The following is a 55,898-nucleotide window of genomic DNA, read 5'->3' as shown; positions in this document are numbered from 1 at the left end:
CAACGCCGCACGCTACGACTACGACGCGGGACTCATCTTCATCGCTCCCGCCGAGACGGTCGAGGCTTCCTGGCGCATCAGCGCGATCTGATCCCGCGGCTGGGTCGCCGAGCGCCAGGTCTCAGTGACTGTGCTCGGTGGAGAAGAGCGGGTGGTCGGAGTGGCTCGGCGCAGCGCGGCCGGCCTCCGTCGCGCCCAGTGCCGGTGTGACGAGTCCGGCGACGATGACGCAGCCCGCGACGAGTCCGATGACGCTCGTCCGTGGTGCGACTCGGGCGTCGGCGGGAGAGGTGTCGGCTGACGCTGAGCGCGCCCGCCGTACGACGGCCGCCGCCGCTACGCCGTACGCGACGTGGAGAAGGGCGGTCACGCCGACGGCGTGCACGCTGATGCGCATCGGGTCCGCCGCAAGAGCAAGCCCCGACATCACCGTGCCGACGACGGCGATGGCCATCGCGACGCGGGGAGCGACGAGGCGGCCGCGCGTCAGGGCGGCGACGCCCCAACCCAGGGCGGCCGCCCCGACCGCGACCGCCAGGGCACCGACGCCGCGGTCGGCGGCTCCGGTGCCCTGGGTGATCATGCCCGCGCCCACGCCGAGCTGGAGCAGGCCAGCCCCCCACGCGGCGAGCGTGGGCCAGGAGCGGGTGAGCGCGGCGGCGTTCATCAGATCGCGGCCGTGCGCGGGGCGGTGGCGCGGTCGGTGCCGAGGCCGACACCCAGCAGCACGAGGGCGCTGGCGAGGTGGAGGAAGTGGTCGGCGGTGTTCAGGGCGAGCACGTTGGCGGCGCTGTCCTGGATGAAGAAGCCCACGATGCCGAGAAGCAGGTAGGCGGCACCGACCGTCGTGTTCACGCCCTTCGCAGCGCGGACGCCGGAGAGGCCGCCGATGAGCAGCGCGGCGCCGATCAGGAGGTGCGCGATGTTGTGCAGCGGGTTGACCTCGAAGATGCCGAGCAGCAGGCCACCCTCGGTGGCGATGAAGTCGACGCCCGCGGTCACGGTGAAGCCGAGGAGGCCGACGAGGATGTAGACGGCGCCGAAGATGATCGCCACGAGGCGGTTCGGTGATGTACGCATGAGGGTTCCCTCCCATTGGGCGACGGATGTCGCGGTGCTGCGGTTGTTCGGTGACAGTGGCAGATCGGTTTGCCTCTGGGTGGGCCCGGGGCGTCCGATCTTGTGTGGTCGTCGATATCGATGGGGAGTAATGCCCAGGCCGTGACGCGAGGCTACGGTCAGCGACTTCACGGCTCACAGGCCTTGTGCTGCCTTCATGGGCGGTGGTAGTGAGAATCGTGCGATTCGAGACGACGCTGTCCCAGTTCGGGAACAACACCGGCATCGAGGTGCCCTTCTCGGTGCTGGATGCCCTGGGCGGTGGGCGTCGTCCCGCCGTCTCCGTCACCGTCAACGGCTTCTCCTTCCGCAGTACGGTGGGTTCGATGCGCGGGCTCGCGCTGGTGCCGTTCTCCGCCGAGCGGCGGCGCGAAAGTGGCCTCGCGGGCGGGGATGCCATCGTCGTCGACATCGAGCTGGATGAGGCGCCTCGAGAGGTCGAGACGCCGGACGATCTGCTCGCCGCGCTGACCGAAGCGGGGGCGACCGCGGCGTTCGACCGTCTGGCGCCGAGCGCGCGCAAGGCGCACGTCGTCAACGTCGAGTCGGCGAAGACGCCGGAGACCCGCGCGAGGCGGATCGCGGCGATCATCGCCAAGCTCGGCTGACACCTGCGCCCCATAGGATTGGGGTGAGGTGAGGAGGGGCAGCGTTGGCCACCCGTCAAGCGCGTACCAAGAGCTCGGAGATCGTCGCCGAAGGGCTGTACATCGCCTCCGCGGCGACCCGCCTGGCGCTCAAGAACGCCATCCTCGTCGACATCCTCGCCGATGGGCGCGATTTCGAGCCCGATCGCTTTCTCGACGACGCCCGCGATGCGCTGATCTCGCTCGCGGAGGAAGCCGAGGCCGACGCCGAGCGCACTCACCGAGAACGTAAGGCGGCGAGCGGCCGCTACAGCGACTCGAGCGGCACCCACGATTACCGCAGCCGCGATGTGTCGAACCTGCGACGGCGGCGCAAGCAGTCGCTGCGCATCGCCAAGGAGCTGCGTGAACGCGCCGCCGATGAGGGTGAGCTGCGCAAACTGATCGCCGACGCGCGCGAGGCCGCGTGGTCGGAGGTCGCCGGCAACATCGACCGGACGCTTCGCATCGAGGCGGCGCGGCCGGATCTCGAACCCGACTACGAGCGCATGCGCACGGCGCGCATGCAAGCTCTACGGATGGTCGATCTTCCGCGCTTGCGGTCGCAGCGTCGCAACGCGCAACGGCAGGTTGTCGAGCGCGACGAAGCCCTCGATTCCGCGGCCACGCCGGTGATCGACTAGCCGTTCCGCGCTCGATTCGCTCTTTGTGCGAGAGCGGGCTATGCTTGACGACGGCCCGGGAGACATTCCAGGCCATGCGCCCGTAGCTCAATGGATAGAGCATCTGACTACGGATCAGAAGGTTAGGGGTTCGAGTCCCTTCGGGCGCACACTGTGTTGAGACAGTGAACGAGAAGCCTCCGCTCTGCGGGGGCTTCTTTGTTTCTCTTGCACTATCTCGCATGACAGCATCGAGGACTTTGTTGTAGCTGTGTACATTCTCGGTGGCCATCGCGTAGCGTGGGCTCGTGACCGAACGGAACTGGGCCGGAACACACACCTTCGCCGCCGAAGGCGTGCTCGTGCCGACGACGATCGCCGAGGCGCAGCGACTCGTCGCGTCTCACGACCACGTCAGATCGCTGGGGACTCGGCATTCCTTCAACGACCTGGCCGACGCTGCCGGCGTTCTCCTCGACCTGACCGGGATCGATCCCGACATCGTCATCGATGAGGCGGCCCGCACCGTGACCGTGGGGGCCGGCACGCGGTACGCCGTCGTCGCTCGGCACCTCGCCGATCACGGGTGGGCGCTGCACAACATGGGGTCGCTGCCGCACATCTCCGTCGGGGGCGCGACGGCGACGTCGACGCACGGATCAGGCGATCGCAACGGTTCGCTCGCGACCGCCGTCCGCGCGCTGGAGTTCATCGACCCGGACGGCGAGCTGCGCACGGTCTCAGCGGGCGACGACGACTTTGCCGGGAGCGTCGTCCACCTCGGCGCGCTCGGGCCGGTCGTGCGCCTGACGCTCGCGATCGAACCCACGTACCGGGTTCGCCAGGACACGTATGCCGGGCTCACGTGGGACGACCTCTTCGAGCGGTTCGACGAGGTGACGGCATCCGGGTACAGCGTCAGCGTGTTCACGCGCTGGAACACGGCCGATGTCGGCGAGGTCTGGATCAAAGAGCGTCTCGACGAAACCTCGGCTCCCGACATGGCGGAGCGGCTGCTGAGTGCCCGTCGCGTGAGGACGAAGGCAGACTCGCCGGCCGCGGACGGGGTCGACAACACCACCGAGCAGGGTGGCGTGCCCGGCGACTGGTGCGAGCGTCTGCCGCACTTCCGTATCGACGCGACGCCGTCCAACGGCGACGAGATCCAGACCGAGTACTGGGTCGACCGGGCTGTGGCCGTCGAGGCCATCGCGGCCGTTCGTTCGATCGCCGACCGGGTCGAGCCGGCACTCCTCGTGACCGAGCTGCGTACCGTGGCGGCCGACGACCTCTGGCTCTCGCCCGGGTTCGGACGCGACAGCGTCTGCATCCACTTCACCTGGAAGAACGAACCGGATGCCGTTCGGGCGGCGATCTCTCACGTCGAGCGCGTGCTCGCACCGTTCGACGCTCGTCCGCACTGGGGCAAGGTCTTCTCGATGTCCATCGGTACCTCGCTTCCGCATCTCGACGACTTCCGCGAGCTCGTCGCGCGGGTCGACCCGAACGGCAAGTTCTCGGGGCCGTACCTCGAACGGGTGCTGGGTATCCCGGCGCGGTGACCTGCCGCGCCGACCGGTCGCGTCAGGCGAACGGTCGAGACGCCTCGATGATGCGGCTGAGATCGACCGCGGCGCGGGTCCACGGCGAGATGCGGCCGTCGCTGGGCGTGGGTGCCGCCTCGACGACGCGGGCGAGTGCCGTCTCGGCCTCCTCGACCGCCGCCGGGGTCGCGGGATCGCGCACCGGCCGTGCCACCGCCCGCGCTGTGGCCCGTACCGCCTCGGCGAGCTCGGCGCGCAGCGGCTCTGCATCCGGGGTCAGGGGGAGGGCGTCGATCCCCTCGGCGAGCTCGATCGTCTGACGGACGGTGTTCTCGAGCGCTCTCAGGCGGCGCCCGTTCTCGGCCTCGATCCCGCGGCGTCGTCGGGCGAGCGGGTGGGCTTTGCGGCTGCGGGCGGCCTCGCGCACGTCGGCCGAGACGGCGTCGAGGATCTCTTGGAGATAGCGCTGGCCGGTCGCGTCGGTGGGCGCGCTGTCGGCGACGGAGGCGGCGAGCATCTCGAGGCGGTCCGAGACCGCGTCGCGCAGCTGCGACAGGCGGGTGGAGGCGCGTCGCAGGTACAGGGGCGGAACGATCGCGAGGTTGACGGCGACACCGATGACGACGCCGAACGCCATCGTGACGAGGTACGACACCGAGAAGCCGCCGGCGTCGTTCGCTCCCAGCAGCAGCACGAACAACGCCGCGATGGCGATCCAGTCTCGGCCGGTGCCGAGCGCCCGGATGCCGCCGACAGCCACGCCCGCGGCGACGACGATCGCGACACCCAGGATGCGGGGGCTCGGGCCCGAGACGATCCACAGGCCCGCGAGCCCGATCGCGATGCCGATCGCCAGCCCGCCGACCGCTTGCAGTCCGGCCTTGGCCGAGTCGGCGATCGTCGGGTACATGCTGACGAGCACGCCGAGCGGTGCGTAGTAGGAGTACTCGTCGTGCGCGAAGGGGACGAACGGTGCGAGGTACCAGGCGATGGCGGCGGCGAGGGCCGTCTTGCCGGCCAGCAGCAGGCGCGAGACCGCGAAGGCCTCGCCGCCCGCGGTTCGCGCGGCGGCTTTGAGCGACGCCAGACGGGGGTGGGGTGCAGTGGTCATCGGTCGCGACGATAGGTGCGCCCCGGGTTCTCGCATATGCCCTTGACGTCGCCGGGCTCCTGCGGCAGATGCTGGCGTAGCCTGGGGGTGTGAGCGCTTACGTCTCGGCGTTCGAGCTGTTCTCCATCGGTGTAGGACCCTCGAGCTCCCACACGGTCGGACCGTTGCGCGCTGCCCGCGCCTTCGCGGTGGGGCTCGAAGCCGGTGGCCGGCTGAACGAGGTCGAGCGCGTCGGCTGCGTGCTGTACGGGTCGCTCGGGGCGACCGGGATCGGGCACGGCACGCCGGATGCCGTGGTCGCGGGGCTGCAGGGCCACGCGCCGGAGACCGTCGATCCCGATGTGGTTCGCGCGGCGTGGACGGATTGGGTCGACGGAGCGGTCCTTTCGCTCGCGGGGCGGCACCCGGTGTCGTTCTCGCGAAGCGACGTGTCCTTCGAGCCGCGGACGCGACTGCCCGAGCACCCGAACGCGATGACGCTCAACGCCTGGGATGCCGCAGGCGTGCTCGTCGCATCGGAGACCTACCTCTCGGTCGGGGGCGGTTTCATCCGCCGGGCGGGGACGGGCGAGCAATCGCACGCCGATGGTTCGACGGGCCGGGATGTCGCATGGCCGTACCGCTTCGGCAGTGCCGCAGAGCTGCTGGAGCTGTGCGATCGCGATGGCCTGAGCATCGCCGGGCTGGCGCGCCGCAACGAGGAGGCGCTCCGGCCCGAGGCCGAGGTCGCCGCCGGCCTCGACGCGATCTGGGACGCCATGGCGGGGTGCGTCGAGGCGGGCCTGCGCGCCGAGGGCACATTGCCGGGGATGCTGCGGGTGCGGCGTCGCGCAGGTGCGATGCGCGCGCAGCTCGAAGCGGCCGAGGCCGCCGGTGGGCGCGAGCTCCCGGGGGAGTGGCTCGGCGCTTTCGCGCTCGCCGTCAACGAGGAGAACGCATCGGGGGGACGCGTGGTCACCGCGCCCACGAATGGGGCCGCGGGCATCCTCCCCGCCGTCGCGATGTACTGGTGGCGGTTCGCCGCGGAGTCGCGGCTCGGGTCGGAGGAGCTCGATCGCCGGCGCGGCATCCGGCGGTTTCTGTTGACCGCGACCGCGCTCGGCTCGCTCTTCAAGGCGAACGCGTCGATCTCGGGCGCGGAGGGCGGCTGCCAGGCGGAGGTGGGTTCCGCGTGCGCGATGGCGGCGGGCGGTCTGACGGCAGTCATGGGCGGCAATAGCGCGCAGATCGAGAACGCTGCGGAGATCGCCATGGAGCATCACCTGGGGCTCACGTGCGACCCGGTCGGCGGCCTCGTGCAGATTCCATGCATCGAGCGGAACGCGATCGCCGCGTCGACCGCGGTCACCGCGGCACGCCTCGCCCTGCGCGGCGATGGGCAGCACTACGTCTCGCTCGACGCCGTCGTCGAGACGATGCGTCAGACCGGGATCGACATGTCGCACAAGTACAAGGAGACGAGCGAAGGCGGTCTCGCCGTCAACGTCGTCGAGTGCTGAGTGGCGCCCATGTGCCCCGCTCGTCGGGGCGCTGTTCGCCGTGCGAGAACCCTTGGCACTCGATGGGGTGGAGTGCTAATCTGGATGCAGTTGAGCCGCTAAGGCTCAACTTTCAGATCTCAACACGAAGCATCAGAGAAGGGAAAGATCGATGGCTACTTACGACCCGTTCCGCGACCTCGACCGCATCGCCTCGAGCCTCTTCGACACGCGCCGCGGCCCCCGTCGCATGCCGATGGACCTCTACCGTGACGGCGACCACTACGTGATGACCGCCGACCTGCCCGGCATCGACCCGGGTTCGGTCGACATCGACGTCGACGGCCAGCTGCTGACGATCCGCGCCGAGCGCACGCTCGCGAGCGGTGACGGTGTGAAGTGGATCACGCGCGAGCGCGAGGCCGCCAGCTTCCTGCGTCAGCTGAACCTCGGTCAGGGCGTCGACACCGAGGGCATCGCCGCGACCTACAACAACGGTGTCCTGACGGTCACCATCCCGGTCAGCGAGAAGGCCAAGCCGCGGAAGGTGGAGGTCACGACCGACGCCGCCGCGCCGGTGGTGCCGATCGAGAACTGATCGACAACTGATCGCGCAGGACCTGCCGAAGCGCATGTCGTGACGCGTTCACGGCGCGCGTCGAGCGCACTGCATGACGGGCGGCCGCAGCCCCTTCGGGGGCGCGGCCGCCCTTTGCGTGTGCACAGCGACGGCAGGGTCCCAGGGTCGTCGCGGACTGACCTCAGAGAGGCAGCGATGCGTCGAGGTAGCGATGCGTCGGGGGGCGCGCTGGCATAGTTTCGCCACGCCTGGGAAAGTCGTGGTGCGCGCGATTGCGCGACGCACCGGCTCAGAAGGGTGGTGGTTCGGGTGGCGTTGTTCCGCCGGTTCGGTCGTCCGGTGGTGGGTCGGTCGTGTCGGTCGTGTCGGTGGTGAAGCAGACGGCGGGTGTGGGTACGTCTTCGCGGTAGAGCCTGCCGAGGGGTGAGGTCCATTCCAGGACTCCGCCGCCGACCTGCCGCACTTCCCACCGGGTGAATTGCTTCATGGAGTGGTGTCGTTGGCAGAGGTGGGCGAGGTTGAGGAGGTGGGTGTGGCCGCCGAGGGCGTAATCGATGGTGTGGTCGAGTTCGCACCTGATCGCCGCCCGCCGGCATCCGGGGAACCGGCAGTGCTGGTCGCGTGCGGTGAGGAGCTTCTTCATCGCGACGGTGGGCCGGTAGGTGTCGATCTCGACCGGGGTGCGGGTGACCGGGTCGATGAAGAGCCGGTCCCACTCGGAGACCTGTCCCGCGAGTTCACGCGCGGTCTCGGCATCGATCAGCGCGCCGCCGACGGCCTCAGCCGGGTGCTCGTCACGGCCCATCAGGGTCTCCGCGGCGACGGTGACCTGCACGCGTGCGCGGATCGCCCCGAGCCCACCGGCCCGGTCGGCCCCGTAGGTCGGGTCGACCACCGGTGCTCCACCGAGGACGAGGTCGCCGAGGATGTCGGCCCGCAGCTGATCCATCGTCCGCGTATCAGTGGGCTCCTCCGCCCCGGCGGCATCCATCTCGGTCGCGCCAGTCGCCCCGGTGGCATTCATGCCCGCCGAACTCCCCGCGGCATCCACCCCGTCTTCCGGACCAGTCGCGACCCGGGCGTCCTTCACCGACTGTCCCATCTGCGTCAGCCGGTCGAGCATCCCCACGGCGATGACGGTGGGGAGGTTGGCGACGAGGTTCGACATCCCGTCGGACCCGTGGAAGACCCGCACGCACCGCTCCGCCGCCGCAGCCGTGTGCCGCTCCGTGAACGATCGCGGGTGCACCCGTGCCGCCAACAACTCCAGCGCACCCCGTACGCGTGAGGGCACATCCCGCTCGCACACATCGATCGCGGCATCCGCGAACGACCCTCGCACCTCATCGGGTACTCCCGTCCCAACCCGCACGATCACATCCACGTGTCCGCGTTCGATCCGCCGTTCCACCCACGCCGCGAACACGGCCGGGTAGTCGTCGATGACGGTCATCGCATGGTCGATCTCGCCCTGCAACCGCCGATCCGTCAACCGCGCCATCCCCGCCGCCTCAGCCGCAACCGATCGCAACTCCATGTCCGACGCCATGCCCCGCACCCCACCGTGCCGGGCCTCCCGCAACGCCGACCGTCCCAGATCGGCCAACGCACGCATCCGTTCAACCTCGCCGGCATGGACAACATCGAGCGCCTCCACGAACCTCGCAAACGCGAGCACCTGCGCGGGCGCGGCGTCATCGCATCGCATCCCACCCATCTCGCCGCTCGCTGCCATGTTCCCATTGTGGCAGCGGGGTACGACATTCAGGTCGAACTTTTGTGCGACTGTGAGGGCAATTGATGACGGCGCCGCTGGGGAGGAGCAGGCGCCCGGCACTCCGGCCCCGGCGACGCCGAACCCGAACCGAGCCAAGGCCCGTCACGAACCGCCACGCCACCACCCGCCCGAAAGCCACCGGACCGGGCGCCGCAGATCAGGAGAGTCGGCGCAGCTTCGTCGTGAGCTGCTCGAGCTGCTCCAGTTCGTCCGTCGACAGCACCGACATCCGCTCGGCGATCGAACGTCCGTGAGCTGCCGCGAGGCGGCGGAACGCCGAGACGCCTTCGGGTGTCGCGGTGAGCATCGCGCCGCGGCCGTCGGTCGGGTCTCCGCATTTGGTGATGAGCCCGCGCGCGACCATCCGGTCGACGAGCCGCGACACGCTCGGCTGGCTGATGAGCATATTCGCCGTGACGTCGCGCAGCCGCGCACGATGACCGGCGCCACGCACGACGGTCAAGAGCACGTCGTACTCGGCTTGCGTGAGCTCGTCGCCGGCGAAGTCGTTGCTGATGTCGTCGAAGATCTCGTGCTGTGCGCGGAAGAGACTCTCCCACGCTGCCACGGCACGACGACGATCGCTCATGGCGACAACTTTACTGCCCGCCTAAGCTGGTCGGCATGATCCGTCGCAGCCGGGCGGCAGTCGCGGTCGCGGTCCTCATGCTGATCACAGCAGTTTTCGCGCTGGCAGCACCGGCCGCGGCATCCGCCGACGAATCCGCCCATCTCGATGCGTTCGTCTTCGACTCGCTGTCCGTCGACTACACACTCACCCGCGAAGACGACGGGACCGCACGCATGCGCGTCGTCGAGACGTTCGTCGCCGACTTCCCCGATTCGGATCAGAACCGCGGCATGCGGCGACTTCTTCCCGAGACCTACAACGGGCAGCCGCTGCATCCCGAGCTCATCTCGGTCACGGATGAGAACGGCGCGGCCCGGCCCGTCGAGACCGACAGCGAGGACGGCACGCTCGGCATCCTGACGCGAGGTACCGACTATCTGCACGGCCGCAACACGTTCGTGTTCACCTATGACCTCGAGAACGTCGTCTGGGACTTTCCCGACACGGGACTCGAGTTCTTCTGGGACGTCAATGGCACCGACTGGAACCAGCCGTTCCGCCGGGTGACCGCGACGCTGCATGTCGATCCGACCATCGCGGACTCCCTCGCGGGACGTGAGGCCTGCTACGTCGGTGAGCAGGACAGCACCACCGCGTGCCCGGAGATCACCGCGTCGCCGGATGGCGCCACGATCACCGCGTCGGCGTCCGACCTGGCTCCGCATGAGACCCTCACCCTGGCGGTCGGGTTCGAAGCGGGTGCGTTCGAGACCTACGACACCTCGTTCGTGTCGTCGCCTCTCGGATGGCTTCAGTCCGGGTCGGTCGCGCTCCTCGCCGGCGCTACCGGCTGGGCGCTGCGGAACCGGCGCCGTTACCTCCGCGACGAGCCGGGGCGCCCCACGATCATCGCCGAGTACACCCCTCCCCGGGATATCGATGCTCTCGAGTCGGCGGTGCTGCTGAAGAAGACCTCGAAGGCGATCCCGGCCGAGGTGCTCGAACAGGCGCTCGTCGGCTCGATCCGCATCGTCGACGACGGCAAGCATCGCTGGGGGCGGGCGAAGCTGCAGGCGGAACTGGTCGACCCGAAGCTGGCCGATCAGAACGGCCGGATGCTGCTGAGCGGGATGTTCCCGCACCACCGGCGCGGCGAGATCTACCGTTTCGGCTCGTCCGATACCCGGCTCTCATCCGAGACGCAGCGCGCCCTCAAGCTCGCCGAGGACAACCTCAAGCGGCGCGACATGTACCGCACGGTTCCGGCCGGGGTTCGTGGCTGGCCGGTCGCCGCGTGCGTCGTGCTGGCCGGTCTCGTCATCCTGTTCGGCGCGCTGGCCCTGAGCTCGTACGTGCACCCGGCCCTCCCCGTGGTGGGGATCGTGCTGGCCGCGGCATCCTTCTTCGTCGTGATCTTCGCCGTCTCGGGCTCGCCGCTCTCGCGAGCCGGCGCCGAGACGCGTGATCACCTCCTGGGGCTCGACCTGTTCATTCGCTGGGCCGAAGAAGATCGCATCCGGATGCTGCAGTCGCCGGCGGGCGCTGAACGCGAGCCCGTGGCGACGGACGACCCGCGCGAGGTGCTGCGGATCTACGAGCGGCTGCTGCCGTACGCCGTGCTGTTCGGCCGCGAGAAGGAGTGGGCGGCCCACCTGACGGCGGCGTACGCCGCCGCCGGCGTGACCGCGCCGATCTGGTACTCCGGTTCCGGAGGGTTCGACGCCTCGTCGTTCGCGGCCGGCATCGGCACCCTGTCGTCGGCCGCCGCGTCGTCGTCGTCGACGGCTGGCGGGTCGAGCGGCGGCGGTTCAGCGGGCGGGGGAGGCGGCGGGGGTGGTGGCGGCGGCGCCTGAGTGACCGTCAGTCGGAGCCCCGCCGGGCGTCGCGAACGCAGTTGAGGGCCCGACCGAAGAGGCATTCGGTCGGGCCCTCGTCCCTTTGCACCAAGAGTTTCCTGCAATCACATGCCGGTGGCTGCCACAGCAAACAGCTACCGTGCGAGCACTCTATAACGACGAGGTAACGACGAGCAAGGGTTTTCCGTTATCTCTTCGTAATCATTGAGAACACTGAGCCTGCGCCTCACCGACGTCGGGCTTTCGGCCTTCGAGGAGCCGCCGGTCTGTCAGGATGAGCGGGTGCACGCCCACGGCCGAGACACCGCCAGCGGACCCTTCGTGGTCACGCTCGTCGTCGACCTGCCGATCGCCAAGCCCGACGCGCTCGAGACGATCGCCTTCGTCTCGGACGGCGTCATCGAGAACGCGGGCACCGCGTTCCCCCGCGTCGGACTCGGCCGGGACGTATGGGCGGAGGTGCAGATCCCGAAGTTCGCCGACCCGCCCCCGCTTGCGGTGGACGTGTGCTCCGACGTGTCGTGGGATGCTGCGGCGACCGAGGCCGCGCGCCTGGCAGATGCACTGCGCCGCGTGGGCTGGTCGGTGCGGTCGCCCCGCTCGGACGAGATCTGACCCGCGCCCTCGGCGACGCCCACTCGGCGACGCTCACCCGGCGACGGCGAAGAGACCCGCCACGCCGGCGCCGTAGAGCACGAGCACGACGAGCGAGTCGACGCCCATCCCGGCGACGCGCCGTGCGGGCCGGAAGATGAGCCCGACGACATACACGAGGGTCAGCAGCGCGGCCAGCGCCGTGAGATAGATGTCGGCGCCGTTCGCTTGGGGCAGCACAGCCTGCCCCGAGATCAGTGTCGCCACGAGGAACAGCACCGGCAGGAAGGCGTTGCCGCCGAAGATGTCGCTCATCGCGAGGTTGTCGTCGCCCTGCCGGATCGCCTGCAGCCCCGTCGAGATCTCCGGCAGCGCGGTGGCCAGCGCGAGGACGGTGGCTCCGAACAGCACGCCCGACAGCCCGATCCCGTCGGCGATCGCGTCGCCGGATCGTTCGAGAACGACTCCCGCACCGAGGGTCGCGAGCGCCGAGACCACGAACACCACGACGACCGCGGGAGTGCTCATCGCATGATGCGGATGCTGCGGCTTCGCGCGCCGGTGGCCCGGCGTGTGCTCGCTCGCGCCCGGCGACGTGCCGTTCTCATGCCAGGGCAGATGCTTCCCGGCGCGCTGCACGAGGAAGAGCCCCGCGAGCCACAGCGCCGCGATGAGCACGACATCGGGGGTCACCCGTGCGACGACGAGGTCGCCGGGCAGCTGGCTGCCCGCCATCACCACGGCGAGCACGGCGACCACGACCACGGCTTCGAGCACGAGGACGAGTGACGCCGCACGATAGGTGAGCGGCCTGACCCCGCGCCCGCGCTTGCCGAACGCGTCGAGGATCACCAGTACGACCGTCTGCAGGGCGATGCCGCCGAGGATGTTGCCCACGGCGACCTCGAGGTTTCCCGAGATCGCGGCGCTGACGGTGATGGCGATCTCCGGCAGGTTCGTCGCCACAGCGAGCACGATCAGTCCACCGAAGGCACTGCCGATGTGCCATCGGTCGTCGAGCACGTCGGTCGACTTCGAGAGCTGGATGCCCGCCACCCACACGACGGCCGCAGCGCCGACGAACATCACCAGGAGCAGCCACAAAGGCAGGTTCGACATGCCTCAGTGCACACCCGTCCAGCGGCATGCGCGTACCTCTTGCGCTCGCGGGCGCGAGAGACTCCGGTTCAGCCGGGCGGGCTCAGCGCAGCCAGCTGGAGCGCCCGAACCGCTCCCACCGCTCGACGATGTGCACGACTGCGTCATCGGTGCTCTCGAGCACCGTGGTGCCGCCGATCACGACGTGCTCGACACGCGATTCGACCGCGAGCGGGTCGCCCGACCACAGCACGATGTCGCCGTCGCGACCGGGCTCGAGAGCACCGACGCGATCGTCGAGACGCAGGATGCTGGCGGGGTTGGTCGTCAGCGCCTGCAGGGCGACGTCGGCCGGGAGGCCCTCGCGCACTGCCAGGATGGCCTGCAGCCGGATCTGGTCGATCGGCACAACCGGGTGATCGGTCGTGATCGCGACGGTGACGCCCGCCGCAGCGATCAGGGCGAGGGCCCCGATCGCACGGTCGCGCAGTTCGACCTTCGAGCGCGAGGTGAGCATCGGTCCGAAGATGACCGGGATGCCCTTCTCGGCCAGGACATCGGCGATCTTGTGGCCTTCGGTGCCGTGGTTGACGACGAGGCGGTAGCCGAACTCCTCGGCCAGACGGATCGCGGTGACGATGTCGTCGTGCCGGTGGCTGTGCTGGTCCCACAGGAGCGTGCCGTCGAGCACCTCCGCGAGCGTCTCTTTGCCGAGATCGCGATCGAATGGTTCGCCCTTGGCTGCCGCGGCATCCCGTTTGGCCACGTAGTTCTGCGCATCGACGAAGGCGTCGCGCAGCACGGAGGCGACGCCCAGGCGGGTCGAGGGCGTCTGCTTCTTGTCACCGTAGACGCGCTTGGGGTTCTCGCCGAGGGCCGACTTCACCGACACGTTCTCGGCGATCACCTGTTCGTCGACGGTGCGCCCGCCCCAGGTCTTGATCGCGACCGTGCGTCCGCCGATCGGATTGCCCGATCCCGGCTTGATGACGACGGACGTCACGCCGCCGCGCAATGCGTCGCGGAACCCGACCTCCTCGATGTCGATGCCGTCGAGTGCGCGGAAACGAGCGCCGTTCGGGTCGGTCATCTCGTTGGTGTCATTACCCGACCAGCCTTCGCCGTCTTCGTGGACGCCGAGATGCCCGTGGGCCTCGACGAATCCGGGCAGCACCCAACGCCCCGCGGCATCCACGATCTCGGCTCCGTCGGGAACGGGCGTCTCGGGTCCGCCGACGGCGGTGATCACGCCGTCGGTGACGACGACCGTCCCGCCCTCGATGACGGGTGCGGACACGGGGACGATGCGGCCGTTCACGACGGCGAGGATGCGGGGGGCCATGACGTCGACCCTATGACGGGTGGTCACTGGAGGCAGAACTCGTTGCCCTCGGGGTCTGTCATCTGCCAGTAGCGCTCGGGCCACGCGCCCCACTGCTGCTCGACGAGCCGGACGACGCTCGCGCCGAGCGCGACGAGCCGATCCTTCTCGGCGTCTACGGCTTGCGGCGAGGCCCGGCGCTCGCCGTCTGCGGGTGCGACCGAGACGTCGATGTGCAGCCGGTTGCGCCCCGTCTTCGCGCCGTCGGCGTGATGGAAGTAGAGGCGCGGCCCGCGGCCGTCGGGATCTTCGGCGAGCCCTCGGCGGTCGAGATCGTCGTCGGTGAGACCGGCCTCGAGCTGCTGCCGGCGCATGTCGTCGGGCCAGTCGAGGCGGGGATAGCCGAAGACATCCGACCAGAAGTGCGAGAGCGCCCGCGGATCGTCTGCATAGAAGGTGATGTTGCCGAGCCTGTTCATGGTGACCTCCTCGTCGCGACCGACGGTACCCCCGACCACCGACACCGGGTACACCCGACGTCGCCGCGAGGCAACGGGGCTGACCGCGGCCGGGCATCGTCGTAGCGTGAGCGGTTCACGAACTGCAGGGAGGAACCCTCATGAGTCTCAATGGAAACGTGCCCTTCGTCGCACCCGGTGAGATGCCGATCGACCCGATCGAGGAGGCCCCGACGCTCGAGGTCACGGGCGACGACCTCCTCGACGACGAGGCTCTCCCGGACGAGGACTGACCCGCCGGCACAGCGAAAGCGCACGTCTGCACGGTCTCCGCGTCAGCGGACCGTGCAGACGTGCGCTTTCGCCTGCTATCGGGTCAGTACCAGCCGGTCGACTGGGAGTGGCCCCACGCGCCGCACGGCGAGCCGTAGCGGCCGGAGATGTAGCCGAGGCCCCAGCGGACCTGCGTGACGGCACTGGTCTGCCAGTCGCCGCCGGCCGACGCCATCTTGCTGCCGGGGAGCGCCTGCGGGATGCCGTAGGCGCCGCTGCCGCTGTTGTAGGCCTGGTAGTTCCAGCCCGACTCCTTGTTCCAGAGCGAGACGAGGCACGAGAACTGGTCCTGGCCCCAACCGAACTCGCCGAGCATGCTGCTCGCGGCCTCCTGTGCGGCGCCGGGCGAGTTGTCACCCGTCGAGGCGACCGCAGAAGCAGCGGGCGCAGCCGACGACGAGGACGACGAACGCGAGCTGGTCGAGCGCTGTGCGGCCGCGGCGGCGGCGGCTTCTTCCTCGGCCTTGGCCTGTGCGGCGGCCTCGGCTGCTGCAGCCTCCTCAGCGGCGATGCGAGCGGCCTCTTCCTCGGCTGCCTTCTGCGCCTGCGCCGCCTCGAGGCGCCCGCGCAGGTCGGACGTCTCGGCCTGCACGTCATCGGTCGCGTCGACCAGCTTGTCGGTCAGGTCGGGGAGGAGCAGCGTCGGGATGACGTCGGTCTGCTTCAGACCCTCGATACGCTCACGAAGCTGCGCGGTGTCGATCGTCGTGTCGCCCTCGATGGGGAGGGCGGCCGCGGACACGTCGCCGGTCACGGTCGCGGCCTCGACGACGGATGCCTCGGCTGCGGCGACCGCGTCGCTCGTGGCCTGCTCGATCGCGCTGAGCGGCTTGGCCGTCGAGGTCGCCGCGGCGGTCACGAGCGCGGCGCGCTGCATGACGGGTGCGGGACCCGAAGCGGTGGGAAGGGCGGCCGAAGCGGTCGTGCCGACGACCGCTGTCAGGCCCAGGGCCAGCCCGAGAGTGAGGGCGGCGGGGCGGACGAAGCGGCGGGATGCGGAGGTGGTGGAGCTGGTGGAGCTGGAGCTGGTGGAGCGCCGCAGGTCGCGGCGGGTGGGCTGGCTTGACGAAGAAGTCATGCGAACAGGGGCGGTCCTTCGATGTTTGCGGGCACCGCGACAGGCGGCGGGCGTCTCGGGCGGACGCACAAAACTCCCCGAGTCTGCGCGGTGAGTCTGGACGAGTCCCGGACAGTCCCTGGACGTAACCTGGGAGCGGGGGTGGGCCGACCCCGCGGCTCGGCGGGCTAATCTGGCCGGAACGACGGGCTGTGTCTGCTGTCCGACCGCCCGCGCCGAGGGAGGAAACCATGGCTGAAATCGAGAGCTTCACGCTGGACCACACCGCCGTGATCGCCCCGTATGTGCGGCGCATCGGGGTCGAGCACGGTCCGGGCGGCGGAACCATCACGAACTTCGACGTGCGGTTCGTGCAGCCCAACGCGGGCGAGATCCCGACCGCCGGCATCCACACCATCGAGCACATGCTCGCCGGCCTCCTCCGTGACCGCATCGACGGTGTCATCGACATCTCGCCCTTCGGTTGCCGCACCGGATTCCACCTGCTGATGTGGGGCGAGCCCGAGGTCGCCGACGTCGTCGCCGCACTGACGGGGAGCCTGCGCTTCATCGCCGATGAGGCGGTCGAGGCCGACATCCCGGGCGTCTCCGCGCTCGAGTGCGGCAACTACCGCGACCACTCCCTGCACTCGGCCCGCGAGTGGTCGAAGACCGTGCTCGATCAGGGCATCAGCCTCGACGCCTTCTCCCGCGTCGGAGTCTGACGACCGCCCGACCGATCGACCGACTGACCGCCGCGACGTGACCTCCCCTCGCCACCAGCGCGCGCTGAGAGCCGTCGCCGCCGCGACCCTGGCGACGTTCGTCGCGCTGCTCTCGCACGTCGCGGCGGGAGGCGAACCGCCTTCGCCCCTGGGCGCCGCGCTACCGTGGGCGCTCTCGCTGATGGTGAGCCTTCTCGTCGTCGGGCGGCGTCTCTCGGTCGTTCGCCTCGGGGTGGCCGTCACCGCCGCGCAGGCGCTCTTCCACGTCATGTTCGCGCTCGGGGTCGTCCCGCTTGCAGGCTCGACGCCGGGCGCGCCCGATGCCGCGGGCCAGACGGGTCCGTTCAGCCTGCATGCGGGACATATGTCGCTGCCGGCATCCCTCGCTATACCCGGTGTGCCGGGTGCGCTGGCCGGGGTCGCACCGGATGCCGCGATGCTCGTGGCCCACGTGCTGGCCGCCGCAGTGACGACGCTTCTGCTCCATCGCGGCGAGCAGCTCGTCGCGGCCCTGTCGGACATCGCCCGGCGGATCGCGCTGCGACTGCGTACCGTGACCCGAGGCGCCCTCCCTCGCGTCCAGATGCCGCCGCGGGTGCGCCCGCTGACGGCGAGCGTCGGTATGCCGCGCCTCCGAGCTCTCCTGGCGGCTCCCGCCCGCCGCGGCCCGCCCGCACTCCTCGCTTCCTGACGCCTCGGCGACCGTCGGGGCGATGCGTCGTGCGCGCCGAACCTTCTCCGCGCGCCGGCACCCCGACGACCGAGGAGACCCATGTCCATCACCGAGTCGCGCACGCCCGCAGGCGGCGCTTCCGACCGCGACGGCGCACCCGTCACCCCGACGCGCGAACACGCTCCGCCTGCCCCACGCCGCTCGTGGGCGATGCCGCTGCTGCTGCGCATCCACTTCTTCGCCGGCATCCTGGTCGGCCCGTTCATCCTGATCGCCGCCCTCAGCGGCGCGATCTACGTCGTGACGCCGCAGCTCGAGCGTGCCGTCTACGCCCACGAGCTCAGCGCGCCCGTCACCGAGACGGCACTCTCGATCGGCGACCAGGTCCGCGTCGCGCAGGCGTACATCGGCGAGGGCGCATCCCTCGCCGCCGTCCGGCCCGCGCCGGAAGCCGGCGACACGACGCGTGTCATGTTCGCGCAGGAAGGCCTCGGACCGAGCGAGACCCGTGCCGTCTTCGTCGACCCGGGCACCGGCGAGATCCGCGGCGACCTCACGGTGTACGGCACGAGCGGAGCGCTGCCCATCCGCGCGTGGGTGAGCGATCTGCACCGCAACCTCCACCTCGGCGAGCCCGGTCGCCTCTACAGTGAGGTCGCCGCCTCATGGCTCGGCATCGTCGTCGTGGTAGGACTCGCCCTCTGGCTGGCGCGGCTGCGCCGGGCGCGCGTGAAGAAGGACCTGCTCCGTCCGAAGCGCGGCGCCACAGGCTATCGCAGGGTCTTCGGATGGCATGCGTCGCTCGGGGTGTGGCTCGTCGTCGGGGCGCTCTTCCTCTCGGCGTCCGGCATCACGTGGTCGACCTACGGCGGAGCGAACGTCTCGACGCTTCGTGCCGCGCTGTCGTGGCAGAACCCGACGCTGACGACTGACCTCGGCGACGCCGCTTCGGCCGCCGGATCGAGCGCCGGCACCCACGCCGATCATGGCGTCATCACCGCGCCGACGGCGACGGTGTCGCCCGACACGTTCGACGACGTGCTCGCGGTCGCCCGCACCGAGAACGTGAACGTCGGGCTCATCGAGATCCGGCCGCCCGCCTCGGCGGGGCAGGCCTGGGTCGTCCAGGAGATCCAGCGGAGCTTCCCGACCGAGGTCGATGCGGTCGCGGTCGACGGCGACACGCTCGCGGTCGTCGATCGGGTGGATTTCGCCGACTACCCCGTCATGGCGAAGCTCGCGCGCTGGGCCGTCGACCTCCACATGGGGTCGATGTTCGGACTGGTGAACCAGCTCGTCCTGTTCGTCGTCGCCGCGGGCATCGCCGTGATGGTCGTGCTGGGCTACCTCATGTGGTGGAGACGCCGCCCCACGCGCGACGGTGCCCGTCGAATGGGAGCGGTTCCCGGCGACGCACTGCCGAACGCACCGGTGTGGGCGGTCGCCCTCGTCGTCGCCGCCGCGATCGGCATCGGATACGCCCTTCCTCTCGTCGGGGTGCCACTCGCGGCATTCGTGATCGGCGATGCGATCGTGCAGGGGATCCGAGCCCGACGTGCGCCGAGATCTTCGTCCGGGGGAGCGGAAGCGAGTGTGGTCAGGCCATGACGGGTCAACCCCTCGTTCCCGGCGAACTCTCAGGGTAAAGTTCCGGGCGAAGAACTCCGGCCACCCGTCGGAGAACAGGAGAAGAGCCATGGCGACAAGCCCCGCTGAATCGATCGTCGACGCCGTCGGCGGTCCAGGAAACATCGAGAGTCTGACTCACTGCGCCACGCGCCTGCGTTTCCAACTGCGCGATTCCTCGAACGTCGATCAGTCGACGGTCGAGGCGATCCCCGGCGTCATGGGCGCCGTCCCGCAGGCGGGGAACCGCTACCAGGTCGTCATCGGCGGCGCCGTCCAGAACGTCTACAACGACATCAACGCGCTCCCCGCGATGTCGGGCGCCGGCGGCGGCGCGGTCGACGAAGACGACATCGATTCGGTGAAGGCGCGCGAGCGCGCGAAGGGCCCCCGCGGCAAGGTCGCCTGGCTCGACTCCCTGTTCGAGTTCCTGTCCGACTCGTTCCGCCCCATTCTCGGCGCGCTCCTGGGTGCGTCGCTGTTCATCACCTTCATGGCGCTGATGGCGACCCTCGGCGTCATCCCCGCCTGGAACGCCCCGGGCGTCGTCCTCGACCCGTCGTGGCAGTTCATCAACCTGATGTGGCAGTGCGTCTTCATCTTCCTGCCGCTCATGGTCGCCTACAACGCGGCCAAGAAGGTCGGCGCCGACCCATGGGTCGGGTTCGCGATCATGGCCGTCGTCATGCTGCCCCAGTTCTCGGGGCTGGCCAGCCACGAGAGCGCCCAGCAGATCAACTTCCTCGGATCGGACATCACCACCGTCTCGGTGTTCGGTCTCCCGCTGACGGTCTTCGACTACAGCTCGCAGGTGTTCCCGCCGCTGCTCATGGCGGGCGTGCTCGGTCTGCTGTGGAAGGGGCTGCGCAAGATCATCCCCGAGAACATCCAGCTGATCTTCGTGCCGTTCCTGGCGATGCTGATCATGATCCCGCTCACGGCCTTCCTCATCGGCCCTATCGGCGTGTACGCGGGTGCCGGTCTCGCGAACCTCCTGAGCTCGATCAACGACTTCTCGCCGTTCATCTTCGCGATCGTCATCCCGCTCGCATACCCGTTCATGGTGCCGCTCGGTCTGCACTGGCCGATCAACGCGGTCATGCTGCTGAACATCCAGACCCTCGGCTACGACTTCATCCAGGGCCCCATGGGTGCGTGGAACTTCGCGTGCTTCGGCGCGACCGCCGGTGTGCTGTGGATCTCGTGGCGTGCCCGTGACAAGCAGATGCGTCAGACCGCGACGGGTGCCCTCGCGGCCGGTCTGCTCGGCGGCATCTCGGAGCCGTCGCTGTACGGCATCCACCTGCGGTTCAAGCGCATCTACCCCCGGATGCTCGTCGGATGCCTCGTGGGCGGCCTCATCATCGGCATCGGCGGCGGCGTGAAGACGCAGGCGTTCGTGTTCACCTCGCTGCTGACGATCCCGGCGTTCGACTCGGTCATCCTCTACGGCATCGCCGTGCTCTCCGCGTTCGTCGTGGCGATGGTGCTCGTCATCATCAGCGACTACCGCACGCCCGAGCAGCGCGCCGAGTTCGAGGCGCAGCGCGACAAGGCCGAGGCCAAGGCCGGTGCGACGGCTGCCGGTGCTGCGGCAGCGCCCGCCGGCGCAGGTGCGGCGACCACGACCGCGGGCTCGTCGACCACGACGCCCGCGGAGACGCCGCGGGGAACCGCGACCGCGACGCTCGAGAAGCCCGGCGCCACCGACGAGGTGTCTGCTGCGATCGAGATCGCGTCGCCGCTCGACGGCACGGTGGTCGCGCTTTCTGAGGTGCCCGATCCAGTCTTCGGCGGAGGTGTCATGGGCCCGGGTGTCGCGATCGAGCCGACGGGCAACACGGTCGTCTCGCCGGGTGCCGGGACCGTCGCGGCTGCCCAGCCGACCGGTCACGCGTTCGGGCTCGAGCTCGACAACGGCGTGGAACTGCTCATCCACGTCGGCATCGACACCGTCAACCTGAAGGGCGAGGGCTTCGAGGTCCACGTCAAGGCGGGCGACCGTGTCGAGCAGGGTACGCCCCTGGTGACGTTCGACCGCTCGGTGATCGAGAAGGCGGGCTACCCGCTGATCACACCGGTCATCGTCCTCAACGGCGATGCGTTCGCGACGGTCGACCCGGTCGGCCTCGGCTCCACGACGGCCGGCGCCCCTCTCCTGATCCTGGAGAAGTAGCCCCCGTCCCCGAACGTCGACTCGCCACGAATCGCGGATGCCGGACCTCCGGCATCCGCAGATTCTGGCGAGTCGACGTTTTTGTCGGCGGGTCAGGGGAGGCGGCGGAGCAGGAGGACGCCGTCCAGCAGATGCGCGGGGGCGGATGCTGCGGGGGAGGATTCGGCGCGGGCTGGGCGCTCGCGGATCTCCTCGCGCTCGACGACCCACTCGGCCGGATCGAGGTCGAGTGCGGCGCGTTCCTCCGCGGGCGTCGCGAGCGCCGGATGCTCGTGCGCGACCGAGGATTCCGGTTCGGCGGGCGGACCGCCGACATGCGACACCACGAGGAGCCGGCCGCCGGGAGCGACGTGGCGAAGGGCCGCGCGCAGAAGCGGGATACGGGAGAACCCCGGATCCCACGAGTGCAGGAAGCTCGTCGTCACCAGGTCGAACTCCCCGAGCTCCGCGGCGTCGATCTCGCCCGCGACGAACGTCGCCTCGAGCTGAGCCTCGCGGGCGGCGGCGCGGGCGCGTGCGACCGCGGTCGGCGACAGGTCGACACCGGTCACCGACCACCCGCGCGACGCGAGCCACAGCGCATCGCCGCCCTCGCCGCAGCCGAGGTCGAGCGCGGTCGTCGGTGTGAGTGAGCCCGCCGCCTCGAGCTCCGCGATCACGGTCGAGGTCGTCTCGTTGACCCGGCCCGACCAGGCCCGGTCGGTCTCGGCGTAGCGGGCCTCCCAGTCGGCGGCGTGGCCGCGGCGACGCTCGACCGCTGCCGCGGCGTCGCGGGCGACCAGAGCGCCGTTGATCGCCGCGCCGGCCATCGATCCGGCGCCCATCGAGAGGGGGACGTTCGCCATCGGCGCCGCCACGTTGCCGGCAGCCCACACGAGGGGGTGGCTCGTGGCTCCCGCCGCGTCGACGGCGATGAACGAGCCGACCGGTCCGTCGGTGCGTGCGAGGTCGAGCTCGGCGACGAAGCCGTCTTGGGGTTCGAGCAGCCCGCCGGTGAAGATCGCGTCGATCGCGACGCGCTGTCCGTCGGCGGTCAGGACGGCGCCGATGGCACCGCCGTCGGCCTCCTCTGCCGCGTCGTCCGGGCCGGTCACGGCCACCACGGGTGAGGCGACGGTGCGGATGCCGCGGGCGCGAAGCCGCTCCCGGACGTCGTCGCTGAGCTCGCCCGCCGCGGCGGTGAAGGCCACGACGTCGGGGCTCCACTGCCGGAGCAGTTCGATCTGGTGCAGGCTCATCGGCGATGTCGCCAGCACGCCGATGAGCCGATCGCGCACCTCCCAGCCGTGGCAGTAGGGGCAATGGAGCACGGTCCGGCCCCATCGCTCGGCGAGGCCCGGGATGTCGGGCAGGCGGTCGGTGACCCCGGTGGCGATCAGGAGTGCGCGTGTCGTGAGGCGCTCATCGCCCGCGAGCACGACCTCGAGGCCGCCGTCGATCTCGCCGACCCGCTCGACGCGCGCGGTGCGGAAGCCGACGCCGTACGCTCCCGCTTCGTCGCGACCGCGTCGCCGCAGCTCCGCCGGCGCGGTGCCGTCGAAGCCCACGACGGCGTGCATGTGCTCGGCGAATCGGTTGCGCGGGCTGTCGGAGTCGACAACGAGCGTGCGGCGGCGGGCGCGCCCGAGCATCTGCGCGGCGCTGAGACCCGCGGGCCCGGCACCGACGATGACAACGTCATGATCGAAGTTCTGCATGCCGACCAGCATCCGCCCGGTCGACGACCCTCAGCAAACATGTTTGCGAAAATGGCAAACTAGACGGATGACCGGACTCGACCAGATCGGACCGCGCCTGCGCGCTGCGCGGCAGGACCGCGGATTGACCCTCGACGACCTCGCCGGGCGGGCAGGGATGTCGACGAGCACCCTCTCGCGCCTCGAGTCGGGCAAGCGGCAGGCGAACCTCGAGCTGCTCGTTCCTCTCACGCGGCAGCTCGGCATCCGCATCGACGACCTCGTGCCCGCCGAGCATCCCGACCCGCGCGTCCGGCGGCCGGCGACGACCAGGCACGGCCACGTGATCGCGCCGCTGACGCGGGAGAGTTCGCCCGTCCAGACCTACAAGGTGACCTATCCGCCCTCGGATACGGCGCCGGCGCCGCGGGTCCACGACGGATTCGAATGGTTCTACGTGCTGAGCGGGCGCGTCCGTCTCGTCCTCGGAGACCAGGAGCTCACGCTGTCACGGGGCGAGGCGGCGGAGTTCGACACGCGCACCCCTCACTCCATCAGCGCGGTCGGCGCGCGCCCCGCCGAGGTGATCAGCATCTTCAACGCCGCCGGTGAGCGTATGCACACCCTGACCGCCCCCGACTGACCCACGTCCTACCCGTCGACTCGCCAGAAATGGCGGATGCCGGGGTGCCGGCATCCGCTTTTCGTGGCGAGTCGACGAGAGGGGGGGCGGGGGTTAGGAGCGGCGGTGCGACCGGTAGTAGGCGAGGAGGGCCTGGGTCGAGGCGTCCTGCGCGGCGAGCGCATCGGCGTCGCCTTCGATCGCGGGTGCGATCTGCAGGGCGAGCTGCTTTCCGAGCTCGACGCCCCACTGGTCGAACGAGTTGATGCCCCAGATCGTGCCCTGTGTGAAGGTGATGTGCTCGTAGAGCGCGATGAGCTCGCCGAGCACCTTCGGGGTCAGGGCGGGCGCGAAGATCGACGTCGTCGGGCGGTTCCCCGCGAACGTGCGGGCGGCCACGAGCGCACCGGTCGTGCCCTCGGCCTCGACCTCCTCGGCGGTCTTGCCGAACGCGAGTGCCTTGGTCTGCGCGAGGAAGTTCGCCAGGAACAGTCCGTGCACGTCGCGGCCGCCGTCGGTGAGCGGGTGGGCGGGGTTGACGAAGGCGATGAAGTCGGCCGGGATGAGCCGCGTGCCCTGGTGGATCAGCTGGTAGAAGGCGTGCTGGCCATTCGTGCCGGGTTCTCCCCAGAACACCTCACCGGTGTCGGAGGTGACGGGGCTGCCGTCCCACCGCACCGACTTGCCGTTGGACTCCATGGTGAGCTGCTGCAGGTAGGCGGCGAAGCGGTGCAGCTGCTGCGCGTACGGGAGCACCGCGTGCGTCTGCGCGCCGAGGAAGTTGGTGTACCAGACGTTGAGCAGCCCCATGAGGACGGGCACGTTCTTCTCGAGCGGGGTGGATGCCACGTGCTCGTCGACCGCGTGGAATCCGGCGAGCAGGTCGCGGAACGCGTCGGGTCCGAGCTCGATCACGAGCGACAGGCCGATCGCCGAGTCGACGGAGTAGCGGCCGCCCACCCAGTCCCAGAAACCGAACGCGTTGGCGGGGTCGATGCCGAAGGCCTCGACCTTGTCGAGCGCGGTGGAGACGGCGACGAAGTGGTGCGCGACGGCATCGGTCTTCTTCGCCTCGCTGTCGTCGATCGCACCGGCCTCCTGCAGGCCCGCCCACAGCCAGTCGCGTGCGAGACGCGCGTTGGTCAGGGTCTCGAGAGTGGTGAAGGTCTTCGACGCGACGATGAACAGCGTCGTCTCGGGGTCGAGGTCGGCGGTCTTGTCCGCGATGTCGAACGGGTCGATGTTCGACACGAATCGCGCCTGGATGCCGGCCGTCGCATAGGGGCGCAGCGCCTCGGAGATCATGACCGGCCCGAGGTCGGACCCGCCGATGCCGATGTTGACGACGTGGGTCACCTTCTTGCCGGTGATACCGGTCCATTCGCCCGAACGAACCCGGTCGGCGAAGGCCGACATCTTCTCGAGCACCGCCTGGACGTCGGCGTCGATGTGCTGCCCGTCGACGACGAGCTCGGGTGAGGCGCCCGCGGGGCGGCGCAGCGCCGTGTGGAGCACGGCGCGGTCTTCGCTGGTGTTGATGTGCGCACCCGAGACCATGGCGGCGTAGCGCTCGGCGACGCCGGTCTGCTCGGCCAGGCGCACGAGGGCTGCGACGATCTCGTCGGTGACGAGGTTCTTCGACAGGTCGACGTGCAGATCGGCCAGCGGCAGGCTCAGGCGCTCGACGCGGCGCGGGTCGCTGTCGAACCAGCCGCGGAGGTCGGGGGTGAAGCCGTTCTTCAGCGACTCGAGGTCGGTCCAGGCGGCGGTGGTGGTGGCATCGATGGGAGCAGCGGTCACGCTCTCACGGTAGCCCCGGTGCCGCGTCCTCGTCCACGCGGCGCGGCGGGAGAACCCTCGACGACCCGCCCGTCGACGAGTCGGCAGATCGCGTCGACCTCGCCGAGCTCGGCCAGATCGTGTGTGACGGCGACGACGGCTGCGCCGGCGCGCGCCGCGACAGCGAGGGCGGATGCCACGGCCTCACGGGATGCCGCGTCGAGCCCGCTCATCGGCTCGTCGAGCAGCAGCAGGTCGGCCTCCTGTGCGAGAGCCTGCGCGATGTGTGCTCGCTGGCGCTGGCCGCCCGACAGCAGGCCGAGTGGACGTCGGGCGAGCGAGGTCAGCCCAACGGTCTCGATCGCGTCCGCGATGCGTGCCCGATCGCTCCGCCGCAGCGGCAGGAACGGGCCGCGTTCGCGCCAGCGGCCCATCGCGACCAGGTCGCTCACGGTGAGGGGGAGGCGGGCGCCGTCGTTCGAGGTCTGCGGCACGAGACCCACGCGGATGCCGGGCTCGCGGCGGAGTGTTCCCGAGGTGGGCGACAGGAGGCCCGCAGCGACCGCGACCAGTGTCGACTTCCCCGAGCCGTTGGCGCCCACCACCGCGAGGACCTCGCCGCCCGAGATGTCGAGGTCGACCCCGCGGAGGGCGAGGTGGCCATCGAAGACGACTGTCACCTCGCGCAGTTCGACGACGGGGCGGCGATCGGGAGAAGCGGTCGAGCTGGGCATCGCCCCAGTATTGCAAATGAAAATCGTTCTCACTTTCATGTATCGTCGTCGATCGTGTCCTTCCTCCTCGACCCCCTCGCCGTCACGTTCGTCCAGCGTGCGCTGCTCGGCGGCGCCCTCGTCGCGATCGTGTGCGGCATCGTCGGCACCTGGGTCGTGTTGCGCGGCATGGCCTTCCTCGGCGAGGCGATGGCGCACGGCATGCTTCCGGGTGTCGCCGTCGCGACCCTCACGGGATTTCCGCCGATGGCCGGTGCCGCCCTCAGCGCCGCGGTGATGTCGCTCGGCGTCGGTGCCCTGCAACGCCGCGGCAGGCTCTCCGCCGACACGAGCATCGGGTTGCTGTTCGTCGCGAGCCTCTCGCTCGGCATCATCGTCATCTCGGCGTCGCGGAGCTTCGCGACGGATGCCTCGGCGATCCTCTTCGGCGACATCCTCGCGATCGGCTCGTCCGAACTCGTTGCGCTCGCCGTCGCACTCCTCGTCACCGTCGTCGTCGCCGCCCTCGGGCATCGCTCTTTCGTCGCGCTGACCGTCGACCCGCGTCAGGCGCAGCTGCTGGGCCTCCACCCCCGCGCCGCGCACATCGTGCTCGTCGGACTCGTCACGCTGGCCGTCGTCTCGGCGTATCAGGCCGTCGGGTCGCTGCTCGTGGTGGGCATGCTGCTCGGCCCCGCCGTCGGGGCCGGCCAGTGGACCCGGCGCATCGTGCCCACGATGATCCTCGCCGCACTGATCGGCATCCTTTCGGTCGCCGCGGGCCTGCTCATCTCGTGGCATGCCGCCACCGCCGCGGGTGCCACGGTCGCGTTCACCGCGATCTGCTCCGGTGCGTTCTCAACCGGCATCCGCGCGATCACCCGTGCCTTCACCCGCCCCGACGGACGTCGCGCGCCGGCATCCGTCATCCCGAACACCCCGGAAAGGACCGCATGAGAACTCGTGCACCTCTCTCGCTCATCGCGCTCACGGCCGGAGCCGCTCTGCTCGCCGGCTGCCAAGCCACACCCTCCAGCACGCCCGCCGCGACCCCGGATACCCGTGCTTCGGCCCTCGGCGACGGTCACGGCGCCATCGCCGGGGCGCGCGAACTCGCCGAGCCCGCTCTGCATCTCACGAGCATCGGCACCGACGGTGCCGTCTACCACCTCGACCTGATCGACGAGGAGTCCGAGGTGCTCGGTGACGTCGCCCCGGCCGACACGCTCGACAGCGAGGGGCGCTTCCTGTTCGCCGGTCGTGAGGGCGAGGTGTCGATCATCGACAGCGGGGTGTGGACCTGGAATCACATCGACCACTTCCACTACTACGAGGCCCCCGCCCGCCTCCTCGGCGAGGTGACCGGCTCCGGCACCCCGCGCACCGTCACGAGCGACCTCGGAGTGGGCGTGTACTTCGACGACGGCGACCGCGGCGGCGAGGCCGTGCTGCTCGACTTCGACGCGCTCAAGAAGGGCGACATCGTCGAGAGCTTCCGGCTCACGCTCGACGCGCCCGGCTCCTTCGTCGTGCCGAGCCCCGGAGGTGCCCTGATCGGCGATGCGGCCGCGGGCGAGATCCGTCGCGTCGACGCGACGGGGGCCGAACTCGGCACCACGCCCTGCGTCGATCCCGCGGGGTCTATCGCAACGAACGTCGGCGTCGTCGTCGGCTGCGCTGACGGTGCCGTGCTCGCCGTCTCGGATGCCGCGGGGACGTCTCTCGAGCGCATTCCGTACCCCGAGGGCGGGCCGAGCCGCGCCCTGTCATTCGCGAACCGCGAGGGCCGCCCCACCGTGGCCGGTCGTACCGAATCCTCGGCGTTCTGGCTGCTCGACACCCGGGAGCGGTCGTGGACGTCCTTCGACGCCGGCGAGCCCATCGTCCGCGTCACGGCCGTCGACGACGCCGACGAGACCGTCGTCGCGCTCGCCGCAGACGGCTCGGTGATCGTCATCTCGGGCACGACGGGGGAGCAGCTCTCCCGCACGGAGCCGCTGGTGGCGGCATCCCTCGCCGACCCGGCGCTCGCCGCCGGTGTCGACCTCGTCGCGGATCAGCGGCGCACCTACCTCAACGGGCCCGCCGAGCGAACGCTCTTCGAAATCGATCCCGCCGACGGCGGGCGGGTGGCCCGGAGCTTCACGACTGAGCATGCGCCCGCTTTCTTCGCGGAGACGGGCCGATGAGGCGGGTGACGCTGGCTCTCGGTCTCGTCGTCGCCGGAATCGTCTCGCTCGCGGGCTGCTCGGCGGGCGGAAGCGACCGTCCGACCGTGGTCGTGACGACCAACATCCTGGGCGACATCGTGCAGAACCTCGCCGGCCACGAGCTCGACGTCGTCACCTTCATGCCGCGTGACGCCGATCCGCACTCGTTCGAGCTGTCGGCTCAGGACGCGGCGACGATGCGCAGTGCCGATCTGGTGGTCTCGAACGGGCTCGGGCTCGAAGAGGGCGTGCAGCATCATGTCGACGCGTCCGCCGCCGACGGTGTGGCTCAGTTCGTCGCGGGCGACCACGTCGAGGCCCTCGGCTACCTCGACTCCGACGCGGTCGACCCGCACTTCTGGACCGATCCGACCCAGACCGCCCGCGTCGTCGACGCACTCGCCCCGGTCCTCGCCGACCTCGCCGGCGACGGCGGACGGGCCGTGACGGATGCCGCCGACGCGTACGTCTCGGAACTCGAGGCGGTGGATTCCGAGATGGCCACCGGCCTGGAGTCCATCCCCGCCGAGCACCGGGCCCTCGTCACCAACCACCACGTGTTCGGCTACCTCGCGCGCCGCTACGACGTGCGCATCCTCGGCGCGGCCGTGCCGGGCGGCACGACGCTCGCGGCCCCCAGCGCCTCCGACCTGCAGGACCTCGTCGACGCGATCGACTCGGCCGGGGTCCGCACGATCTTCGCCGACTCGTCGCAGCCCGACCGGCTCATGCGCGTCCTCGCCGATGAGGCCGGGCGCGATGTGTCGGTCGTGCCGTTGCTGACCGAGTCGCTCGCGCCGGAGGGGCAGCCCGGCGACACCTACCTCGACATGATGCGCCAGAACCTCCAGCGCATCACCGACGGCCTCACCCGATGAGGCATTTCCCTGGAAAGGAAACCCACCCCATGAAGAGAACCCTGCAGTTCGGTGCCCTCGCCGGCGCCGCAGCCCTGGTGCTGGCGGGATGCTCGTCCTCACCGTCCCCGGCATCCGGCCCGTCCGGCGACGCGTCGACCGAGGCATCCGTCCCCGCCGGTCCCCGGGTCGCGCTCGGCTACGAAGGCGGTGTGCTCGTGCTCGGCGGCGACGAGCTCGAGGTGATCGGAGACTTCGATTCGGAGGACTTCATCCGACTCAATGCGGCCGGTGACGGCCGCCACGTCATGGTCACGACGTCGGAGGGCTTCCAGCTGCTCGACGTCCAGCAGCCCGAACTCACCGACCTCGTCGTCCCGGCGGCCGCCGCCGGCCACGTCGTCGTCCACGGCGGCAAGACCGTGCTCTACGACGACGCGACGAGCGATACGACGATCTTCGACACCGCCGACCTCGCTCAGCTCGACGGCACGCTGCCCGACGCCGAGGTGATCCCCGGCGTCGAGGCGCACCACGGTGTCTCGGTCGAGCTCGAGGACGGCACGCTGCTGACCACCGTCGGCGGCGAGGCCGGGCGCACCGGCATCCGCGTGCTCGACGCGAATCGCGCCGAGATCGCCTCGAACGCCGACTGCCCGGGCGTCCACGGTGAGGGCACCGCCGAGGAGGAGCGCGTCGTGTTCGGATGCGAGAACGGCGCGATCATCTACGACGGCGGCGAGATCACCAAGGTCACCTCGCCCGACTCCTATGGCCGGATCGGCAACGCCTTCGTCGCCGAGGACAGCCCGCTCGTCGTCATGGACTACAAGGACGACCCCGACGCCGAGGGCTACCTGTTGCGCAACATCGCTCTCGTCGACACCGAGGCGAAGTCGCTGACCAAGGTCGCGCTGCCCGCCGGCGTCGAGTACACCTTCCGCGGCATCGCGCGCGGGCCGTCCGCCGAGGCCGTGCTGATCGGCACCGACGGATCGCTGCACTGGATCGATCCCGCCACCGGCGGTGTCACGAAGTCGCTGCCCGTCGTCGACCCGTGGGAAGGGCCGGCCGAGTGGCAGGCTCCGCACCCGGCGGTCAAGGTCGCGGGAGACATCGCCTACATCACCGATCCGGCCGACAGCGAGCTCATCGCGGTCGATCTCACGACGGGTGAGATCGTGCAGACGGTGACGCTGCCGCACGTGCCGAACGAGATCGCCGCCGTCTCCTGACATGAGGCATGCCCGCATCCGCTCCGCCGCAGCGACGCTGCCGCGGGGCGGATGCGGTGCGTCCGACCCCGCCGTTAGCCTGGCGTCGTGCCGGCCGTCTCGACTTCGCAGCGCACCTACCGCTATCTGCGCCTGACCCTCGCGGGTGCGCCGATCGCGATCATGCTCGCGGTGCTCTTCGCGATCCCCGACGCGGGAGTGCTCCCCAGCGTCAGCCATTACTTCTATTCCTCGGCCCGCACCGTCTTCTCCGCCGCCCTGGTCACCGCCGCGGCCTGCCTGCTCGCGCTCTCCGGGCGGGGCCCGCAACGCGTGCTGTTGGATGTCGCGGCGCTCCTGGCCCCGCTCATCGCCATCATCCCCACGCCGGTCTCGCCCGGTGAGGTGCCCGGCGTCGTCGTCGACTGCGCCGCCCCGTGCGTTCCCGTCGGGTTCACGGACGACCTCGACAACGCCGTGGCGACGTACCTCGCGATCGGCGCTGCCGTGCTCGCGATCGGGCTCGTGCTGGCCCGGCGGGGCGACATCGCCCTCCGCGACACCGGTCCGACCCTCGCTCTGGCGGCCGCGGTGCTGGCGGCCACGACCCTCGTCTGGACTCTCGCGCCCGACCAGCTCGTCCGCTACGGTCACGCCGTCGCGGCGTTCGGCTTCTTCATCCTCATCGCCCTCGTTGCGCTCGCCGAGGCGCTGCGGCCCTCCGATACGCACCCACCCGCGCGGCGGACGCGGATCGGGTACATCGTCGTCGCGGTCGCGCTGCTGCTCGACCTCGCCGCGACCGCCGTGTCGGCGATGCTCTTCGACCTCCCCGTCGTGCTGGCCGGAGAGCTCGTCGCCCTGGCGCTGTTCCTCGTGTTCTGGATGATGCAGACGGCCCAAAAGTGGTCGCTCGCCGACCCCGCGCTGCGAGCCTGACGAGCCACCCGAAACCCGTTCTTCTCCGTGTCGGCGACCGGGTCTACTGTTCGTCCCATGACCGCCCCGCTCAGCGCACTGGAGTCCTCGCGCATGCGCGCGTTCCACCAGGTGCTCGGCAATACTCTGCTCGCGAACGTGACCTCGAGCTTCCTCTGGTTCGCCCTGACGTTCTGGGCCTACCTCGCGACGGAGAACGTCCTGGCGACATCCATCATCGGCGGCTCGTACATGCTGCTCGTCGCCGTGTTCGGGGTGGTCTTCGGGGCCCTTGTCGACCACCTGAAGAAGAAGGCGGTGATGGTGCTCTCGAGCCTCATCACCCTCGCGACCTATCTCGGTGCCGGTGCGGTCTATCTGCTGTTCCCCGAGGCGGTCCTCGTCGATTGGGGCCGGCCCTGGTTCTGGATCTTCGCGGGGCTGATCCTCATCGGGGGAGTGGTCGAGAACCTGCGCAACATCGCGCTGTCGACCACCGTGACGCTTCTCGTGCCGGGCGACCGCCGCGACCGGGCGAACGGCCTGGTCGGAACCGTGCAAGGCGTGGCGTTCATCGTCACGAGCGTCTTCTCCGGCCTCTCGATCGGCCTGCTCGGAATGGGATGGACGGTCGTGATCGCGGTCACCGCGACGGCGCTCGCCCTCGGCCATCTGATGTTCGTGTCGATCCCCGAGCGCGGCGTCGCCGCGGCTCACGATGCCGCCACACCGGCCTTCACGTTCCGCGGTGTGATCCCGGCGATCCGCGCCGTGCCGGGCCTGCTGGCACTGATCCTGTTCACCACCATCAACAACCTCGTGGGCGGGGTCTTCATGGCGCTCATGGATCCCTACGGGCTGACGCTCTTCACTGTGGAGGCGTGGGGCATCGTGCTCGCGGTCACCGGCACCGGCTTCATCCTCGGCGGCGCCCTCGTCGCTGCGCGCGGACTCGGACGCAACCCCGTGCGTACGCTGCTTCTCGTCAACGTGGGCGTCGCCGTGCTGGGCATGACCTTCGCAATCCGCGAGTGGTGGTGGCTCTACGCACTCGGGATCTTCGTCTTCATGATGCTCATGCCCGTGGCCGAGGCTGCCGAGCAGACCGTCATCCAGCGCGTCGTGCCGTTCCATACCCAGGGGAGGGTCTTCGGCTTCGCGGCGTCGGTCGAGTCGGCGGCGTCGCCGATTTCGGCGTATCTGATCGGGCCGCTCGCGCAGTTCGGCCTCATCCCCTTCATGCGTACGGATACCGGTGAGCGCACCTTCGGCTGGTTGCTCGGCGGGGGCGAGGCGCGGGGCATCGCCCTGGCCTTCGTCGCCGCGAGCGCCCTCATGCTCGTCATCGTGCTCCTCGCCTTCGCCTCGCCGCAGTACCGGCGGCTGAGCCGGGCGTACGCCGAGGCGCCGCCGTCCGAGCCCGCGGCACCCGGGGGTGCGGATTCCAGCGAGGTCGCCCGGTCGTCGGGTGTGGCGCCGGCGGTCAGGCAGAGCGACGCGGCGCCGTGAGCCCGAACACCGCGAGCAGCGCTGCGATCGCGACCATCGCGAGGGTGCATCCGGCGACACCGACCCACCCGAGATCGTGGAAGGCATAGCCCAGGAGCCATCCGAACAGACTCGAGCCGCCGTAGTACCCGAGGTAGTACAGCGATGCGGCCTGAGCCCGGGTCTCCGGCCTCGCCGCCGCGGGAGCCCAGCCCGACGCGATCGCATGCGCGCCGAAGAAGCCCGCCGTCAGGATTAGCAGCCCCACCAGTACCGCGATGACGTGAGGCACCGCGGTCACGACGATGCCGATCGCCATGACCGCCAGCGCGGCGAGCAGTACCGCCAGGCGGCCGTACCGTGCCGCGAGCGACCCGGCCCAGGGCGAAGCGACGGTGCCGGCGAGGTAGGCGAGGAAGAGGAAGCTCACCACCCACAACGGCAACGAGTACGGCGGCGCGACGAGGTGGAACCCGAGGTAGTTGTACACGGCGACGAAGCCGCCCATGAGGAGGAACCCCTGAGCGTACAGAGCGAGCTGGCGGCGGTCGCGCAGGTTCGTCGTGAGTCGGGCGACCAGTGACGGGCCCGTCGCGCCGGTCCTACGCTGCGGCGCGAAACCGCGAGCCGGTGGCGTGAGCCACAGGAAGAGCACGGCCGACGCGGCACACACCGCCGCGACGGCGAACACCCCGCCCCGCCACAGACCGACGTCGCCGAAGGGACCCGCGACCAGCCTTCCGAGCAGCCCGCCGATCGTGGTACCGGCGATGTAGCTGCCCGCCGCTGTCGCGGTGTGGGCGGCGTCGACCTCTTCCGACAGATACGCCAGGGCGATGGCCGGCACGGCGCCGAGCGCCGCGCCCTCGAGCAGTCGGGCGCCGAGTAACAGGGGCAGTGTCGGAGCGAGCGGGGCGAGCAGGCCCAGGACCGTCGCGGCGATCACTCCGATCGCCATCGCGGGCACGCGCCCGATGCGGTCGGCCACGACCGACCAGGGGATGACACCGACGGCGAGACCGAGAGTTGAGACCGAGACCGCCAGCGCGGCTGTGGCGGGTTCGACCGCGAACTCCGAGCCGATGAAGGGGAGGACCGCCTGCGGCGAGTACAACTGCGCGAAGGTCGCGACGCCGGCGAAGAACAACCCGGCGATGAGCCGGCGGTAAGCGGGCGACCCGGGAAGATGACCGGTGAACGCTCGCACCGGGCCAGCCTACGACCGGCGGGAGCACCCCGCGGACGTGAGAAGGGCCGGCCGACTCAGAATCGTCGACCGGCCCTGTCATCCCTTGCACCAGAGATCACACCGCGCAGTTGGGGGGAACTGCGTGCCTCGAAGTTATAACGGCCAGGTAACGGGATGCAACGGCTGAGTCGTTCTCATCAATGCTGCATAGCGATCGTTCAGGATCGCCCCGCGGGCCGTCAGCGCCCCTCGCGCAAGACGACCGAGCCCGCCGAGACCCGGACCTCGACCCGGTTGCGGGACGAGGGGTCCTCGGTGAGCCCGTTGACGAACGAGCCCGCCTCCTGTGTCGAGCTGACCGCGTAGCCGCCGCGGGGGAGGGCGAGATCGACGCCGCCCGCCTCGGCGGCGATCGTCACCGACGTCGGCGCTGTTCCGGCGAGGGCACCCGACATGCGACCGGCGCTGACGTCGACCGTCGCTTCACGCACACCGTCGAGCTCGACCGAGACGCGTCCGGCCGACACCCGGGCATCGAGGCTCGTCGCCGTCCCTGCCGCATCGATCGATCCCGCGTCGGCACGCAGCGCGAGGGCGCCGAACTCACCGTCCGCGCGCAGGGCTCCCGCCCCCACGCTCAGCTGGGCGTCGATCCCCGCGAGGTCGGCAGGCAGCACGAGGGTCGCTCGTGACGAGCCGCCCCACAGGCGCCATCCGCTCCACCAGTCGCGGTCGGAGTCGACCGTGAGCCGGTCGCCCTCGCGGGCGAGCTCCCACGCCTCGGCGCCTCCCGTGCCCGTGACCGTGAGGGTCGCCTCGTCGACATCGCCGAATGAGACCTCGACGTCTGCCGCGGCGGCATCCATCTCGAGCATGCTCACACCCGCCGTCGGCGCCGAGATCGTCGAGGTCGCGGCGCCGCCGCTGATGATGGTCGACATGACGCTGGTTCCGGCGGTGAACAGGAGGAGGCCGGCGCCCGCGGCGATCGTCAGTCCCGCGATCACGCGGGCTGCCGACGACGGCGCCGACGTCGGGCCGGTCGGGGGCGTGCCTCCCGTCGTCGGAGGCTCGACGGGGGCCCCGGGCGGCGTAGCGGGGGGCGGGGTCAGGGTCGTGCTCATCGCACTGCTCCGTTCTGCGGCTGCGTGCCGCCGTGTTCGAGGTGGACGAGCGCGGCGAGCACGCGGCGGTTGCCGTGCTCGTCCTGCTCGAGGTCGAGCTTCTGGAAGAGCGAGGTGATGTACTTCTCGACGCTCGCCTCGCTGAGGAACATCGCGGCGGCGATCGCCTGGTTGCTGCGCCCCTCGGCGATGAGCGAGAGCACCGTGCGCTCGCGTTCGGTGAGCCGCGACATCCGCTCGTCTCGCGATCGGCGCATGAGCAGCTGAGCGACCACCTCGGGATCGAGCACGGTGGCTCCCGAACCGATGCGTTCGATCGTCGCGAGGAACTCGCCGACGTCGGCCACGCGGTCTTTCAAGAGGTACCCGAGGGCCGCACCCTGCGAGGTGATGAGCTCGCTGGCGTAGCGCTCCTCGACGTACTGGCTCAGGACGAGGATCGGCAGTCGGGGGTTCTCGGCGCGCAGGGCGAGGGCGGCGCGGATGCCCTCATCGGTGAACGTCGGGGGCAGTCGGACGTCGAGGATGCAGAGGTCGGGACCGGTCTCGGCGACGGCGGCCGAGATGCCGTCGGCATCGGGGAGGGCCGCGACGACCTCGTGGCCCGAGTCGGCCAGCAGCCGGACGATCCCCTCGCGCAGCAGCGTCGAGTCCTCGCAGATCAGGATGCGCACGGGACGCTCACCTCCAGAGCGGTCGGTCCGCCGGCCGGGCTGTCGAGGCGTGTCGTGCCGCCCGCGGCGGTGATGCGGTTGATGATCCCGTCGAGCCCGCCGCCGGCGATGACCCGGGCCCCGCCGACGCCGTTGTCCTCGACCCGTGCCCAGAGGGTGTGATCGTCGCGGTGGCGGACCACCACGCGGCATTCCCCGGCCCGCGAATGCTTGGCCGCGTTGGTGAGTGACTCCGCGATCGCGAAGTACACCGCGGCCTCGGCGGTGCGGCTGCACCGCTGGTCGACGCGCACGTCGAGGCTGACGGGCACGTGCGAGCGGGCGGCGAGGGCCGACAGTGCCGCGTCGAGCCCGCGATCGTCGAGCACCGAGGCGTGGATACCGCGTGCGAGCTGACGCAGTTCGGTGATGGCTGCCTTCGTCGAGGTGTGCGCCTCGGCGAGCAGTTCCTTGGCGGCATCCGGATCGTCGTCGATCTTCTGCTGGGCGAGCCCCAGCGTCATCCCGACCGAGACGAGACGCGGCTGGACGCCGTCGTGCAGGTCGCGCTCGATACGGGTGCGCTCCAGCTCCCCGGCGCGGACCGCGCCCTCGCGCTGCACGCCTGCGGTGCGGGCGGCCTCGACGAGCTGGGCCTCGCGGGAGGGGACGAGGATCGACTTCGCGAGGATCCCGTGCAGCAGCGCGATGCCCAGGAGCACAGCCGCGGGGACGATGATCATCAGCACTCCGGCCACGACGGCGCCCTCGAGCGGGACGGTGATCCATGTCGCCGCGAGCGTGACGTCGCGGGTCGCGTACAGCGGCGCGAAGAGAAGCGCGATGCCCGAGGCGAGCAGGCCTGCGAGACTCAGCACGATCAGGCCCAGCACCGTCGAGATCGCGGCGTGGGCGACACCGCGCCACATCCGCCCGTCGCTGAACTGCATCCAGACGGTGCGCAGCCATCCGCCGAACCCGGGCCGGCCGCTGCTGCGCGGCGAGAGCGCGGGGAGGCCCCATCCGTACAGGCCGTCGACGCGGGCGTACTCGAGCCAGCCGGTGAGCCAGAGCGCATAGACGAAGCCCACGAGCACCGGGAGCCCGAGGCCCAGTGCCGGGGTGAGGCCGATGCCGACACCCATGAGCGTCAGGATCACCGTGAACGCGGCGCTGCCGGCGAAGCCGAGGGCGGCGAGCTGGGTGAGGGCCCCGAGCGGGCGCACCCACGTCATGATGCGGGATGGAGGGGCGGTGCTGGCGACGGCTGTGGTCATGGCTCCACGCTAGGACCGCGACCCGGTGCGGCGCAGGCGAGCGGCCCGGAGACTCGCCTTCGGGTTATCCCCCGGGAGCGCGCGATCACCGCCGCCGGTCCCGTCGGCGAGGATGGGACGGTGACCGCTCCCGATATCCGCCTGATCGCCGTCGACATGGACGGCACCCTCCTCGACGCGGACGGACGCATCCCGGACGGGCTGTGGCGGCTGCTGCCGCGACTGCGCGACCGGGGCATCGTGTTCGCACCCGCGAGCGGGCGGCAGCTCGCGACGCTCCGCCGACAGTTCGCCGACGCCCCGGTGGAGCTCGACTACATCGCCGAGAACGGTGCGTACGTCGTCCGCGACGGCGCCGAGATCAGCTCGGATGCCGTCGACCCCGAGTTCGCGGCATCCGTCGTCCGGCGCATCCGCGGCCTCGACCATCTCGATGTCGGTCTGGTCGTCTGCGGCAAGCGCTCGGCCTACATCGAACGCGCCGACGACACCTTCTTCGCCGAGGCCGACACGTACTACGCCGAGCTCGCAGTCGTCGACGACCTGACCCGCGTCGACGATGAGATCCTCAAACTCGCCGTCTTCGACTTCGCCCGCGCGGAGGACTCGGTCGCTCGTGAACTGATCGATCTGCGCGCAACCCACCAGGTGGTGGTCTCGGGGCAGCACTGGGTCGACATCATGAACCCCGGAGTCAACAAGGGGCGGGCACTGGCGAGGTTGCAGGAGACGCTGGGAATCGGTCCCGAGCACACGATGGCGTTCGGCGACTACCTCAACGACCTCGAACTGCTGCAGCAGGCGCGGTACTCCTACGCGATGGCCGAGGCGCATCCCGAGATCGCGGCGGTCGCGCGCTACAGCGCCCCCTCGCACACCGAGGCGGGAGTGCTCACGGTGATCGAGGAGTTCCTCGCTCGCTGAGCGACGGGAACGCCCTGCGCAACCCCGCGCCGCCGGCAGCGCCGAAGGCGTAGCGTGTGCGGCATGCTCACGATTCCCACGGTCTCGCTCAACGACGGCTCCGACTTCCCCGAGCTCGGGCTCGGCACCTACAACCTGCGCGGACCCGAGGGCGTCGATGCCATCGCCGCCGCGATCGACTCCGGCTACCGGCTGCTCGACACGGCGGTGAACTACCAGAACGAGTCGGAGGTCGGCGAGGCCGTGCGCCGCAGCGGCATCCGTGACCAGCTCATCATCACCACCAAGGTGCCCGGACGCGATCACGGCTTCGATGAGACGATCCGCAGCGCCGAGGGTTCGCTCGGCCGGCTCGGGGTGGAGAAGATCGACCTCTATCTCATCCACTGGCCGAACCCCAGTCAGGGCAAGTGGCTCGAGACCTACCGGGCGATGCTCGCCCTCCGCGACGAGGGGCAGGTCGGCTCGGTCGGCGTGTCGAACTTCACCGAGCCGATGCTCGCCCGTCTGATCGACGAGACCGGAGTCGCGCCCGCGGTGAACCAGGTCGAGATGCACCCGTACTTCCCGCAGGCCGGCCTGCGCGCGTTCCACGCCGCGAACGGCATCCGCACCGAGAGCTGGAGCCCTCTGGCCCGGCGCAGCGAGCTGCTGAACGAGCAGGTCATCGCCGACATCGCGGCCGCCCACGGGGTGACGGGCACGCAGGTCGTGCTGCGCTGGCACACGCAGCTGTCGTCGACCCCCATCCCGAAGTCGGCCGACCCGGCGCGCCAGCGCGAGAACGCCGACGTGTTCGGCCTCCTGCTGTCGAACGACGAGATCGCCGCGATCAGCGCGCTCGAACGCGGCCGGCTCTGGGACGGAGACCCCGACACGCACGAGGAGATGTAGGCGGCGCCGGATAGCGTGGAGGCATGCCGACGACACCGTTCGACTCTCTCGACGACTACTACGCCCTTCCCCGCATCGACGCGGCGGCGACCTCGCCCGACGGCTCGCACGTCGTGCTCACGGTCGCGACCCTCACGAAGGACCGCACCGGGTACGAGCGCTCGCTCTGGTCCGTGCCCGCCGACGGCACCGGCGCCCCGCGGCGCCTGACCCGCTCGACCACCGGCGAATCCGGGGCCGTGTTCACCTCGTCCGGCGATCTGCTGTTCGTCTCGGCGCGCCCCGACAACGACGCGGCCGACGACGCACCTGCGCAGCTGTGGCTGCTTCCGGCCGCCGGCGGTGAGGCGCGTCCCGTGACCCGGCTGGCCGGGGGCGTCTCCGGCGTCGTGACCGCGGCCGAATCGGACCGCATCGTGATCGCGTCGTCGTTGCTTCCCGACGCTGCCACGATCGAGGCCGACGCGAAGCTGCGGGCGGAGCGGAAGAAGCTCAAGGTCTCGGCGATCATCCACGACACCTACCCCGTGCGGTACTGGGACCACGACCTCGGCCCGCACGAGCCCGTGCTGCTCGCCCTCGACCTCGACGAGCTGGCCGACGCGCCCGCCGTCATCGCGACCGCCGACCAGGCTGTCGACGAGGTGGTCGGAGCCGCCGCGGGAGCATTCGACGCCGCCGACGAGCCGTACCCGGCGGGCCTGCCGCGACCGCGAATCCTGCTCCGCGGTCGCGCGGCGTCGACGGCGGGCATGGCTCTCACCCCCGACGGCGCGACGCTCGTCGCCTCGGTGCCCGAGCCGCAGGGTCGCGACGCCCGCCATCGTCTCGTTGCGATCGACACCGCGACGGGCGAGCTGCGCATCCTCCGCGACGAGGTCGACGTCGATGTCGAAGCACCCGCGATCAGCCGTGACGGCACGCGCATCGCCTACGTCCGCACCGCGAAGTCCACCCCCGCCGGGCCTGCCGACCAGGAGCTGTGGGCGGCTGCCCTCGACGGCACCGACGCGCAGCGCCTGGCACCCGGCTGGGACCGCTGGCCGAGCAGCCTCCGCTTCGCCGACGACGATGCCGCACTCGTCGTCACCGCCGATCACGACGGTCGCGGCCCCGTGTTCACGGTGCCGCTCGACGGCGGTGCTGTCGTGCAGACGACGCACGACGACTTCGCCTACACGCACGTCGAGCCGGTCGCGGGAACCGCCGATGTCATCGCTCTCCGCTCGAACTGGATGACCCCGCCGCATCCGGTCCGGGTCGCAGCCGACGGCACCGTGACGCCGCTGGTGAGCCCCGCGCCCTCGCCGGCGACGACCGCATCCATGGTCGAGGTCGAGACGACGGCCGACGACGGAGCCCGCGTGCGCGGCTGGCTCGTGCTGCCCGAGGGTGCGGATGCCGCGGCGCCCGCGCCCCTGCTCCTGTGGATCCACGGCGGCCCGCTCAACAGCTGGAACGCGTGGAGCTGGCGATGGAGTCCGCTGCTGGCTGCGGCCCGCGGATACGCCGTCCTGCTGCCCGATCCCGCCCTGTCGACCGGTTACGGGCTCGACTTCATCGCCCGCGGGTGGGATGCGTGGGGTGCGGCACCGTTCACCGACCTCATGTCGATCACGGATGCCGTCGTCGCCCGCGACGACATCGACCAGACCCGGACCGCCGCCATGGGCGGCTCGTTCGGCGGCTACATGGCCAACTGGGTCGCCGGGCACACCGACCGCTTCGACGCGATCGTCACCCACGCGAGTCTGTGGGCGTTCGACCAGTTCGCCGGCACGACCGACTTCGCGCCGTACTGGCAGAGCATCTTCAGCCCCGAGGGAGCCATCGCCAACTCGCCGCACCGCTTCGTCGCCGACATCCGGACGCCGATGCTCGTGATCCACGGCGACCGCGACTATCGCGTGCCGATCGGTGAGGGGCTGCGGCTGTGGGCCGACCTCAACGAGCATCACGCCGCCGAGGACGGCACGAGCCCGCACCGCTTCTTGTACTACCCCGACGAGAACCACTGGATCCTCTCGCCGCAGAACGCGCGCGTCTGGTACGAGACGGTCTTCACGTTCCTCGAGGAGAATCTGCCCGCGCGCGCCTGAGCCGCGCGTCGGTCGCCCCGCGGGGCGCTCGCTTGACGGGAATGGCCCCTTCCTCGCTCGGGAAGGGGCCATTCCTGTCAGGTCACGCGTTCACGCCGCTGTCGGCGGGAGGATGCGGCGGAGGATGAGTCGTTGCGCCAGCGTCCAGGCCACCGTCACCGCCAGGTAGAGCCCCGCCGCGAGCGGCACGAACACCGCGACCACCGCCGTCGCGAACTGTGCCGCGCCGAGCAGCCCCGACACCGCCGCCGGGGCGTCGGTGACACGGAACGACCGGCGGGTCAGCTCGCCGACGAGCGCGATCGCGGCGATCACGAAGCCGAACACGAGGGCGGCTGCGAGCGGCACTGGCCCCGACGCGACGGTGCCCGCGAGGCTCGACCCGAGCGGGACACCGGCGAGTGTTTCGGTGAGCAGCCCATTGGCATGGCCCGCGATCGTGGGATGGATGAAGACCCCGTAGAGCAGTCCCACGACGGGGGCCTGGACGAGCAGAGGCAGGCAGCCCGCCGTCGGCGAGACGTTCTCGTCGCGATAGAGCTTGAGGGTCTCGCGCTGCAGCCTCTCGCGGTCGGTGCGGTAGCGCTGTTGCAGCTCGCGCAGCTGGGGCGCCAACCGCGCGCGGGCGCGATCCGCGCGTGCCTGTGCGACCCCGGCGGGAATCAACGCCGTTCGCACCACGACGGTGATGAGGATGACGGATGCCGCGGCGGCGAGGCCGCCGAGCGCGGGTGCGAGTGCCGCGGTCAGAGCGGCGAGGATCGAGGCCACCGCGTCGAGCGCGGTGGCGGTGGGCGGGAAGGAGGACAGGTCCATGATGAGTCCGATCGTCGAGGCTGAGCACGAGGGATCAGCCGCGAAGGGACGCCGGACGGCGCTGGCGCGGAGCGCGCGGGTGCGCGCGTGGGTCGGGAGCCGTTCCGGGCGTGGCTACGCGGCCGAGGTCGCGTAGCCCGGGGCGCGGGGGCGTCGTCGACCGGGAGCATCCGGGTCGCTCTGCGCCAGCAGCGTCGACGGTGAGATCGACCGTCGCGGGTGGGGTCGCCGTGAACCCGCGGCCCCGGTCGTCGTGGTCGCGGCCGAGATCGAGACGACGGCGATCGCCATCGTGACAAGGGCGACGGCGGCCGCCGTCGCGAGCCCGCTCGAGTCGCCGACGGACATCGCACCTATGACCGACAGCAGCATCGGGATCACGGAGAGGAAAGGCATCACACCACCTCGGTCCGCGCCCAGCCGGAGGCGCGCTCGAGCAGAGCGGCATCCCCGTCGAAACGTGCGCCCTCTGAGCGCGACCGTCGCAGCGCGAGCAGGAGAAGCACGACGAAACGGCGCATCGCCTGGGCCAGCGAAGCGTTCGGCAGCGGTGCTGTCGAGGCGGCCTCCATCCCGCGATGCTAGCCGAGCGTCGCCGCGCGGCGCAGGCCGTGACCTGTCAGTTCCGGCCCCATCTCGCGCGGCGAAGGGGCGGGAACTGTCAGGCGAAGCGGGTCCGCGCGGGTCAGTGGGGAGCGTGGTACTCGGGCTCGCCCCGCTTCCAGTAGCCCTTGACGGTGATCTGCTCGGGGTCGAGGCGCCAGCGCTCGATGAGCAGCGCTCGAGCCGAGCGCACGATCGACTGTTCGGCCGCGACGAATCCGAAGATGGCGCCGCCCGGTCGCGGCTCGTCGCCGAGGGCGTCGAGCCGGGTGGCGAGGGCAACGCCGGCGGATGCCGATCCGCGGTGCACCTGCTCGACGACGACCCCCGGCGGCGTGGCGATGGGCAACTCGTGCTCGGCGTCGGGCACCTCGATGAGCACGCGCCCGACGGCGACGGCATCCATGTGATGGGCGAACCGCCGGATGGCGGGGACGGCTGTCTCGTCTCCCGCGAGGAACCAGCCGTCGGGGCGGCCCGTGAGCACCGCCGACCCGCGCGGGCCGCCGATCCCGATCGTCGACCCGACCTCCGCCGTCGCCGCCCACTCCGCTGCGACGCCGTCGCCGTGCAGGGCGAACTCGAGATCGAGCCAGCCCTCGTCGGCGTCCCAGGAGAGCGGGGTGTATTCGCGGCTCGGCGCCGCCCGCATCTCGTCGATGCTCTCGGGGGCCACCTCGGGGAAGAAGACGCGCACGTGGTCGTCGCAGCCCGGGGAATCGAAGTCCCGCAGATCCGCGCCTTCGAGTCTCACGCGCACGTAGGCCGGTGTCAGCCATTGTTGGGCGGCCAGACGTACGAAGCGAAAGCGCAGGTCGAGCGCTCGGCGGGCGATCCGGAATGAGGGGGTTGCGGTCGAGGCGGACATAAAGGTTAGGCTAACCTAAGTGGCTGCCGGGGTCTCGATTTCGGCACCCGGTCGCCCGTCGACCAGCATCCGATTCGCACCGCACCAGGAGATACGTCACGTGAGCCATGCATTCCGCCGTCCCGCACTCGTCTCGATCGCGCTCGTCGCAGCACTCGGCCTCGCCGGTTGCGCCTCGTCGGCGAGCCCGGCCGCCGAGTCCGGTGGCGACGCGAGCTCGCCGACGACCGTCTCCGTGACAGACAACCACGGCGAGATCGAAGTGCCCGTGGCGCCCGAACGCGTCGTCGCGCTCGACAACACGACCTTCCAGACGCTGAGCGACTGGGACATCGACCTCGTGGCGGCACCGAAGCCGCTGATGTACGACCTATGGCCCAACCTGTCCGGCGGCGACGAGGTGCTCGACGTCGGGCTGCACCGCGAGCCCGACCTCGAGGCGATCATCTCGGCGCAGCCCGACCTCATCGTCGGGGGATACCGCTTTCGCGACATCTACGACGACCTGAGGGCGATCCAGCCCGCGACGATCGAGACCAGCGCTCGCGAGGGTGAGGAGCAGGTCGCCGAACTGAAGCGTCAGGTCGAGATCCTCGGGCAGGTCTTCGACCGGCAGGATGACGCGAAGAAACTCGCCGACGACCTCGATGGCGCCGTCGCCGACGCGAAGGCGGCCTACAACGGCACTGACACGGTGGTGGGCCTGCTCACCTCGGGCGGCAAGATCTCGTTCGCGGCCCCGGGGGAGGGGCGCGGCGTCGGTGCCGTCTTCCCCACGCTCGGGCTCGTCCCCGGCATCGACCGCGGAGCCGAGAACGCCTCGCACGGCGACGACATCAGCGTCGAGGCGATCGCGGCGGCGAACCCCGAGTGGCTGATCGTGCTGGATCGCGACGCCATGTTCGGTGAGGACGGCTACGTCTCGGCCAAGGAGCTTATCGAGGGCTCCGAGGCCCTGCAGAACGTTCCCGCCGTGCAGAAGGGGCAGATCGTCTACCTCGCACCGAGCTTCTACCTCGACGAGGGCATCCAGGCCTACACCAAGCTCTACGCCGACATCGCGACGGCGTTCGCCGCGGCGGCCTGATCGTTCTGCGCGGTGCCCCGGCCGGGACAGCTGGCCGGGGCCCGTGATCCGTCATGATTTCTCTCACCGTTCCCGCCCGCCTCCGCGGGCGTCTCGTCCTGCCGGCCGCGATCATCGTCGTGGCCGGTCTCGTCGTGCTCTCACTCTTCGTCGGCGTCTACGACCTCGCCTCCGGCGGCGTCGGAGGCGAGATGCTGTGGATCACCCGCATTCCGCGCACGCTCGCGCTGGTCCTCGCGGGCTGCGCGATGGCCGTCTCGGGCCTCGTCATGCAATTGCTGACGCAGAACCGCTTCGTCGAGCCGACCACCACCGGCACGACCGAGTGGGCAGCGCTCGGCCTCCTCGCCACGGTGCTCCTGGTGCCCGACGCGCCGCTGGTCGTGCGTATGGTCTTCGCGAGCATCGCGGCGTTCCTGGGCACGATGGTCTTCCTCGCGATCCTGCGGCGCATCCAGCTGCGCTCGTCGCTGATCGTCCCCCTCATCGGCATCATGCTCGGCGCCGTCGTTTCGTCCTTCACGACCTACCTCGCGGTCAGCGCGAACGCGCTGCAGATGCTGGGCACGTGGTTCATGGGCAGCTTCACCGCCGTCGTCCGCGGCCGTTACGAGGTGCTGTGGATCGTCGGCATCGTCGTCGTGCTCGTCGCGCTCTTCGCCGACCGGCTGACGGCGGCGAGCCTCGGCAAGGACGTCGCGACGACGCTCGGCGTCGACTACGACCGGGTGCTCCTCCTCGGCACGGCCCTCGTCGCCGTCGCGACCGGGGTCACGACCGTCGTCGTGGGGTTCCTGCCCTTCCTCGGGCTGATCGTGCCGAATCTCGTGTCGATGTGGCGCGGAGACAACCTCCGCGCGAACCTCCCGTGGGTGTGCCTCGGGGGAGTGGCTGTCATCGTCGTCTGCGACATCGTCGGCCGCGTCATCCGGATGCCGTTCGAGGTGCCCGTCTCGATGATCCTCGGCGTCCTGGGTGCTGCGGTGTTCGTCGCGCTGCTGCTCCGGCAGCGAGGGCACGATGGCTGAGGCGCTGCGCGGTGCCGTCGATGCGCCGTCCCCGACCACCGTGGAGCGGGTGCCGCGGGTCTGGCTGCGATTCGTCGTTCTCGCGGTCGTGGTCGTCGCGGCCGCCGTGCTGCTGCTGACCTGGAACATTCCGCTCGATCCGGGACGGCGCGGCTATTGGCTCGCCGTGGATCTCCGGGTCACGACGGTGGCGACGGTCGCGATCGTCGCGTGCTGTCAGGCGGTCGCGACTGTGCTGTTCCACACCGCGACGGGCAACCGCATCCTCACACCCTCGATCATGGGGTTCGACGCGCTCTACGTCGTGATGCAGACCGGCCTGGTGTTCTCCTTCGGTGGAGCCGCGCTCGCGGCCACCGACGGGCTCGCCAAGGTGGCTCTCCAGAGCCTGCTGATGGTGGCCTTCGCGACCCTCCTCTATGGATGGCTCTTCGCCGGCAAGCGGGGGAACCTGCACATCATGCTGCTGATCGGAATCGTGCTCGGGGTCGGGTTCGGCTCGCTCTCGTCGGTGATGCAGCGGCTGCTTACGCCGAGCGATTTCGACCTGCTCTCGGCGCGGCTGTTCGGCAACCTGAGCAACTCGAACCCCGAGTATCTTCCGTGGGCTGCGGTGATCGTCGCGATCGTCCTCGTCGTCGTATGGCGTCGCCGCCGACGTCTCGACGTGCTGACCCTCGGCCGCGACGTCGCCACGAACCTCGGCCTCGCGTACAAGCGCGAGGTGACGGTCCTGCTGATCCTGGTGGCCGTGCTCATCTCGGTCTCCACGACGCTCGTCGGCCCGATGACCTTCTTCGGGTTCATCGTCGCGACCCTCGCCTACCAGCTCGCCGGATCGTCCCGCCACGCCGTGATCCTGCCCTTCGCGGCGCTGTTTGGGGCGGCGATGCTGCTCGGCGGCTACTTCGTGCTGCGGCACGTGTTCTACGCCGCGGGCATGCTCACGGTCATCATCGAGTTCGTCGGCGGCCTGTTCTTCATCGTCTACCTTCTGCGAAAGGGCGCGCTGTGATCACGCTCACCGACGTCTCGAAGTCCTACGGGGGTCTGCGCGTGCTGGGTCCCATCGACCTCCAGATCCCGGCCGGCGGGGTGACCGCCCTCGTCGGGCCCAACGGCGCCGGCAAGTCCACGCTGCTCACGATCGTCGGGCGCCTGACCGAGCCGAGCACGGGCACGGTCACCGTCGGAAGTCTCGATGTCGCGCGCACCCCGAGCCGCGAGCTGGCGCGCGTCGTGTCGATCCTGCGACAGGAGAACCATTTCGTCACGCGGCTCACGGTGCGCGACCTCGTCGGCTTCGGGCGCTTCCCCCACTCCGGAGGACGCCTCACCCCCGACGATCGGCGCCACGTCGATGAGGCGCTGCGATTCCTCGATCTGGAGGATCTCTCCCACCGCTACCTCGATCAGCTCTCCGGCGGGCAGCGTCAGCGCGCCTACGTAGCGATGGTGCTCGCGCAGGACACCGAGTACCTCCTGCTCGACGAGCCGCTCAACAACCTCGACATGCGCCACGCGGTGGGGATGATGCGGCAGCTGCGGCGCGCAGCGGACGAGCTGGGCAAGACCGTGGTCGTCGTCATCCACGACATCAACTTCGCTGCCGCTTATGCCGACCGCATCGTCGCGCTCACCGGGGGAACGGTGGCGTGCGCGGGGACGCCGCACGAGATCATGCGCCCCGCTGTGCTCGAGAGCGTGTTCCACACGCCGATCGCCGTTCGCGACGACGGCGACTATCCGCTCGCCGTGTACTTCCGCTGAGCCGCGCGGCGCAGGCCGTCACCTGTCAGTTCCGGCCCCATCTCGCGCGGCGAAGGGGCGGGAACTGTCAGGCGAAGCGGTTCCCGCGGGCGTCAGAGCTGCGCGCCGTCGTCATCGCGGTCGTAGACGCCCTCGTTGCGTCCGCGACGCGATTCGTACGCGATGAGCCAGCCCACCGAGATCGCCGCAGCGAGCACGAGCCCCAGCCACACGTTGTTCATCACGAGGCCGAACACGATGCCCAGCACGAAGACGAGGGCGGCGCCGAGCGCCCAATAGGTGTGTCCGCGCTGCCATCCCCGATTCGCCATGACCCGAGCCTACGATGCCGGGGGCGTCAGCGGTCGCGATGGTCTTCGGGATGCAGCCGCGGCCCGCGACGGGGTTCGAACACGCCGCCGGCGTAGATGAGCCGGATGACGCGCTGTCGATGGCCCCGCCACGGCTCGAGCAGTTCGAGCATCCCGTCGTCGTCGACCCGGTGCCCCGTCAGGGCGTAGCCCACGGTGTGGCACAGGTGATAGTCGCCCACGCTCACGGCGTCGGGGTCACCGAAGGCGCGGATGCGGGTCTCGGCCGACGTCCACGGCCCGATGCCCGGCAGCGACGTCAGGATGCGTTCGCGCTCGTCGCCGTCCGATGCCTCGGCGACCGCGCGCTCGATCGACGACCGTCGCTGTGCCGCGCGCACGACGGTCCGAGACTGCGGAGGTTCGAGACCGGCGCGATGCCACGCCCAGCTCGGGATGAGGTGCCAGGCGGCGGGAGGGGCGAACATCGGACGCGGCGTCGGTCCCGGCGCGCGCTCGCCGTACCAGGTCACGATCGCGCGCCACGCACCGAACGCCTGCAGGCCGGTCACCTTCTGCTCGAAGATCGCGCTCGCGAGGTCGTCGAAGACGAGATCGGTCGCGCCCAGGCGGATGTCGGGATACCGGTGATGGATGTCGGCGATGAGCGGATGCCGCGCCATGTCGAAACCGTCGGGATCGTCATGGCCGCCGCACAGCCGCGGCAGCTGCTCGATCGCCCATTCCGCGCCGGGACCCCACGCCGCCGCCCTCACGAGCGAGCGGCCCACCCGCAGGGCGAGCGTCGCGATGCCGTGCGGCGTGCGGCTGACGCGCCAGATCACCTCGCCCGACGTGGTCATGGTGGGATCGTGTGCGCCGTGCTGCTGGTGGCGCACCGCACGGGCGACGTCGGTCGGCGCGGCCGGGCGGTACTCCGTCTCGATCGGGCGGGCGTGCGACGGTTCGGTCTCGCGACCCCGTTCGCGGATCGCCGGGCGACGGCCTGGCATCCGTCCCGTCGTCACCGCGCTCATGGGCACACCCTACGTCGGAACCTCCGACATCCCGCCGTGAGAGACGCCGGATGATGCCGCGGCGCGGTGGCCCGGGTCAGAAGCGGTCGGGCGACGGCGTGCCGTGTCCGTAGCGGATGACCACGTCGGCGTGACGGTCGAACCGGTAGCCGACGCCGCGCACCGTGCGCACGATGTCCTCGTAGCGTCCGAGCTTCGCGCGCAGGCGGCGCACGTGGACGTCGATCGTGCGCTCACCCGGCGCCTCGTCGTCGGAACCGTTGTTCCACAGCGACTCGACGAGCTCGGAGCGCTCGATCGTGCGACCCTCGCGGAGCACGAGGTACTGCAGCAGCTCGAACTCCTTGAAGGTGAAGGCCGCGGACTCGCCGTCGATGAAGACGCGCTTGCGCGAGATGTCGACGGTCACGCCGCCGGGAACGTGGTCCTCGGACGGGACGTCCTGCTTCGTGCGAGCCACGGCGCTGGGTTCGTGGAGCGCGAGGCGCACGACGTCGACGTCACGGCCACCCGTGCCGATCGGTGCGAGCGCGACGGTCGCGTAGGTCTCGGCGTGGGGTGCGAGGTCGCCCAGCGTGCGGCGCAGAGCTTCGACGAGGGTCGAGAGCGAGACGCCGTCGGCGGCGGCCTTGGCCTCGTCGATGCCGACGTAGAGCGCGAAGCCGCGCGGCGCGGTCGAGGTCGCGGCGGCGGGGGCCGGCGGAGGGGTCTCGACGGCGCGGAGGTGGCGAGCGGGGGCGGCGGGGGCGAGAAGAGCGGTGTTCGACATGGGAGGTTCGTCCTCGGAACGTGAACCCGGGCTGGCAGCCTGCGGCGGGTTCGGGTGTGCGTTGCGTGAGGCCCAGCGGGGGCCGGTGAGCGAGCATCCGGATGTCGGCGTTGTGGGCCGTCCATCGGAACTCGGGGATCCACGGCCGCGTTCAGAAGCGGCGGAGGATCAGGCGGGGTTCACCTGTCAGCGGCACATTCGGCAACACATGACAGCACGCTGCGGCATCATCATGATGCCGGCAGTTCCGTTCGCCTCCCGGGCGGACAGAGTGCGTGCGATGTCAGTCATGGGGTTGATTATGACGATCCGTGTCCCGATGTGTCAAACACACCAGCTCGCGGCGTCGTCCGATGACGGAATGTGACAGATTGCTCAATCGTCGCTACGGTGCACGATCGTGGCTACGCGTATCCGCATCGTCGGCACCTCCGGCTCGGGAAAGAGCGTGCTCGCGGACCGCGTCTCAACGCGCACGGGGCTCCCGCGGCTCGAGCTCGACGCGGTCTTCTGGGATGCCGGCTGGCGCAGGCGCGACCTCGACGAGGCGCACGCCCGGGTCCGCGGATTCATGCGGCAGCACCCCGAGGGCTGGGTCATGGACGGCAACTGGGACTCGAAGCTGGGCGACCTGCTCGACGCGGGCTCGCCGGAAGGTCCCGACACGGTCGTATGGCTCGATCTCCCGCGTCGGCGCGTGATGCGTCAGGTGATCGGGCGCACGCTGCGGCGTGTGGTGCGGCGCGAGGAGCTCTGGCATGGGAACCGCGAGCGTGCGAGCAATCTGCTCCGATGGCATCCCGAACGCAACATCATCCGGTTCGCGTGGACCAATCATCCCGTCACGCGTGAGCGGATGCTCGGGCGCATCGCCGCGGGGGAGCGGATCGTGCGGCTGCGCAGTCGCTCGGAGATCGACGTCTGGCTGGCCTCGCTGCCGCCGGCCGGGCGTAGCGTGGCCTCATGAGCGATCTGACCTTCACCCACGAGAAGGATGCCTCCCGCTACACGTTGCACCGCGGAGGCGACCTCGTCAGCGTGCTCGACTACCGCGACGACGGGCGCACCGTCGCGCTGACCCGTGCCTACACGATTCCGACCTTCCGCGGTCACGGTTACGCGGCCGAGGTCGTCGAGCGGGCCGTGTCCGACATCGAAGGGGCCGGCGACCGGACGATCAGCCCGGTCTGCTGGTACGTCGACGCCTGGTTCGAGGCCCACCCCGATCGTGCGGGGATCCTGCAGCCGCGACGCTGACCGGCCGCGCCGCGGCGGAGTCTTCGGCGGGCTACGTCCCACGCCGCGCGCCTGTCAAGACGGTGCTGACGATCGGATGCCGGCGTCAGACTGGGGCCATCGATCGAAGGAGACAGTCATGAACCGCGATCTACCCGAGGGTGTCGTCGATCCCGATGGCGCTGGGGCCACCTCGCTCGCCGCGAGCGAGGCCGAAGACGACGCCGTCCGCGACGCTGACACGCCCGTCGATGCCGCCGCGATGCCCGACGGTGACAGCCCCGACGGCTTCGTCGAGAGCGCCGAGATCCAGCAGGGGCTCGACCCGGACCTCGTCACCGACGAGCAGGCGGACGAGGAGGAGCAGCGATGAGCGGACAGGCCGACGAGATCGACTCGAGCGTCTCGGACTCCGCGACGCAGGACGCCCCCGAGACGGGGCGTGGTGGCACACGCGCCACCTCGGCGGGGACCGACGGAGACGTCACGCCTCCGAAGGAGGACACCCCCGTCTCCCCTCCGGGCGTGCAGGACGGCCCGGCGCTGTCGATGCACGACACGACCGAGCGGGAGCGCATCGACGGGCTCATCGCGCAGCTGCGCGCGGATCTCCCGGGTGAGAACCGGGCGACGGTCGAGAAGTACGTGCGCCAGCGCGTCTCAGAGGTCGGCCTCGGTGTCGGCGAGGACGAGATCGCGCGGATCGTCGACGACCTCGCCGTCGACTGACCCGACGACGTCGCGAATGCCCCGGGCCGGCCTCGGGGCATTCGTCGTGCCGGGGCTGTTCTCTTTACGGCCCCCGGGCCGACAGTGCAAGGGCGGGATCGCTGCCTTCGCGCGGGCGTAGCCTGACCCACGATGAGTGACACGGCGAGCATCCCGCTGTCGGTGCACCAGCGGTGGCGGGCTTTCTGGGTCTGCGTCGCCGTGGCGGCGCTGACGATCCTCGACCTGACGAAGGTCAACGTCGCGCTGCCCTCGATCGAGATGGCCTTCGGGGCGGGCTCGACGGAGCTGCAGCTCATCGTGTCGGGGTACGTGCTCACGTTCGGACTGACGCTCGTGCCCGCCGGACGCATCGGTGACCAACGGTCGCGACGCGCGCTGTTCGTGATCGGACTCTTGCTGTTCACCGTGACGAGCGTCGCGTGCGCGCTCGCGCCGAACACGGAGGTGCTCCTGGCCGCCCGTCTGGTGCAGGGCGTCGCGGCCGGCATCCAGATGCCGCAGGTGATCGGACTGGCGCAGGAGATGTTCCAGGGGGCCGAGCGCGGCAAGGCATTCGGGCTCTTCGGCGCCACCATCGGAATCTCGACGGCGTTCGGCCCGACGCTCGGGGGCCTCATGATCGCGTTGGGCGGCGCCGAGGACGGCTGGCGCTACATCTTCTGGATGAACGTCCCGCTCACCCTCGCCGTCCTCGCCGGGGTCGTCTGGCTCCTCCCGAAGACACGCGAATCCCGGCCGGCGCGGCTGCAACTGGATCCCGTCGGTCTCGTGCTCTTCGCGTTCGTCGTCATCGCGCTGATGGTGCCGTTCCTCCTCACGACCGGCGCGCAGGGCGACGATCCGCAGCGCTGGTGGTCGCTCGTGGCCTTCGGGGTCTTCGCCGCCCTGTTCGTGTGGTGGGAGCGTCGCTATGCGGCATCCGGCAAGCATCCGCTCATTCCGCTGCAGCTCTTCGCCATCTCGTCGTACCGCAACGGCACTCTCATCCAGGCGGTCTACTTCATGGCGCTGCCGGCGATGTTCCTGCTGACGACGCTGTTCCTGCAGTTGGGCGTCGGCCTCGAGCCCGTCTTCGCGGGCATGGTCTCCATCGGCTTCGCCGTCGCGAGCGCCGGCGCCTCCTACGTCGGCGGCCGGATCGTGACCCGTGTCGGGCGCCCGCTCGTCGTCGGGGGTCTGATCATCATGCTCTCGGCGGTCGTCGCCCTCGCCCTCGTCGCCTACTTCGTGCCGCCCGGGATCGTCGAGTTCGCGATGGCGGGAGTGTTGACCGTCGGGGGCTTCGGGGGTGGCCTCGTCATCTCACCGAACCAGACCCTGACCCTCGCGGACATCCCGGTCAAGCAGGGCGGGCTGGCCGGCTCCGTCGGTCAGCTCGTGCAGCGGATCGGCACGGCCGTCGGAACCGCCGTCGCCCTGTCGCTGTTCTACTCGACGGTGAACCGGCTCGGGGGTGGATCGACACCGCGGATCGATGTCTACCACGACGCCTACGCCCTCGGGATGGTCTCCGTCGGGCTCTTCCTCGCGCTCGCCCTCGTGCTGGGCGTCGCCGATCTGACGTCGCGGCGACGCGCCGGCCGGGTCTGAGTCTGCGCCTTCCCCGCGGGGCACCCCGGCGATGTCGGAGGCTGCTCCTACCCTGGTCGGCATGCGGATCCTCCACACCTCCGACTGGCATATCGGGCGGACCTTCCACGGTCATTCGACGCTCGACGCGCTGCGGGGCGTGCTCGAGAGGCTCACCGAGCAGGTCCGCGAACACGAGGTCGACGTCGTCGTGGTCGCAGGCGACGTGTTCGACTCAGCCGCGCCGGCGGCCGGTTGCTACGCCCTTCTCTCCGACACGCTGCGGGGTATCGCCGACGCCGGAGCGCGCGTCATCGTCACCAGCGGCAACCATGATTCGGCCGCCCGCCTCGGCTTCCAGGCGGGGCTGCTGCGCGAGGGCATCCACGTTCTGACCGACCCGGCCGCGGTGGGCACGCCCATCACCGTCGAGGATGCCGACGGGCCCGTGCACTTCTACGGCATCCCGTATCTCGAACCGGCCCTTCTTCGCCACCTCTGGCCCGAAGCCCGTTCGCAGGCGGCCGTCATCGACCGCGCGATGGGGCTCGTGCGCGACGATCTCGCGGCACGCGGCGGTCGCTCGGTCGCGATCGCCCACTGCTTCGCCGCGGGGGTCGAGCCGACACCGCATCTCGAACGCGACATCCAGCAGGGCGGGCTCGACGTGGTGCCGCTCGCCGCGTTCGCCGGAGTCGACTACATGGCTCTGGGCCACATCCACGGCCGCCAGCAGCTCGCCCCCGCCGTGCGGTACGCCGGCGCGCCGCTGCACTACAGCTTCGGCGAGGGCGACAAGCCCCGCGGCTCGTGGCTGGTCGAGCTCGACGCCGACGGCTTCGTCGACGCCCGTTGGCTCGAGCTGCCGATCCCGCGCCCCGTCGTCACCTTGCGCGGGCCGCTCGCCGAGGTGCTCGCCGATCCTGCGCACGAACGGTATGCCGATGCGTGGATCTGCGTCGAGTACACCGACACCCTGCCCGAGCGTGATCCCATGCGCCGCCTGCAGGAGCGGTTCCCGTTCTGCGCGAAGGTCGTGCACGCGCCCGCCGACATCGCGCCTCGCGATGCGCGCACCTACGTCGACCGCGTGCGCGCCGCGCGCAGCGATGCCGAGCTCGTCGAGGCGTTCCTCGTGCACGTGCGTGAGGGTGTCGGCGCCGACGAGCGTGAGCGCGAGCTGCTCGCCGATGTCCTCGACGAGCGGGTCCGCGTCGAGGCGATCGCGTGAAGCTCCATCGCCTCGAGCTGACCGGATTCGGCCCGTTCCGCGAGAAGCAGACCGTCGACTTCGACGCCTTCGACCGCGACGGCGTGTTCCTCATCTCGGGGCGGACCGGTGCGGGCAAATCGAGCATCCTCGACGGCGTGAGCTTCGCGCTCTACGGATCCGTGCCGCGCTACGAAAACGGCGAGCGGCGCCTTCGCAGTGACCACAGCTTCTTGGGCGACCCGACGGAGGTGCGTCTGGAGTTCACCGTCGGCGGGGAGCGCTGGCGTGTGACGCGGGCGCCGGAGTACGAGCGTCCCGCAAAGCGGGGTGACAAGCTCACCACCGAGGTCGCCCGCGCCGAGCTCGAGCAGCGCGTGGACGGCGAGTGGATCGGACGGGCTGCGAAGCCGCGTGAGGTCGCCCTCCTGCTCGACGAGGTGCTCGGGCTGAATGCCCAGCAGTTCCAGCAGGTCATCCTGCTGGCGCAGAACAAGTTCTCGCGGTTCCTCCTGGCACGCAACGACGAACGCCAGCAGCTGCTGCGCACCCTGTTCGGGACGAAGCGGTTCGAGCAGTACAAGGACGATCTCGAGAACCGCCGCCGCGCCGCGCAGCGCGAGCTCGACGCCGCCGGTGACCAGGTGCGCACGCTGCTCGATCTCGCCGAGGCGGCGATGGCGCGGCAGGCCGCCTCGGACGCCGACGAGAGCCCGACCGACGAGACGGTGCCGGCGTCACCCGACCTCGCCGCTCGACGAGATCTCATCGAGCGTGCCCGCCGTCGCGCCGACTATCGCGTGGAGCAGGCCGAAGAGCTCCGCCAGCAAGCGGAGTCGCGCCACGCTCACCTCTCCGCGACGCACGCCGAACTCGTCGAGCAGGTGCGAGTGCTCGACGAGCTCGCCGCGGCGCGTCGACGTCTGGCCGACCTCGACGCGATCGCCGACGAGGTCGCCACGATCGAACGCAGAGTCGAGCGTGCGCGCGCGGCTGAGGCGCTGCGTGCGACGCTCGAGCAGGCAGACCGGTCCGAGGAGGCGGCGGGGGAGGCCCGCGCCGCGGCCGACCGGGCTGCCGAGCGCTGGACCGAGGCGGGCGGCAAAGCCGATGACGACGTCGCCGCGGTCGTCGAGACACTCACGGGAGACATCGCGCGGTGGACCGATGCGCTCGCACGTGAGCACGAGCTGACGGCCGCCGTCGACGCGCGAGACGCGACCATCGCCGAGATCGCACTGCTGGAGGAGCAAGCGGGTCTTCTCGATGAGCAGCATGCGCTTCTGCCGGCAGAGCGCGAACGGCTCACGACCGACCTCGCGGCGGCGACCCTCGAGGCTGCGCGAAGCGACGAGGTGCGCGTCCGCGTCGCCGATCTCGCGGCGCAGGTCGAGGCCGCCGGCGAAGCCGACCGCCTGGCTGCCGAGCTCGGCGCCGCCGAGGAGGCCTACCTGCACGCGAGCGGCGCGGCGGAGGCTGCCGCTGCCGCGGTCACCGAGCTGCTGCGCCGACGGGTGGCCGACCGTGCGGGCGACCTCGCCGCCGAGCTCTCCGACGGGTCGGCCTGCCCGGTCTGCGGATCGCTCGAGCACCCGCATCCCGCCCCCCGGGTCGCCGACGGAGTCACCGACGACGACCTGGCGGCCGCCGAGGCGGAGCGGGATGCCGCTGCGGCCGAGGCGCGCGAGACAGGGGAGAACACCGCCCGCCTGCGCGCTGAGCACGCCGCGGCGGCGGCGCGCGCCGGTGGACGTGGCGGCGACGAGCTCGCGACCTCTCTCGCCGGTGCCCGAGAGGAGCTGGCTGGAGCCGAGCTGGCCGCTGAGCGGGTCGCCTCGCTCGTCGAACAGCGTGACGTGCTCGACCGCCTCGATGCCGAGGTGACAGAAGAACGATCCCG

Annotated in this window: 57 protein-coding genes and 1 tRNA gene (2 of these 58 only partly in view); 35 read left to right on the top strand and 23 right to left on the bottom strand. The window is 70.5% G+C overall.

The annotated features are described in order from the left end of the window. Positions 1–91 carry the 3' end of an aldose 1-epimerase family protein gene (locus DEU36_RS06215; RefSeq protein WP_183045305.1) on the top strand. 845 nt of this gene lie to the left of the window's left edge, so the window shows 91 of its 936 coding nt (coding positions 846–936); its start codon lies beyond the left edge, outside the window; its stop codon occupies positions 89–91. Between the two features lie 30 nt (positions 92–121). Here DEU36_RS06215 and DEU36_RS06210 read toward each other — a convergent pair whose 3' ends face one another. After that, complete coding sequence (locus DEU36_RS06210) at positions 122–667, bottom strand: hypothetical protein (protein WP_120263387.1); 546 nt, start codon at positions 665–667, stop codon at positions 122–124. Then, the gene (locus tag DEU36_RS06205) at positions 667–1,080 is read right to left on the bottom strand and encodes a DUF4383 domain-containing protein (RefSeq protein ID WP_120263386.1); all 414 of its coding nucleotides are present in this window, start codon (positions 1,078–1,080) and stop codon (positions 667–669) included. The genes DEU36_RS06210 and DEU36_RS06205 overlap by 1 nt, the downstream gene beginning before the upstream one ends. A 209-nt stretch (positions 1,081–1,289) precedes the next feature. On the opposite strand from DEU36_RS06205, the gene DEU36_RS06200 reads away from it, so the two are divergent. The 4 genes from DEU36_RS06200 (at position 1,290) to DEU36_RS06185 (ending at position 3,930) form a co-directional block, all read left to right on the top strand. Continuing rightward, entirely contained in the window at positions 1,290–1,727 is a 438-nt protein-coding gene (locus DEU36_RS06200) for a YdeI/OmpD-associated family protein (protein WP_259455238.1), read from the top strand. A 44-nt stretch (positions 1,728–1,771) separates the two neighbouring features. Then, positions 1,772–2,389 (top strand): asparagine synthase, encoded by a 618-nt coding sequence (locus DEU36_RS06195; protein WP_120263384.1) that lies wholly within the window; start codon positions 1,772–1,774, stop codon positions 2,387–2,389. 76 nt (positions 2,390–2,465) lie between these two features. Beyond that, positions 2,466–2,538, top strand: a tRNA-Arg gene (locus DEU36_RS06190). A 138-nt stretch (positions 2,539–2,676) separates the two neighbouring features. Continuing rightward, the gene (locus DEU36_RS06185) at positions 2,677–3,930 is read left to right on the top strand and encodes an FAD-binding protein (protein ID WP_120263383.1); all 1,254 of its coding nucleotides are present in this window, start codon (positions 2,677–2,679) and stop codon (positions 3,928–3,930) included. Positions 3,931–3,952: 22 nt separating this feature from the next. Here the strand turns inward: DEU36_RS06185 and DEU36_RS06180 are convergent, their stop codons facing one another. Further along, the gene (locus DEU36_RS06180) at positions 3,953–5,023 is read right to left on the bottom strand and encodes an aromatic acid exporter family protein (RefSeq protein ID WP_120263382.1); all 1,071 of its coding nucleotides are present in this window, start codon (positions 5,021–5,023) and stop codon (positions 3,953–3,955) included. Between the two features lie 89 nt (positions 5,024–5,112). On the opposite strand from DEU36_RS06180, the gene DEU36_RS06175 reads away from it, so the two are divergent. Both DEU36_RS06175 and DEU36_RS06170 read left to right on the top strand, forming a co-directional pair. Further along, on the top strand, positions 5,113–6,522 hold the full coding sequence (locus tag DEU36_RS06175) for an L-serine ammonia-lyase (protein WP_120263381.1): 1,410 nt from the start codon (positions 5,113–5,115) through the stop codon (positions 6,520–6,522). A gap of 151 nt (positions 6,523–6,673) precedes the next feature. Next, on the top strand, positions 6,674–7,099 hold the full coding sequence (locus DEU36_RS06170) for an Hsp20/alpha crystallin family protein (protein WP_064956137.1): 426 nt from the start codon (positions 6,674–6,676) through the stop codon (positions 7,097–7,099). Between the two features lie 271 nt (positions 7,100–7,370). On the opposite strand, the gene DEU36_RS06165 is transcribed toward DEU36_RS06170, so the two are convergent. Further along, the gene (locus DEU36_RS06165; protein WP_259455343.1) at positions 7,371–8,789 is read right to left on the bottom strand and encodes an HNH endonuclease signature motif containing protein; all 1,419 of its coding nucleotides are present in this window, start codon (positions 8,787–8,789) and stop codon (positions 7,371–7,373) included. 226 nt (positions 8,790–9,015) lie between these two features. Then, positions 9,016–9,447, bottom strand: a complete 432-nt coding sequence (locus DEU36_RS06160) for a MarR family winged helix-turn-helix transcriptional regulator (protein ID WP_120263379.1) — start codon at positions 9,445–9,447, stop codon at positions 9,016–9,018. Between the two features lie 35 nt (positions 9,448–9,482). On the opposite strand from DEU36_RS06160, the gene DEU36_RS06155 reads away from it, so the two are divergent. After that, the gene (locus tag DEU36_RS06155) at positions 9,483–11,282 is read left to right on the top strand and encodes a DUF2207 domain-containing protein (RefSeq protein ID WP_120263378.1); all 1,800 of its coding nucleotides are present in this window, start codon (positions 9,483–9,485) and stop codon (positions 11,280–11,282) included. A gap of 207 nt (positions 11,283–11,489) precedes the next feature. Further along, complete coding sequence (locus DEU36_RS06150) at positions 11,490–11,900, top strand: hypothetical protein (protein ID WP_259455237.1); 411 nt, start codon at positions 11,490–11,492, stop codon at positions 11,898–11,900. A 33-nt stretch (positions 11,901–11,933) separates the two neighbouring features. Here the strand turns inward: DEU36_RS06150 and DEU36_RS06145 are convergent, their stop codons facing one another. The 3 genes from DEU36_RS06145 to DEU36_RS06135 form a co-directional block, all read right to left on the bottom strand. Further along, positions 11,934–12,998, bottom strand: a complete 1,065-nt coding sequence (locus DEU36_RS06145; RefSeq protein WP_120263376.1) for a sodium:calcium antiporter — start codon at positions 12,996–12,998, stop codon at positions 11,934–11,936. A gap of 82 nt (positions 12,999–13,080) precedes the next feature. Further along, positions 13,081–14,319 (bottom strand): amidohydrolase, encoded by a 1,239-nt coding sequence (locus tag DEU36_RS06140; RefSeq protein ID WP_120263375.1) that lies wholly within the window; start codon positions 14,317–14,319, stop codon positions 13,081–13,083. Between the two features lie 23 nt (positions 14,320–14,342). After that, positions 14,343–14,777 carry a VOC family protein gene (locus tag DEU36_RS06135; RefSeq protein WP_120264392.1) on the bottom strand — a complete coding sequence of 145 codons (435 nt, stop codon included), beginning with the start codon at positions 14,775–14,777 and terminating at the stop codon, positions 14,343–14,345. Between the two features lie 140 nt (positions 14,778–14,917). On the opposite strand from DEU36_RS06135, the gene DEU36_RS16300 reads away from it, so the two are divergent. Beyond that, positions 14,918–15,049 carry a hypothetical protein gene (locus DEU36_RS16300; protein ID WP_259455236.1) on the top strand — a complete coding sequence of 44 codons (132 nt, stop codon included), beginning with the start codon at positions 14,918–14,920 and terminating at the stop codon, positions 15,047–15,049. Between the two features lie 83 nt (positions 15,050–15,132). On the opposite strand, the gene DEU36_RS06130 is transcribed toward DEU36_RS16300, so the two are convergent. Then, positions 15,133–16,167, bottom strand: a complete 1,035-nt coding sequence (locus tag DEU36_RS06130; RefSeq protein ID WP_259455235.1) for a lytic transglycosylase domain-containing protein — start codon at positions 16,165–16,167, stop codon at positions 15,133–15,135. Between the two features lie 230 nt (positions 16,168–16,397). Between DEU36_RS06130 and DEU36_RS06125 the strand changes: the two genes are divergently transcribed. The 4 genes from DEU36_RS06125 (at position 16,398) to DEU36_RS06110 (ending at position 21,346) form a co-directional block, all read left to right on the top strand. Further along, entirely contained in the window at positions 16,398–16,871 is a 474-nt protein-coding gene (locus DEU36_RS06125; protein ID WP_120263374.1) for an S-ribosylhomocysteine lyase, read from the top strand. Positions 16,872–16,908: 37 nt separating this feature from the next. Further along, positions 16,909–17,562 carry a hypothetical protein gene (locus tag DEU36_RS06120; protein WP_120263373.1) on the top strand — a complete coding sequence of 218 codons (654 nt, stop codon included), beginning with the start codon at positions 16,909–16,911 and terminating at the stop codon, positions 17,560–17,562. 81 nt (positions 17,563–17,643) lie between these two features. Then, positions 17,644–19,152, top strand: a complete 1,509-nt coding sequence (locus DEU36_RS06115; protein ID WP_120263372.1) for a PepSY domain-containing protein — start codon at positions 17,644–17,646, stop codon at positions 19,150–19,152. A gap of 88 nt (positions 19,153–19,240) precedes the next feature. Continuing rightward, the gene (locus DEU36_RS06110) at positions 19,241–21,346 is read left to right on the top strand and encodes a glucose PTS transporter subunit IIA (protein ID WP_120263371.1); all 2,106 of its coding nucleotides are present in this window, start codon (positions 19,241–19,243) and stop codon (positions 21,344–21,346) included. Between the two features lie 92 nt (positions 21,347–21,438). On the opposite strand, the gene DEU36_RS06105 is transcribed toward DEU36_RS06110, so the two are convergent. Further along, the gene (locus tag DEU36_RS06105; protein WP_120264390.1) at positions 21,439–23,043 is read right to left on the bottom strand and encodes an FAD-dependent oxidoreductase; all 1,605 of its coding nucleotides are present in this window, start codon (positions 23,041–23,043) and stop codon (positions 21,439–21,441) included. A gap of 67 nt (positions 23,044–23,110) precedes the next feature. Between DEU36_RS06105 and DEU36_RS06100 the strand changes: the two genes are divergently transcribed. Then, positions 23,111–23,665, top strand: coding sequence for a helix-turn-helix domain-containing protein (locus DEU36_RS06100; protein ID WP_120263370.1), 555 nt, complete (start codon positions 23,111–23,113; stop codon positions 23,663–23,665). A gap of 93 nt (positions 23,666–23,758) precedes the next feature. Here DEU36_RS06100 and pgi read toward each other — a convergent pair whose 3' ends face one another. Together pgi and aztA are read right to left on the bottom strand one after the other, a co-directional pair. Continuing rightward, on the bottom strand, positions 23,759–25,444 hold the full coding sequence (gene pgi, locus DEU36_RS06095; protein WP_120263369.1) for a glucose-6-phosphate isomerase: 1,686 nt from the start codon (positions 25,442–25,444) through the stop codon (positions 23,759–23,761). Further along, on the bottom strand, positions 25,441–26,157 hold the full coding sequence (aztA, locus tag DEU36_RS06090; protein WP_259455234.1) for a zinc ABC transporter ATP-binding protein AztA: 717 nt from the start codon (positions 26,155–26,157) through the stop codon (positions 25,441–25,443). The genes pgi and aztA overlap by 4 nt, the downstream gene beginning before the upstream one ends. A gap of 54 nt (positions 26,158–26,211) precedes the next feature. On the opposite strand from aztA, the gene aztB reads away from it, so the two are divergent. From aztB to DEU36_RS06060, 6 genes are all read left to right on the top strand, one after another. After that, on the top strand, positions 26,212–27,093 hold the full coding sequence (gene aztB, locus DEU36_RS06085; RefSeq protein WP_120263368.1) for a zinc ABC transporter permease AztB: 882 nt from the start codon (positions 26,212–26,214) through the stop codon (positions 27,091–27,093). Next, positions 27,090–28,325, top strand: a complete 1,236-nt coding sequence (locus tag DEU36_RS06080; RefSeq protein ID WP_120263367.1) for a hypothetical protein — start codon at positions 27,090–27,092, stop codon at positions 28,323–28,325. The genes aztB and DEU36_RS06080 overlap by 4 nt, the downstream gene beginning before the upstream one ends. Next, positions 28,322–29,224: a metal ABC transporter substrate-binding protein gene (locus DEU36_RS06075; RefSeq protein WP_120263366.1), complete on the top strand. Its 903-nt coding sequence runs from the start codon at positions 28,322–28,324 to the stop codon at positions 29,222–29,224. The genes DEU36_RS06080 and DEU36_RS06075 overlap by 4 nt, the downstream gene beginning before the upstream one ends. A 29-nt stretch (positions 29,225–29,253) precedes the next feature. After that, on the top strand, positions 29,254–30,438 hold the full coding sequence (aztD, locus tag DEU36_RS06070) for a zinc metallochaperone AztD (protein ID WP_120263365.1): 1,185 nt from the start codon (positions 29,254–29,256) through the stop codon (positions 30,436–30,438). Between the two features lie 87 nt (positions 30,439–30,525). Continuing rightward, positions 30,526–31,356: a hypothetical protein gene (locus tag DEU36_RS06065; RefSeq protein WP_120263364.1), complete on the top strand. Its 831-nt coding sequence runs from the start codon at positions 30,526–30,528 to the stop codon at positions 31,354–31,356. 57 nt (positions 31,357–31,413) lie between these two features. Further along, positions 31,414–32,844 carry an MFS transporter gene (locus DEU36_RS06060; protein ID WP_310790728.1) on the top strand — a complete coding sequence of 477 codons (1,431 nt, stop codon included), beginning with the start codon at positions 31,414–31,416 and terminating at the stop codon, positions 32,842–32,844. Here the strand turns inward: DEU36_RS06060 and DEU36_RS06055 are convergent. The 4 genes from DEU36_RS06055 to DEU36_RS06040 all read right to left on the bottom strand — a co-directional run bounded on the left by DEU36_RS06055 (position 32,819) and on the right by DEU36_RS06040 (position 37,066). Then, positions 32,819–34,030 carry an MFS transporter gene (locus DEU36_RS06055; RefSeq protein ID WP_120263363.1) on the bottom strand — a complete coding sequence of 404 codons (1,212 nt, stop codon included), beginning with the start codon at positions 34,028–34,030 and terminating at the stop codon, positions 32,819–32,821. The genes DEU36_RS06060 and DEU36_RS06055 overlap by 26 nt on opposite strands. Before the next feature lie 221 nt (positions 34,031–34,251). Beyond that, a complete protein-coding gene (locus tag DEU36_RS06050; protein ID WP_120263362.1) occupies positions 34,252–35,136 on the bottom strand; it encodes a hypothetical protein in 885 nt (294 codons plus the stop codon). Next, positions 35,133–35,810 carry a response regulator transcription factor gene (locus tag DEU36_RS06045; RefSeq protein WP_120263361.1) on the bottom strand — a complete coding sequence of 226 codons (678 nt, stop codon included), beginning with the start codon at positions 35,808–35,810 and terminating at the stop codon, positions 35,133–35,135. The genes DEU36_RS06050 and DEU36_RS06045 overlap by 4 nt, the downstream gene beginning before the upstream one ends. Beyond that, positions 35,798–37,066, bottom strand: coding sequence for a histidine kinase (locus DEU36_RS06040; protein ID WP_120263360.1), 1,269 nt, complete (start codon positions 37,064–37,066; stop codon positions 35,798–35,800). The genes DEU36_RS06045 and DEU36_RS06040 overlap by 13 nt, the downstream gene beginning before the upstream one ends. A gap of 120 nt (positions 37,067–37,186) precedes the next feature. On the opposite strand from DEU36_RS06040, the gene DEU36_RS06035 reads away from it, so the two are divergent. The 3 genes from DEU36_RS06035 to DEU36_RS06025 all read left to right on the top strand — a co-directional run bounded on the left by DEU36_RS06035 (position 37,187) and on the right by DEU36_RS06025 (position 40,983). Further along, complete coding sequence (locus DEU36_RS06035; RefSeq protein WP_120263359.1) at positions 37,187–37,990, top strand: Cof-type HAD-IIB family hydrolase; 804 nt, start codon at positions 37,187–37,189, stop codon at positions 37,988–37,990. A gap of 63 nt (positions 37,991–38,053) precedes the next feature. Next, the gene (locus DEU36_RS06030; protein ID WP_120263358.1) at positions 38,054–38,884 is read left to right on the top strand and encodes an aldo/keto reductase; all 831 of its coding nucleotides are present in this window, start codon (positions 38,054–38,056) and stop codon (positions 38,882–38,884) included. Between the two features lie 23 nt (positions 38,885–38,907). Next, complete coding sequence (locus DEU36_RS06025; protein WP_120263357.1) at positions 38,908–40,983, top strand: alpha/beta fold hydrolase; 2,076 nt, start codon at positions 38,908–38,910, stop codon at positions 40,981–40,983. A 90-nt stretch (positions 40,984–41,073) separates the two neighbouring features. Here the strand turns inward: DEU36_RS06025 and DEU36_RS06020 are convergent, their stop codons facing one another. The 4 genes from DEU36_RS06020 to DEU36_RS06010 form a co-directional block, all read right to left on the bottom strand. After that, positions 41,074–41,799, bottom strand: a complete 726-nt coding sequence (locus tag DEU36_RS06020) for a membrane protein insertase YidC (RefSeq protein WP_120263356.1) — start codon at positions 41,797–41,799, stop codon at positions 41,074–41,076. Between the two features lie 114 nt (positions 41,800–41,913). Beyond that, positions 41,914–42,195, bottom strand: a complete 282-nt coding sequence (locus DEU36_RS06015) for a DUF6412 domain-containing protein (RefSeq protein ID WP_120263355.1) — start codon at positions 42,193–42,195, stop codon at positions 41,914–41,916. Continuing rightward, positions 42,195–42,371 (bottom strand): hypothetical protein, encoded by a 177-nt coding sequence (locus tag DEU36_RS16095; RefSeq protein ID WP_183045304.1) that lies wholly within the window; start codon positions 42,369–42,371, stop codon positions 42,195–42,197. The genes DEU36_RS06015 and DEU36_RS16095 overlap by 1 nt, the downstream gene beginning before the upstream one ends. Before the next feature lie 113 nt (positions 42,372–42,484). Beyond that, entirely contained in the window at positions 42,485–43,270 is a 786-nt protein-coding gene (locus tag DEU36_RS06010) for a siderophore-interacting protein (protein WP_120263354.1), read from the bottom strand. 100 nt (positions 43,271–43,370) lie between these two features. Between DEU36_RS06010 and DEU36_RS06005 the strand changes: the two genes are divergently transcribed. From DEU36_RS06005 to DEU36_RS05990, 4 genes are read left to right on the top strand one after another with little or no spacing between them, the layout of a single operon-like run. Next, complete coding sequence (locus DEU36_RS06005; protein WP_120263353.1) at positions 43,371–44,357, top strand: siderophore ABC transporter substrate-binding protein; 987 nt, start codon at positions 43,371–43,373, stop codon at positions 44,355–44,357. A gap of 53 nt (positions 44,358–44,410) precedes the next feature. Beyond that, positions 44,411–45,385: an ABC transporter permease gene (locus tag DEU36_RS06000; protein ID WP_120263352.1), complete on the top strand. Its 975-nt coding sequence runs from the start codon at positions 44,411–44,413 to the stop codon at positions 45,383–45,385. Continuing rightward, the gene (locus tag DEU36_RS05995) at positions 45,378–46,400 is read left to right on the top strand and encodes an iron chelate uptake ABC transporter family permease subunit (protein ID WP_120263351.1); all 1,023 of its coding nucleotides are present in this window, start codon (positions 45,378–45,380) and stop codon (positions 46,398–46,400) included. The genes DEU36_RS06000 and DEU36_RS05995 overlap by 8 nt, the downstream gene beginning before the upstream one ends. Next, positions 46,397–47,155 carry an ABC transporter ATP-binding protein gene (locus tag DEU36_RS05990; RefSeq protein WP_120263350.1) on the top strand — a complete coding sequence of 253 codons (759 nt, stop codon included), beginning with the start codon at positions 46,397–46,399 and terminating at the stop codon, positions 47,153–47,155. Before DEU36_RS05995 ends, DEU36_RS05990 begins: the two co-directional genes overlap by 4 nt. A 92-nt stretch (positions 47,156–47,247) precedes the next feature. Here the strand turns inward: DEU36_RS05990 and DEU36_RS05985 are convergent, their stop codons facing one another. The 3 genes from DEU36_RS05985 to DEU36_RS05975 all read right to left on the bottom strand — a co-directional run bounded on the left by DEU36_RS05985 (position 47,248) and on the right by DEU36_RS05975 (position 49,251). Then, complete coding sequence (locus DEU36_RS05985; protein WP_023952268.1) at positions 47,248–47,466, bottom strand: hypothetical protein; 219 nt, start codon at positions 47,464–47,466, stop codon at positions 47,248–47,250. 26 nt (positions 47,467–47,492) lie between these two features. Next, positions 47,493–48,482, bottom strand: coding sequence for a DNA-3-methyladenine glycosylase (locus DEU36_RS05980; protein ID WP_396652155.1), 990 nt, complete (start codon positions 48,480–48,482; stop codon positions 47,493–47,495). A gap of 76 nt (positions 48,483–48,558) precedes the next feature. Continuing rightward, positions 48,559–49,251, bottom strand: a complete 693-nt coding sequence (locus tag DEU36_RS05975; RefSeq protein WP_120263349.1) for a winged helix-turn-helix domain-containing protein — start codon at positions 49,249–49,251, stop codon at positions 48,559–48,561. 400 nt (positions 49,252–49,651) lie between these two features. On the opposite strand from DEU36_RS05975, the gene DEU36_RS05970 reads away from it, so the two are divergent. The 7 genes from DEU36_RS05970 to DEU36_RS05940 form a co-directional block, all read left to right on the top strand. Continuing rightward, complete coding sequence (locus DEU36_RS05970) at positions 49,652–50,218, top strand: toxin (RefSeq protein WP_259455233.1); 567 nt, start codon at positions 49,652–49,654, stop codon at positions 50,216–50,218. After that, the gene (locus DEU36_RS05965) at positions 50,215–50,508 is read left to right on the top strand and encodes a GNAT family N-acetyltransferase (RefSeq protein WP_120263347.1); all 294 of its coding nucleotides are present in this window, start codon (positions 50,215–50,217) and stop codon (positions 50,506–50,508) included. The genes DEU36_RS05970 and DEU36_RS05965 overlap by 4 nt, the downstream gene beginning before the upstream one ends. A gap of 118 nt (positions 50,509–50,626) precedes the next feature. Next, the gene (locus DEU36_RS05960; protein ID WP_120263346.1) at positions 50,627–50,860 is read left to right on the top strand and encodes a hypothetical protein; all 234 of its coding nucleotides are present in this window, start codon (positions 50,627–50,629) and stop codon (positions 50,858–50,860) included. Further along, positions 50,857–51,216 (top strand): hypothetical protein, encoded by a 360-nt coding sequence (locus tag DEU36_RS16295; RefSeq protein ID WP_259455232.1) that lies wholly within the window; start codon positions 50,857–50,859, stop codon positions 51,214–51,216. Before DEU36_RS05960 ends, DEU36_RS16295 begins: the two co-directional genes overlap by 4 nt. 132 nt (positions 51,217–51,348) lie before the next feature. Further along, positions 51,349–52,809, top strand: a complete 1,461-nt coding sequence (locus DEU36_RS05950; RefSeq protein ID WP_120263345.1) for an MFS transporter — start codon at positions 51,349–51,351, stop codon at positions 52,807–52,809. A gap of 61 nt (positions 52,810–52,870) precedes the next feature. Beyond that, a complete protein-coding gene (locus DEU36_RS05945; protein ID WP_120263344.1) occupies positions 52,871–54,019 on the top strand; it encodes an exonuclease SbcCD subunit D C-terminal domain-containing protein in 1,149 nt (382 codons plus the stop codon). After that, on the top strand, positions 54,016–55,898 hold the 5' portion of the coding sequence (locus DEU36_RS05940; protein ID WP_120263343.1) for an AAA family ATPase. Its footprint extends 1,129 nt past the window's final position; 1,883 of the gene's 3,012 nt are visible here — the first part of the coding sequence; the start codon lies at positions 54,016–54,018; the stop codon falls past the right edge of the window. The genes DEU36_RS05945 and DEU36_RS05940 overlap by 4 nt, the downstream gene beginning before the upstream one ends.

Origin of the sequence: Microbacterium sp. AG238, from assembly GCF_003610405.1 — a bacterium.
Lineage (GTDB): Bacteria > Actinomycetota > Actinomycetes > Actinomycetales > Microbacteriaceae > Microbacterium.
The sequence above is the reverse complement of the archived record's forward strand: the minus strand, read 5'-3'. Positions and strand labels throughout refer to the sequence as shown.

Coding starts and splice junctions, on each gene's coding strand:
- DEU36_RS06210 (WP_120263387.1), bottom strand. CDS start 667: ATGAACGCCGCCGCGCTCACCCGCTCCTGGCCCACGCTCGCCGCGTGG.
- DEU36_RS06205 (WP_120263386.1), bottom strand. CDS start 1,080: ATGCGTACATCACCGAACCGCCTCGTGGCGATCATCTTCGGCGCCGTC.
- DEU36_RS06180 (WP_120263382.1), bottom strand. CDS start 5,023: ATGACCACTGCACCCCACCCCCGTCTGGCGTCGCTCAAAGCCGCCGCG.
- DEU36_RS06170 (WP_064956137.1), top strand. CDS start 6,674: ATGGCTACTTACGACCCGTTCCGCGACCTCGACCGCATCGCCTCGAGC.
- DEU36_RS06165 (WP_259455343.1), bottom strand. CDS start 8,789: ATGCGATGCGATGACGCCGCGCCCGCGCAGGTGCTCGCGTTTGCGAGG.
- DEU36_RS06160 (WP_120263379.1), bottom strand. CDS start 9,447: ATGAGCGATCGTCGTCGTGCCGTGGCAGCGTGGGAGAGTCTCTTCCGC.
- DEU36_RS06155 (WP_120263378.1), top strand. CDS start 9,483: ATGATCCGTCGCAGCCGGGCGGCAGTCGCGGTCGCGGTCCTCATGCTG.
- DEU36_RS06145 (WP_120263376.1), bottom strand. CDS start 12,998: ATGTCGAACCTGCCTTTGTGGCTGCTCCTGGTGATGTTCGTCGGCGCT.
- DEU36_RS06140 (WP_120263375.1), bottom strand. CDS start 14,319: ATGGCCCCCCGCATCCTCGCCGTCGTGAACGGCCGCATCGTCCCCGTG.
- DEU36_RS06135 (WP_120264392.1), bottom strand. CDS start 14,777: ATGAACAGGCTCGGCAACATCACCTTCTATGCAGACGATCCGCGGGCG.
- DEU36_RS16300 (WP_259455236.1), top strand. CDS start 14,918: ATGAGTCTCAATGGAAACGTGCCCTTCGTCGCACCCGGTGAGATGCCG.
- DEU36_RS06130 (WP_259455235.1), bottom strand. CDS start 16,167: ATGACTTCTTCGTCAAGCCAGCCCACCCGCCGCGACCTGCGGCGCTCC.
- DEU36_RS06125 (WP_120263374.1), top strand. CDS start 16,398: ATGGCTGAAATCGAGAGCTTCACGCTGGACCACACCGCCGTGATCGCC.
- DEU36_RS06115 (WP_120263372.1), top strand. CDS start 17,644: ATGTCCATCACCGAGTCGCGCACGCCCGCAGGCGGCGCTTCCGACCGC.
- DEU36_RS06110 (WP_120263371.1), top strand. CDS start 19,241: ATGGCGACAAGCCCCGCTGAATCGATCGTCGACGCCGTCGGCGGTCCA.
- DEU36_RS06105 (WP_120264390.1), bottom strand. CDS start 23,043: ATGCAGAACTTCGATCATGACGTTGTCATCGTCGGTGCCGGGCCCGCG.
- DEU36_RS06100 (WP_120263370.1), top strand. CDS start 23,111: ATGACCGGACTCGACCAGATCGGACCGCGCCTGCGCGCTGCGCGGCAG.
- aztA (WP_259455234.1), bottom strand. CDS start 26,157: ATGCCCAGCTCGACCGCTTCTCCCGATCGCCGCCCCGTCGTCGAACTG.
- DEU36_RS06080 (WP_120263367.1), top strand. CDS start 27,090: ATGAGAACTCGTGCACCTCTCTCGCTCATCGCGCTCACGGCCGGAGCC.
- DEU36_RS06075 (WP_120263366.1), top strand. CDS start 28,322: ATGAGGCGGGTGACGCTGGCTCTCGGTCTCGTCGTCGCCGGAATCGTC.
- aztD (WP_120263365.1), top strand. CDS start 29,254: ATGAAGAGAACCCTGCAGTTCGGTGCCCTCGCCGGCGCCGCAGCCCTG.
- DEU36_RS06060 (WP_310790728.1), top strand. CDS start 31,414: ATGACCGCCCCGCTCAGCGCACTGGAGTCCTCGCGCATGCGCGCGTTC.
- DEU36_RS06050 (WP_120263362.1), bottom strand. CDS start 35,136: ATGAGCACGACCCTGACCCCGCCCCCCGCTACGCCGCCCGGGGCCCCC.
- DEU36_RS06040 (WP_120263360.1), bottom strand. CDS start 37,066: ATGACCACAGCCGTCGCCAGCACCGCCCCTCCATCCCGCATCATGACG.
- DEU36_RS06030 (WP_120263358.1), top strand. CDS start 38,054: ATGCTCACGATTCCCACGGTCTCGCTCAACGACGGCTCCGACTTCCCC.
- DEU36_RS06025 (WP_120263357.1), top strand. CDS start 38,908: ATGCCGACGACACCGTTCGACTCTCTCGACGACTACTACGCCCTTCCC.
- DEU36_RS06020 (WP_120263356.1), bottom strand. CDS start 41,799: ATGGACCTGTCCTCCTTCCCGCCCACCGCCACCGCGCTCGACGCGGTG.
- DEU36_RS06015 (WP_120263355.1), bottom strand. CDS start 42,195: ATGCCTTTCCTCTCCGTGATCCCGATGCTGCTGTCGGTCATAGGTGCG.
- DEU36_RS16095 (WP_183045304.1), bottom strand. CDS start 42,371: ATGGAGGCCGCCTCGACAGCACCGCTGCCGAACGCTTCGCTGGCCCAG.
- DEU36_RS06010 (WP_120263354.1), bottom strand. CDS start 43,270: ATGTCCGCCTCGACCGCAACCCCCTCATTCCGGATCGCCCGCCGAGCG.
- DEU36_RS06000 (WP_120263352.1), top strand. CDS start 44,411: ATGATTTCTCTCACCGTTCCCGCCCGCCTCCGCGGGCGTCTCGTCCTG.
- DEU36_RS05995 (WP_120263351.1), top strand. CDS start 45,378: ATGGCTGAGGCGCTGCGCGGTGCCGTCGATGCGCCGTCCCCGACCACC.
- DEU36_RS05985 (WP_023952268.1), bottom strand. CDS start 47,466: ATGGCGAATCGGGGATGGCAGCGCGGACACACCTATTGGGCGCTCGGC.
- DEU36_RS05980 (WP_396652155.1), bottom strand. CDS start 48,482: ATGAGCGCGGTGACGACGGGACGGATGCCAGGCCGTCGCCCGGCGATC.
- DEU36_RS05975 (WP_120263349.1), bottom strand. CDS start 49,251: ATGTCGAACACCGCTCTTCTCGCCCCCGCCGCCCCCGCTCGCCACCTC.
- DEU36_RS05965 (WP_120263347.1), top strand. CDS start 50,215: ATGAGCGATCTGACCTTCACCCACGAGAAGGATGCCTCCCGCTACACG.
- DEU36_RS05960 (WP_120263346.1), top strand. CDS start 50,627: ATGAACCGCGATCTACCCGAGGGTGTCGTCGATCCCGATGGCGCTGGG.
- DEU36_RS16295 (WP_259455232.1), top strand. CDS start 50,857: ATGAGCGGACAGGCCGACGAGATCGACTCGAGCGTCTCGGACTCCGCG.
- DEU36_RS05950 (WP_120263345.1), top strand. CDS start 51,349: ATGAGTGACACGGCGAGCATCCCGCTGTCGGTGCACCAGCGGTGGCGG.
- DEU36_RS05945 (WP_120263344.1), top strand. CDS start 52,871: ATGCGGATCCTCCACACCTCCGACTGGCATATCGGGCGGACCTTCCAC.